The following is a 57671-nucleotide window of genomic DNA, read 5'->3' on the forward strand; positions in this document are numbered from 1 at the left end:
TTTGTAGAATGAACCGGCGAGTTACGATTACGTGCAAGGTTAAGTTGGAAAGACGGAGCCGCAGCGAAAGCGAGTCTGAATAGGGCGAATAAGTACGTAGTCGTAGACCCGAAACCGTGTGATCTACCCCTGTCCAGGGTGAAGGTGCGGTAACACGCACTGGAGGCCCGAACCCACGCACGTTGAAAAGTGCGGGGATGAGGTGGGGGTAGCGGAGAAATTCCAATCGAACTCGGAGATAGCTGGTTCTCCCCGAAATAGCTTTAGGGCTAGCCTCGGATTAGAGTGTCGTGGAGGTAGAGCACTGATTGGGTGCGGGGCCCGCCAAGGGTTACCAAGTCTAGTCAAACTCCGAATGCCACAGACATGTTATCCGGGAGTCAGACAGTGAGTGCTAAGATCCATTGTCAAGAGGGAAACAGCCCAGATCATCAGCTAAGGTCCCCAAGTGTGTGTTAAGTGGGAAAGGATGTGGAGTTGCACAGACAACCAGGATGTTGGCTTAGAAGCAGCCACCATTTAAAGAGTGCGTAATAGCTCACTGGTCGAGTGACTCTGCGCCGAAAATGTAACGGGGCTAAACACACCACCGAAGCTATGGCATGTACCTTATGGTACTTGGGTAGGGGAGCGTTGAATATAGGTTGAAGTCAGACCGTAAGGACTGGTGGACAGTATTCAAGTGAGAATGCCGGTATGAGTAACGAAAAGACAAGTGAGAATCTTGTCCGCCGTAAGCCTAAGGGTTCCTGAGGAAGGCTCGTCCTCTCAGGGTAAGTCGGGACCTAACGCGAGGCCGAAAGGCGTAGTGGAAGGACAACAGGTTGAAATTCCTGTACCACCGAAAACCGTTTGAGCAATGGGGTGACACAGAAGGGTAGTGACGCGGACTGATGGAATAGTCCGTCTAAGTAGTGAGGCTTGTCGATAGGAAAATCCGTCGGCTATAAGGCTGGGCTGCGATGGGGAGCGAAAATTATAGTAGCGAAGGTCATGAGCTCCGGCTGTCAAGAAAAGCCTCTAGTTAGGTATAGGTGCCCGTACCGCAAACCGACACAGGTAGGCGAGCAGAGCATGCTAAGGCGCGCGGAAGAACTCTCGTTAAGGAACTCGGCAAAATGACCCCGTAACTTAGGGAGAAGGGGTGCCCCGGTAGGGTTAATAGCCCGAGGGGGCCGCAGTGAAAAGGCCCAATCGACTGTTTAGCAAAAACACAGGTCTGTGCGAAGTCGTAAGACGAAGTATACGGGCTGACGCCTGCCCGGTGCTGGAAGGTTAAGGGGAGTGGTTAGGGGTAACCCGAAGCTATGAACCGAAGCCCCAGTAAACGGCGGCCGTAACTATAACGGTCCTAAGGTAGCGAAATTCCTTGTCAGGTAAATTCTGACCCGCACGAATGGCGTAACGAATTGGGCGCTGTCTCAACGAGAGATCCGGTGAAATTTTAATACCTGTGAAGATGCAGGTTACCCGCGACAAGACGGAAAGACCCCATGGAGCTTTACTGCAACTTGATATTGAACTTTGGTACGATCTGTACAGGATAGGTGGGAGCCTTTGAGTCATGAGCGCCAGCTTGTGAGGAGGCGACGTTGGGATACCACCCTGATCGTATCGGAGTTCTAACCTGCTACCCTGAATCGGGTAGAGGGACCGTGTCAGGTGGGCAGTTTGACTGGGGCGGTCGCCTCCTAAAGAGTAACGGAGGCGCCCAAAGGTTCCCTCAGAATGGTTGGAAATCATTCGAAGAGTGCAAAGGCAAAAGGGAGCTTGACTGCGAGACCTACAAGTCGAGCAGGGACGAAAGTCGGGCTTAGTGATCCGGTGGTACCGCATGGAAGGGCCATCGCTCAACGGATAAAAGCTACCCTGGGGATAACAGGCTTATCTCCCCCAAGAGTCCACATCGACGGGGAGGTTTGGCACCTCGATGTCGGCTCATCGCATCCTGGGGCTGAAGTAGGTCCCAAGGGTTGGGCTGTTCGCCCATTAAAGCGGTACGCGAGCTGGGTTCAGAACGTCGTGAGACAGTTCGGTCCCTATCTGTCGCGGGCGCAGGAAATTTGAGAAGAGCTGTCCTTAGTACGAGAGGACCGGGATGGACGTACCGCTGGTGTACCAGTTGTTTCGCCAGAAGCATAGCTGGGTAGCTAAGTACGGACGGGATAAACGCTGAAAGCATCTAAGCGTGAAGCCCCCTTCAAGATGAGATTTCCCAATTAGTAAGACCCCTTGAAGACGACGAGGTTGATAGGTTCGGGGTGTAAGTGTAGCAATACATGTAGCTGACGAATACTAATCGGTCGAGGGCTTATCCTAACAATCTTTTCTATGCGTAAGCAAGAAAAGTACATTGATACAAGCATCACTTTGGAGTTTTACCTTTCCTATTCAGTTTTGAGGGCGCAAGCTCTAGTAAGACGTTTGGTGATGACGGCGAAAGGGAACCACGCGTACCCATCTCGAACACGACCGTTAAGCCTTTCAGCGCCGATGGTACTTGGACCGCAGGGTCCTGGGAGAGTAGGACGTCGCCAAGCACGGATAAGCCCATTGCATAAGCAGTGGGCTTTTTTGTGCGTTCTAACGTGTGATCACGCTGATTAAGCTGACGAAGTTGATTCGACGGCGAAGAGGCCATTCATCGCTCGTTCCAGTACTCATGTACCAAGTCCGTACATTCCGTGCTTCACGTCCCTAACTTCATGTCCTCTTCTTGGTGCTGACACGTTATATGCCCGAGAAGTAACATTCCTTGAGGTGGAGCAGGAGGAGGAGTGTTGTTCAGGGAGCAAACTTTCAAGCTAATTCGGGGTAGGATAGGTTATTCATTGAAGTTAGGTTAAGGATTAAGAGGTATGTTTCTTGCAGAAACGTTTTATTGCTGGTGTACGAATGTCGTACACAACACTATACACAACACTATACACAACACACTACAATACATTCTGCCCATCGCTTCACTGGTGTTATATGTAGAGAAGTTAGAAGGATTTAAACAACGAATAAGGCTACTGCATATGCAGTAGCCTTATTTGTTTCTAATCTAAGTATTGAGGGTGAGTAGTACGAAGATTGGTTTTGTTGCGAGGCTAATGTGAGGGATTGGTTAAAACTTGGAGGAATGCTACAAATAGATGGTAAAGAAAATTTGCAGAAGGATGCTGGCTTTTTAAGTCGAATCAAAATACAGAAGAACAACTTGTTACTGATTAATGCAACACAATGATCATTCTATGTTTTAATATGGAAGTAAATAAATAAGGTGCTTATTAAAAAAATTAGTAGATGATTCATCGAGTTAGGAATGATTTATTAAGAAGAAACTCAGTATAGAATGAGTTATTCTAGAAGAAATTTTTATGAGGAAGAGTTGTCGAAGTAATTATCATGGAATGAATGCATGATATAAACTGATGGGAAATTGTAACTAAATATATTGTAAAACATTCTCATAAAAAAGTAAATATGGAATATTAATGTAATAATATGAAGATTGATGAGACTTGAAAAGGGAAACTAAGGTCGAAGAACTACATTAATATAGGACCTTTGTCATCGATAAATGTATAAAATATAGGTAGAAAAATGGTATTCAGAATGGTAATAACCTGAATTCTATTCCAGCTATATAACATAATATTAGTGAAACATTATTCATAATTCGAAGGGGCATATTAAGTAAACCATACATAAAATAATGAATGTGATAAAAATGAGCATCATAAAAAATATATAGCTTGAAAAAAATAGTAGTTTGTATAGGTATATTTGATCTTGTAAAGAATCATCCTAATTAATAAAAGGAAATCAGCATGATAAGAGGAATAATTTAGTTGTTAGAATTATCAGAAAAATTACGAAAAAAACTTGACCTGAAAAATATAATTTGTATAATGAAGTTAAGGTCAAAGAAAGTCAAAGTCAATATAATCAGAAATGAGAGGAGGTTCATGATTTGCGTAATATTTCGGATCTCATCGAGCAGTATCTAAAGCAGATACTTGATAATAGCGGTGAAAGTGCTGTAGAGATTCAACGCAATGATCTGGCCGAAAAGTTCTCTTGTGTTCCCTCTCAAATTAATTATGTGATCAGTACACGGTTTACCCTTGAGAAGGGCTACGTTGTAGAAAGTAAACGCGGCGGTGGAGGGTATGTTCGCATTCAACGTGTTGAATTACCTAAATTAAAAGGTATTCAATTACATTTTGATCAAACGATAGGTGATCAAATTGATCAATGTAATGCAGAAGGACTTATCTATCAGCTTGAAGAAGCAGGTCATATGACAAAGCGTGAAGCGAATCTAATACGTGTAGCCATTCATCGAGATACACTGGTATTAAAGCTTCCATATCGTGATGAATTACGAGCAAGATTGTTAAAATCGATGTTGGTTGCTTTATTATTGAAATAAGTAGCAAGGAGTTGTGTATGATGACTTGTCAAGAATGTGGGAAGAGACCCTCAACGTTACATTTTACTAAGATCATAAATGGAGAAAAGACTGAATTTCATATTTGTGAAGTTTGTGCAAGGGAAAGGGGAGAAAGTATCCCTGGTTCACCGAACAGTTTCTCTATTCACAGTTTACTTTCAGGAATTCTAGATTTTGATGCGATTGGTAATAAAAGCTTAAGCAATATCCAGCCACAAGAATCTGTTCGATGCGAAACATGTGGAATGAGCTATACTCAATTCAGCAAAATTGGACGTTTTGGCTGTAGTGATTGTTATAATGCCTTTTCTGAACGATTGAATCCTCTCATTAAACGGATTCACGGCAGTACTATGCATAGTGGTAAAATACCTAAACGTTCCGGTGGCAAAATTCAATGTAAGAGACAAATAGAAGAATTACGTAGCGAACTTCATCGTAATATTGAAATCGAAGAGTTCGAAAAAGCAGCTGAGCTTCGAGATGAAATTCGTGAGCTTGAAAAAAAGATGCAACAATGATGAATTGATATTATTTATATAGATAGGAGTGAGTTTGTTGACAGAGCATCAATTTTCTTCCGATGCACTTAGTGATTGGATGAGAGGTCAAGGACCAGATTCAGACGTTGTTATAAGTAGTAGAGTTCGCTTAGCACGTAATCTTAATCATCAACCGTTTCCTCTACTTGCGACAACAGCTCAATCCAATGAAGTGTTAGAACAATTATTACAAGTAAGTGATTCAGGAACGCTTGATGCTCATGGGCATTTCAATACTATTTTACTAAAGGACTTAAGCGAATTAGATAAACGAGTATTAGTAGAGAAGCATCTTATTAGTCCTAACTTAGCTAATGAGTCTCGAGCAGGTGCCGTTATTCTAAGTGATAATGAAGCTGTTAGCATTATGATCAATGAAGAAGATCATTTGCGCATACAATGTTTATATCCAGGTTTTCAAATTATGGAATCATGGAAATTAGCAAGTGAGATCGATGATTCATACGAGGATGCTATAGAATTTGCATTTGATGAGAATAAAGGATACTTAACGACGTGTCCTACCAATGTAGGTACTGGGCTAAGAGCGTCAGTAATGATGCATTTACCCGCATTAGTACTAACATCACAAATTAACCGGATACTTTCAGCAGTCACACAGGTAGGTTTAGCTGTTCGTGGACTTTACGGTGAAGGTAGCGAAGCGTTAGGGAATTTATTCCAAATATCTAATCAAATTACACTTGGTCAATCTGAGCAAGAAATCATAGATAATTTGTATGGGGTAGCTAAGCAAATTATTGAACATGAAAAGGCAGCTCGTCGTAAACTTTTGAATGAGTCATTCAGGCGTGTAGAAGATCGTGTGAAACGTTCTTATGGTATTCTTGCTCATGCAGCTATTATGGATTCCAAGGAAGCAGCACAACGGTTATCTGATGTTCGACTTGGTGCTGATCTAGGCATATTGTCAAACGTTCCGCCGAATGTACTGAATGAATTACTTATTATGACACAACCTGGATTTTTACAACATCGATATAATGAAAAACTCTCTGTAGAGGATCGAGACTATAAGCGAGCAGAACTTATTAGAGAGCAATTGAATAAACAAAGTGAAAGTGGAGGTGCATCATTATGATGTTTGGTAGATTTACTGAGCGTGCCCAAAAAGTGCTAGCGTTAGCGCAAGAAGAAGCAGTACGTTTGGGACATAACAATATTGGTACAGAGCATATTTTACTTGGTCTAATACGTGAAGGTGAAGGTATTGCAGCGAAAGCATTACAAGGACTAGGTTTAGGTCTTGAAAAAATTCAAGACGAAGTGGAAGCATTAATTGGTCGTGGACAAGAACAACCTAACAATATTGCCTATACACCTCGTGCGAAAAAAGTTATTGAATTATCGATGGATGAAGCACGTAAGCTTGGTCATACGTATGTTGGTACAGAGCATATTTTACTTGGTCTAATTCGCGAAGGTGAAGGCGTTGCAGCTCGAGTGTTGAATAACCTTGGCATTAGCTTGAATAAAGCTCGTCAACAAGTACTTCAATTACTAGGTAGCAGCGAGGCTGTATCCAGCCATCAGCACACTCAAACGAATGTAAGTACACCTACACTTGATGGATTGGCTAGAGATTTGACAGTGTCAGCGAGAGAAGGTAATCTAGATCCGGTCATTGGTCGTTCCAAAGAGATTGAGCGTGTTATCCAAGTTTTAAGTCGTCGTACGAAAAACAATCCTGTACTAATCGGTGAGCCAGGTGTCGGTAAAACTGCAATTGCCGAAGGATTAGCACAAAAAATTATTAACAATGAAATTCCTGAAACGCTACGTGACAAACGCGTAATGACACTAGATATGGGATCTGTTGTAGCAGGCACAAAATATCGTGGTGAATTTGAAGATCGTCTGAAAAAAATTATGGACGAAATTCGCCAAGCAGGAAACATTATTTTGTTTATTGATGAGTTGCATACATTAATCGGTGCAGGTGGTGCTGAAGGAGCAATCGATGCTTCTAATATTTTGAAGCCAGCTCTAGCACGTGGTGAGTTACAATGTATCGGTGCGACTACACTAGATGAATATCGCAAATATATTGAGAAAGATGCGGCACTTGAACGTCGTTTCCAACCTATCACTGTAGATCAACCATCTGTTGAAGAAGCTATTCAAATTCTATATGGTCTACGCGATCGATATGAAGCTCATCACCGTGTAAAAATTACTGATGAGTCTATCATTCAAGCTGTTAAATTATCTGATCGTTATATCCCTGATCGCTTCTTGCCAGATAAGGCGATCGACCTAGTAGATGAAGCTGGTTCTCGTGTAAGATTGAACACTTACACTGTACCACCTAATTTGAAAGAATTAGAAAACCGTCTTGAAAACATTCGTAAAGAAAAAGATGCCGCTGTTCAAAGTCAAGAGTTCGAAAAAGCAGCTGCACTTCGAGATACTGAACAAAAAATACGTGAAGAGCTAGATACAACGAAAAACATTTGGAAAGAAAAACAAGGACGTACAGATTCAGAAGTAACTCCAGAGGATATCGCTCAAGTTGTAGCAAGCTGGACAGGAATCCCGGTAAGCAAGCTTGGTGAAGGAGAGACAGAACGCCTGCTTAATATGGAAAGTATTCTTCATGACCGCCTAATTGGTCAAGAAGACGCAGTTAAGTCTGTATCACGTGCGATTCGTCGTGCTCGTGCAGGTCTAAAAGATCCTAAGCGTCCAATTGGTTCCTTTATTTTCCTTGGTCCAACTGGTGTGGGTAAAACGGAACTAGCTCGTGCATTAGCTGAAGCGATGTTTGGCGATGAGAATGCAGTTATACGTATTGATATGTCAGAGTATATGGAGAAACACTCTACTTCTCGTCTAGTCGGTGCACCTCCAGGATATGTTGGATATGAAGAGGGAGGTCAATTAACAGAGAAAGTACGTCGTAAACCATACTCTGTTGTATTGCTTGATGAGATCGAAAAAGCTCATCCAGAAGTATTCAATATTTTACTACAAGTACTTGAAGATGGACGATTAACGGATTCTAAAGGTCGTGTCGTTGACTTCCGCAATACATTAATTATTATGACTTCTAACGTCGGTGCTGATCAAATTAAGAAAAACTCTACACTTGGCTTTACAGCAGTAAATGATGCAGGTAGAGAGTTTGCATCTATGAAAGACAAAGTATTGACAGAACTTAAGAAGAGCTTCCGTCCGGAATTCATTAACCGTATTGATGAGACGATCGTGTTCCATTCACTTGGTGAAGAGCATATCGCACAAATCGTTACGTTAATGTCGGACGATCTAGCAAAACGTTTGAAAGAGCAAGAGATCGTCTTTACTTTATCTGATGAAGCGAAGAAATTCCTTGCCAAAGAAGGATATGATCCACAATATGGTGCTCGTCCATTACGTCGAGCTATCCAAAAACATATTGAAGATCGTCTTTCAGAAGATTTGCTAATGGGCGTTATTCAAAAGGGAGATTCCTTCCTTATTGATGAGAAAGATGGCGGCTTAGTTGTAGTGAAAGATGTAAAAGCTACCGTAGAATAAAGGGCAAGCATTATTAAAGGGTGTCATAGGAAGTAGATAATTTCTACTCCTGTGACACCCTTTTTGTATAAGGCCGATATTCATTAAAACGAAAGCGTAACTAAGGGTCGTAATCGATGAGATACATCGCTAACGTAAAGCCTTCCAACTTCAATGAAATTCAATCTAGACAAAGTGAAATGTTTCACTAAGGCGTCTTTTGAAAATTTGTTGTTAATGTTAAGATAAAAGAAAACGATCGAAATCGTCATTAAGTGAATGTTCAATAAACGGGCTTTCGCAAGTCGAGAAGAAGGAGTTTGTTATGGCAAAGGTAAAGATAAAATTCGCCTGCACGGAATGTGGAACGGAATCGACACGTTGGCTTGGTAAATGTCCAGGCTGTCAGTCGTGGAATACGATGGTTGAACATAAAGAAACAGTGTCGAAAACTAAAGGCGTCGGGTTAACTGGTGCTCTTGGAAAAGAAAAACCGTTGTCAATTACGAAGATAGAAACGGGTAAAGAGCCGCGCATTGAGACGGAAATGGTGGAGCTTAACCGAGTGCTTGGTGGCGGAGTAGTCCCTGGTTCACTTATACTAGTCGGCGGAGATCCTGGTATCGGGAAATCGACGTTATTGTTACAAACTTCGCATGCTCTTGCCTCTAAAGACTACAAAGTATTATATATATCGGGCGAAGAATCGGTTCGACAAACGAAGCTACGCGCAGATCGTCTTGGTGCAATAACAGAGCATTTATATGTACTTTGTGAAACAAATATGGAGCATATTAATGAATCAATAGAAAATCTAGATCCAGATTTTTTAGTCATTGACTCCATTCAAACGGTCTATGATCCAAGTGTTGAATCTGCACCAGGAAGTGTTTCACAGATTCGTGAATGTACTGCTCATTTTATGAGAGTTGCGAAGCAAAAAGGGATTGCGACCGTATTAGTAGGTCATGTGACTAAAGAAGGTGCGATAGCAGGACCTCGTCTTCTAGAGCATATGGTTGACTGTGTGCTTTATTTTGAAGGGGAACGACATCATACGTATAGACTACTACGTGCGGTGAAAAACCGCTTCGGCTCAACGAATGAAATTGGCATATTCGAAATGGGTGAAGATGGATTGCGAGAAGTAACTAATCCTTCGGAGTTATTTCTATCTGAACGTCCTCTAGGCGTATCTGGGTCAATGGTCGTGGCAAGTATGGAAGGGACTAGACCTGTACTGGTAGAGCTTCAAGCACTAGTAGCCCCTACCAATTTCCCTTCGCCAAGGCGTATGTCTGCAGGGATTGACCATCATCGTATGTCTTTAATTATTGCTGTACTTGAGAAACGAATGGGGATGTTTCTACAGAACCAAGATGCTTATTTGAACGTAGCGGGTGGTCTGAAGTTGGACGAACCGGCAGTAGATTTGGCAGCAGCAGTATGCATTGCATCTAGTTTCAAGGATGCGCCTACTAAGCCAGATGATGTTATATTTGGCGAAATTGGATTAACAGGTGAAGTACGAGCAGTTTCGAGAGCAGAACAGCGTGTAAAGGAAGCGGCGAAGCTCGGTTTTAAACGCGTCATTATGCCCGAGAAGAGTCTAAAGGGATGGACGCCACCAAAAGGGATTAAAGTAATTGGGGTTCAAAATATTGCAGAAGCATTGAAAGCAGCTCTTGAGTAACTATAAGGATAAGTAATGAAGTAGCTACAAGCACTGGATGGGAATTTAGTTAGTTGTATGCTATTGGCAAGTTCTATGTTATTGTAAAATAGTTGAGAATATAAACATTATTTAGATATATTGCTCTGAAAACGCATGAAATTTACTGGATTTCAATATGATATAAGTAGTGTACATAAATCGCTATATTCTGTTGCAATTTCAGAAGTGAATATATATAGCATCCTTTGAATAGGGGGAACAGCATGAAGGAAGTTAGTCAACGAGAAAAAATGAATAGTTTATTACAACTTGTGGCGCCAGGTACCCCTTTTCGTGATGGGTTGGAAAATGTACTCCGAGCAAAGACCGGTGCATTACTAGTCGTTGGTTACAGTCCTGAAGTTATGGAAGTTGTAGATGGTGGTTTTGCGATAAATTGTGATTTTTCGCCCAATTATTTATATGAACTTGCCAAAATGGATGGAGCAATCATTTTAAGTGAGGATTTGAAACGTATTTTATATGCAAATACGCAACTTATTCCAAATAGTAGCATACCTTCAACAGAGACGGGAATTAGGCACCGTACTGCTGAACGTGTAGCGAAGCAGACAGGTAAATTAGTAGTTTCTATTTCTCAGCGGCGTAATATTATAACCTTATATCAAGGAACACTGCGCTATTCATTGAAGGATATGGGATTTATTTTAACAAAAGCAAATCAAGCTATTCGTACGTTAGAACGCTATCAATCGGTACTTAGTCAGGCGTTTACAAACTTATCGGCCATGGAATATGAGGACTTAGTAACGCTGCAAGAAGTTGCTCACGTCATTCAACGTTCAGAATTACTTGATCGTATTAAGACCGAAATCATTCGTTACGTCAATGAATTGGGAACCGAAGGCAGATTAATACGTATGCAAATGGAAGAGTTAATTGTTGGTCTAGAAGAGGAAGTCTCATATCTTATTACTGACTACATAAAAGATACGAGTGCTGGCAAAGTAGTTGAATTCCAACAATCGCTCAAAAGGTTAAGTAATGAAGAATTACTTGAAGCATCAATGATTGTAAAATTGCTTGGCTATCCAAACAGTACGATGTTAGCTGATGAGGCGATTTCTTCTCGAGGATATCGATTGTTGTCTAAAATTCCACGACTTCCTGTATCTATTATGAATAAATTGGTTGAGAAGTTCGGGAAACTTTCGGTTATATTAATGGCAACAGCAGAGGATTTGGACGCGGTAGAAGGTATTGGAGAAGTGCGAGCTAGAACGATCAGGGATGGTTTGAGACGCATCCAAGAGCAAGTGTTCATTGACAGACAAATCTAAAACCCCTACAATTAACTGAATGTGCTACAAAATATGTATTCATTATTGTAGGTAGAACGCATTGAAAAAAAGAGGTGGATGAGATGATTACGAAGTCAATACCGAGCATTCTTACGCTAGGAAACTTATGTCTTGGTGTAATCTCAATCATGTTAGTTTTCAACGAACGCTCAGGTATGGCAGCAATCATGATCATAATTGCAATGTTATTAGATGGTGTTGACGGCCGTGTTGCTCGAGCGCTTAACGCTCAAAGTGAGTTTGGGAAAGAGTTAGATTCTTTAGCAGATGTGATCTCATTCGGGGTAGCCCCTGCTTTTATTATGTATGTTGTGGCATTACAAGACGTAACACCAATATTATCTTATTTTGTAACAGCATTATTTCCGATATGTGGTGCACTTCGCCTTGCGAGATTCAACGTTAAATCCAGTTCACCAGGACATTTTATAGGTTTACCTATTCCTGCAGCAGGTGGAATACTTGCAACAGTGGCTCTATTCAAGGGCGATGTATCACCAATCGTATTTATTATTACATCTATTGTGTTAGCTTTATTGATGGTCAGTAATATTCGTTACCCAAGTTTCAAACGAATTGGTATTCCAAAAGGTGCATTGTGGGTTATTCCGATTATTGTTATTGTGGCACTTGTTATTGGAATTATGTTTGAGGAGCATTTATCGAAGGTATTCTTTATTCCATTAATACTATATGCACTTTACGGATTAAAAAAAAACGTTAGACGTCGTTCGAAACGTAAACAACAATATAACATTCAAGAAGAAGAGCAATCTGAAAAGCATGCCTAAACATATAAAGAGCGTACGCATCGTAGTTAATATTAACTACTGTAGCGTACGCTCTTTTCGCTATGACAAATTATATTTGGCGAAAAAACCTAACTTATAAACGCGGTCGCTCACCCTCGAATGACCTTGATAGAGGTTTTCTCATGTTAGATTAAACAACCCTAGAGTTGAGCATTTCGTTGATTCTGCGGCAACTACTTCTGTAAGATCAAGCTGCAATTGCGTACATAGTGCAGTGAGATAGAAAAGATTGCGGCCTAATGAAGATTCCACAAATTCTTTGCAATGCTCACATAATTGGCCTGAAAGATGATTTTTGATCGTAGATTGTGAGCCATCTAGAGATTGTAATTCATTGAATGGTTGCTTGGATGCGTTTAATTCGATACAACCACAGTCAGTAATTGCTTTTGTAACGGATCGATTAACAGCTGCACTTGTCTGATCTAACTTGGACATAATGTCAAGCACACTTCGATGTCTAAGAAGTAGTTGTGATACTTGATCTTGAAATTGATCTAGCGAGGGATGTTCCTTTGTAGACACAATCTTCACCTGCCTCTTAAAGTGTATTATGGCTATATTATAAACATTATTACAGTCAATTTCCACTTTGTGTATATTTAGTTGTGTAGACACGGTTAACCTTTCAGAAAATTGCTAATAATTGTAATGGAGGTGAAAGGTAACCTATGAAAAAATTGATTATTATTATAGGTATTTGTATTGGTGCGATGATAGGAGCCGAAATGTCTGGTTGGTTCAATTCTGGTATGGCATGGTCTAATTCAGCGTATCCTTTCTTACAGCACTCAGGCACTTATTACATGAACGTAGCAATCGGAGCATTTCTAGGGTGGATGGTAACTAGTATTTTTGCCAAGCCACTCGTGCGATTGCTTAATAGTGGAGTGGACAAAACAGAAGGAATGCCCCTTCGTCAATTGTTAGCTGCAATTGGTGGATTATGTGTAGGGCTATTTATCGCTGCATTGGTCTATCCTGCAATTGCCCTGCTCGGCGGAATGTGGAAGCTTGTACCTGTTGCGTTAGCGTTAGTATGTGGTTACATTGGTGTGATGATTGGTGTTCGTAAGCAAGATGAATTGGCAGTTGTTGTAGGAAAGTTATTGGAAAAGCAAAAAGTAGTTGCTTCTCAAGGTGAAGTTAAAGGATATGAAGAGCATAAAATACTTGATACGAGTGTTATTATCGATGGACGTATAGCTGACATTTGCAAGACAGGGTTTATTGAAGGGACGCTCGTTATTCCAGAATTCGTACTTGAAGAATTACAACATATCGCTGATTCTTCTGATTTGTTAAAACGTAATCGTGGTCGCCGTGGTTTGGATATACTGAACAAAATTCAGAAAGAGTTAGATGTTCATGTTTTGATCTACGAAGGTGATTTCGAAGAGATAAGCGAAGTGGACAGTAAACTTGTTAAACTTGCTAAAGTATTATCAGGCAAAGTAGTGACGAATGACTTTAACTTGAATAAAGTATGTGAACTACAAGGCGTATCTGTTCTTAACATTAATGATCTTGCTAACGCGGTGAAACCGGTAGTTTTGCCAGGTGAAGAAATCGTAGTACAAGTTATTAAAGATGGTAAGGAAAATGGACAAGGCGTTGCCTATCTAGATGACGGTACGATGATCGTTGTTGAAGGTGGGAGAGAATATATTGGACATACGATGGAAGTGCTTGTAACGAGCGTATTACAAACATCTGCGGGAAGAATGATATTTGCTAAACCAAAGTTATTGGAAAAAGCGCTATAACAAGGTATGATAATACTATTGTATATAGTATGGTTTAAGGTAGGTATCACTCATGAATGAACTTTGGGGTGTCGTAATTGTTGCTGCAGGTCGCGGGACACGTATGGGCACAAGTGAAAGTAAACAATATTTACAACTTGGTGATAGACCAATACTGGTACATACACTACAACGATTTCAATTGATGAAAGACGTTAGCGAAATTGTTCTGGTGGTAGGTACTGAAGATGTAGAACGTTGTCAGCAATGGCGTGACCAATATAACCTTATGAAGGTAAAGACAATTATTGCAGGCGGTACAGAGCGTCAGCATTCTGTATATGCAGGGTTGCAGCATATAGAATCATCATGGGTTATGGTTCATGATGGTGTTAGACCATTCGTCTCTGAACATGCAGTGAAAGCATGTTGTGCGAAGGCCGTAGAACATGGAGCTGCTGTTCTTGCAGTTCCCGTGAAAGATACGATCAAGCAAGTGAATAGCGAAGGTGTAATTACAGCTACCCCAGATCGTAAAAGCTTGTGGGCTATTCAAACGCCGCAAGCTTTTCGTCATGACTTGTTGCTACAAGCTCATGAAGCTGCATTAACGCAAGGGTTACTTGGAACAGATGATGCAATGGTTGTAGAATGGACGGGGTTACCGGTAGTAGTATCTGAAGGTGAGTATACGAATATTAAAATTACGACGCCAGAAGATTTGCCTTGGGCGCAGCAACTACTTTCTAAAATGGAGAACGAGATCACGTAATAGAGGTTTATGCTTCTGATGTTACTATCTGTTTCTATTGAAGCAATCCAGGAAGCCAACAAAAAGTTTTAGGGGGAAAAAGTTATGATTAGAATTGGACAAGGTTTTGATGTACATCAATTAGTAGAAGATCGTCCGTTAATTATTGGAGGAGTGACTATTCCTTATGAAAAAGGATTACTAGGACATTCCGATGCTGACGTATTGTTACATACAATTACAGATGCTATTCTAGGTGCACTTGCATTAGGAGATATAGGAAAACATTTCCCTGATACAGACGCTGCATATAAAGACGCGGATAGTGTAGAATTATTACGTAAAGTATGGGAAATGGTCGAAAATAGAGGCTACCAACTTGGTAATGTAGATGCTACAATTATTGCGCAAAAGCCTAAAATGCTTCCGTACATTCCTGCAATGATTGAAGTAATTGCAAATGTACTACATGCTGATCATTCTCAGGTCAATGTTAAAGCAACAACTACAGAGCAATTAGGGTTTGCTGGGCGTGGTGAAGGTATAGCTTCTCAGGCAGTTGTGTGTTTGGTTAAAAAGTAGACTTTGATAACGATGTGGTTGCTTTGTTGCCTACTCGGCGTCGCATATGCCATTCATCGCTAGCTGTGATGCTCGTGTACCAAGTACGTACACTCCGCTTCTCGCGTCGCTAGCTTCATGTCATCTGCTGGGTTCTGAAAGCCCACTTTTTGAACCTTGATTGGAAGTTTAGAACCCGTTTTAGTTTATGTTTCAATGTAACCTATTATTTACATGGAGTTACATAGGGAGATAATAATAAGTTTTGAAAGGACTGAATATATATGTCAGCAGAAATTAGAGTTAGATATGCACCGTCACCAACAGGTCATCTACATATTGGTAACGCAAGAACGGCATTATTCAATTATTTATTTGCACGTCATTTAGGTGGAAAGTTTATTATACGTATTGAGGATACTGATGTTAAACGTAATGTTGCTGGTGGGGAAGAAAGCCAGTTGAAATATTTGAAATGGCTTGGTATCGATTGGGATGAAAGTATTGATGTTGGCGGGGAGTATGGTCCATACCGTCAAACTGAGCGTCTTGATATTTACAACAAGTATTGGCAAGACCTTATTGATCGCGGCTTAGCTTACCGTTGTTACTGCACGGAAGCAGAACTAGAGCAAGAACGTGAAGAGCAGACTGCTCGCAATGAAACGCCTCGCTATTCTGGTAAGCACCGTAACTTAACAGATGAGCAAAGAGCTGCTTTTGAAGCAGAGGGTCGTATTCCAAGTATTCGCTTCAGAGTGCCTGCAGATCGCACATATACATTCAATGACATGGTTAAAGGAACGATTTCTTTTGATACGAATGAGATGGGTGACTTCGTCATCGTGAAAAAAGATGGAATTCCTACGTATAACTTTGCGGTAGCACTAGATGATCATTTAATGAAAATAAGTCATGTTCTTCGTGGAGAAGATCATATTTCTAATACACCTAGACAATTAATGATCTATGAAGCATTCGGGTGGGAGCCACCACAATTTGCTCATATGACATTAATCGTGAACGAGAGTAAGAAGAAGTTAAGTAAACGTGATGAATCCATTATTCAATTTATCGAACAATATGATAAATTAGGGTATTTGCCAGAAACGTTAATTAACTTTATTGCATTATTAGGTTGGTCGCCAGAGGGTGAACAAGAGATGTATGGTCGTGAACAGCTTATTGAAGTGTTCGACGCTGGCCGTTTAAGTAAAAGTCCTGCTGTTTTTGATTCACAAAAACTTGCATGGATGAATAATGAATATATTAAGAAGGCTGATATAGAGCGTATCGTTGCTTTATGCCTACCACACTTACAAAATGCAGGATTAATAGCAGAGCAACCTAGCGATGAAGTATTGTCATGGGTGCATGATCTAGTAGCGCTACATCAAGACAAACTTCGCAGCGCATCTGAAATTATTGAACATACAGCTCTATTCTTCCGTGAAACAGTTGAAGATGAAGCAGAAGCCATCGAAGTGTTAGCAGAAGAAACAGTACCTACTGTATTATCAGCGTTCCTAGCGGAATTACAAGCAGATGACGCAGAATTTACAGTGGACGGAATTAAAGCAATGATCAAATCTGTACAGAAATCAACAGGCTGCAAAGGTAAAGCACTATTCATGCCAATCCGTGCTGCCATCACTGGTCAAACACACGGTCCTGACTTGAATCAATCCCTTGTATTGCTTGGCCATAATAAAGTAGTTGCCCGCCTACAAGCACGCCTAGCGTAATTGTGTCGTTGTAGCGTCTCTTGCAGCATAATAGCTTCACAATCGTGAGGCTATCCAACTAGGATCAAAGATCCGGAGTTGAACCATCAAAGCGAATCCAACGGGGTTACTCACAAGAGGGCCAACGTTGGCAATTCACTAGTAGTCAACCAGGATCAAAGATCCGCTGTTGAATCATCGAAGCGAATCCAACGAGGTTACTCATAAGAGGGCATCGTGGGGTGCTAGCTTGTCAGCACCGAGTAGTTGGCATGAAGCTAGTGAAGTGAGAAACGGAGTGTACGTGGTTGGTACACGAGTATCGGAGCAAGCGATGAATGACAAATACGAAGTCGATTAAGCACCGATAGATTAATCATCGTGATCACAAGCTAACGGAGGCTTGTCAGTATGTGGGTGATTCGTTATACTTATTGAATAACATAAAGCACTGATCAGGATTAGTAAATTAGATGTCGATGTTCAGAGAGGATAATCAGCGTTTTCTCCTGCGAAAGAGAAGACGTGGGCTGAAAATTATCTCATCACAATAATTGAAGTTGCACCTGTGAGCTTTGTCCCGATCTGTTCTCATATGAACAGGGTAGGTCACAACGTATCATCTGCGTTAAAGATGCTAAGATAATAGGAGAGTGCTCGGCAAGTTATCATTTCTCTTATTAAACAGAGTGGGACCGCGATCTTTGACGCCTCTGTAGTACGTTTACGTACTACGGAGGCTTTTTTTGTTCTTCACATAGAGGATGTTCAATTTGCACGAATCTTTTTGGTGCCGACAGCCGAGCAAATTGAACTTGATTGGAAGAGGGAGTTCAATATCACGACTGTGTGTACGCGGAAACGCGTAGTAGCAGACTCGGGTTGTAATCACGCGGATTATGCTTACGAAGCAATACAAGAAGCTCAGCACAAGCTTCCGCAGAAGGAAGCTTTCCAATTGTGATCACAATTGGAAAGCCCTATTCAACCAGGATCAAAGATCCGGCGTTGAATCATCGAAGCTTATCAATAGCTAATCACCATAGACATACCCACAAAAAGAGCATCATCGAATATTTCGCTTGTCAGGACCAAGTAGTTGACATGAAGCTAGTGACGTGAGAAACGGAGTGTACGTGGTTGGTACACGAGTATCGAAACAAGCGATGAATGGCAAATGCGAAGTCGAATAAACTGCGAAGGTAGACATCGTACTGGCAAGTGAAAAGGGGGGGAACGTGTATGTTTCGGCATTTCCGATCCGACATCCAAGCAGTAATAGAGAATGATCCAGCTGCAAGAAGTCGGTTTGAAGTTATTTTCACTTATTCTGGTTTACACGCAATATGGGCGCACCGTATTGCTCATGCTTGCTATAATGGAAAATGGTATACACTAGCTAGAATGATTTCTCAAGTAAGTCGATTTTTCACGGGTATTGAAATCCATCCTGGAGCACAGATTGGTGAACGTCTGTTTATCGATCATGGGATGGGAGTTGTTATCGGTGAAACTTGTATCATTGGCGACGATGTAGTTATCTATCAAGGAGTGACATTGGGTGGTACAGGTAAAGAAAAAGGTAAACGACACCCAACCATTGGAAATAATGTTGTTATTGGCTCCGGATCAAAAGTGTTAGGTTCTTTTTCTGTAGGGAATAATTCTAGTATTGGCTCCAATGCGGTTGTTCTTCGGGAAGTGCCAGATAATTGTACCGTTGTAGGTAATCCAGGTCGGATAGTGAAAAGAAACGGTGAGAAAGTTCGCGATCGACTTGATCATACACAATTACCAGATCCTATTATTGAGATGCTGAGAGAGATGCAACAAGAGATTGATTCACTGAAGAAATTTAGAAAAGATAAAGAAAATGATCAGAGTAGTTAACGAGGGTGGAGGTTTATTTTAATGTCAGTTACAATTTATAATTCTATCACACGTCAAAAGGAGCAGTTTGTACCGATTGAAGCGGGCAAAGTGCGTATGTATGTGTGTGGACCTACAGTATACGACTATATTCATATTGGAAATGCACGTCCTGCGATTTTCTTTGATGTCGTTCGACGTTATTTGGAGCATACAGGACTTGAAGTCAATTACATTTCTAATTTTACAGATGTAGATGATAAACTGATTCGTAAAGCGAATGAACTTGGTACAACAGTTAATGAAGTAGCAGATAAATTTATTGCAGCTTTCCATGAAGATACTTCGGCAATTGGTATTCGTCCGGCCAACTTGAACCCACGTGTAATGGATCATATCGATGAGGTAGTTGAATTTATTGCTGGGCTAGTAGATAAAGGGCACGCTTATGAAAGTGCAGGAGACGTCTATTTTAGTACTTCAACATTCCCTGACTACGGCAAGCTATCACATCAGAACCTTGATGAGTTACAACATGGTATTCGTGTTGAATTAGATGAGCGTAAAGATAGCGAGCAAGACTTTGTACTATGGAAATCAGCTAAGCCAGGTGAGATCAGTTGGGAAAGTCCTTGGGGTAAAGGTCGTCCAGGTTGGCATATTGAATGTTCGGCAATGGCTCGCAAATATTTGGGTGATACACTAGATATTCATGGCGGTGGACTTGATCTGCAATTTCCGCATCATGAGTGCGAAGTTGCACAATCAGAGTGCTTAACTGGTGAATCACTTGCTCATTATTGGATGCACAATGGTTACATTCATATTAATAATGAGAAAATGTCTAAATCACTTGGTAATGGTATTACCGTTCGTGAGATCGTGAAAAATGTAAAACCACAAGCGATTCGTTACTTCATGCTTGCTGCACATTATCGTAGCCCGTTGAACTTTAGTGATGATACGGTAGCTCAAGCGCTAAATAGCGTTGATCGTATTACTAACAGTTATAACAATGTCCTTCATCGCCTTGAACTTGTTAAAGATCAAGAGCAAGGTAGTCTAGATGCACAAATACACGCTGAACTACTGCGAATTGAACTTAATTTTAATAGCAAGATGAATGATGATTTCAATACGCCTGATGCAATTACTGCATTATTTGAGTTGGTGGCATTGGCGAATACGAAGTTACAAGATACGAATTTAAGTTATGCGTCTATCGAAGCTATTGAAAAGTTATTCCTTACGTTTGATAATGTTCTTGGATTATTGCCTGAAAAAGCGGAAGTAGATAATTTGGAAGAACAAGTCGAGCAACTTATTGTTGAACGTACAGAAGCAAGAGCGACAAAAAATTGGGCAAGAGCCGATGAGATTCGTGATTTGCTTAATGAAATGAATATCGTACTAGAGGATACTCCACAAGGTATTCGCTGGCGCCGTAAGTGAGCGTGAACTATGGATAATCCATTTGCATTTCATAACCCTAGTAAATCACCAAATCTCGTCTCGCCTGTAGTATTAGCCTATATGGGCGATGCGGTATATGAGATGATGGTAAGACAATATTTGATTTCCTTACCCAATCATAAGTCGCATCACTTGCATAAAGAAGCTACGCAATTCGTGTCTGCAAAGGCACAACGCAAAATGTTAGAAAAGTGGCAGTCACACCTTACGGAGGAAGAAGCGGATATCGTTCGACGTGGTCGTAACACTAAGTCAGGCAATCCTCCGAAAAATGCAGATATGTTAGATTATCGGCATGCAACTGCGCTAGAAGCATTAGTTGGTTACTTATATTTTGAAGGACGGATCGAGCGGCTAGGGCAATTATTAGCTATCGGCATCGAAGGTAGCGGTAGTTCAAAAAGCGGACTTTGATAACGATGTTAAGCTAAAGTAGCTTAGTCGACGTCGAATATGAAGTGAACTTGGAAAGTGCGGTTCGCGTGTACCAATAACGTACACTTGCGCTTCCACCTTTCTCAAGTAGCACTCCATCTTCTCGGCTTGCGAAAGCCCGTTTTTTGAACCTTTATTGGAATGGGTAGTTCAAAAAGCGGACTTTGATAACGATGTTAAGCTAACTCAGCTTAGTCAACGTCGAATATGAAGTGAACTTGGAAAGTATAGCGAAAGCTCACTTTTTATGCGTTTATTAGAATAGGTCAAACTTAAAATGAAAGATCAAAACATTTGCTTGTCAGCACCGAGAAAATGCCATAAAGCTAGTGAAGTGAGGAGCGGAGTGTACGTAGTTGGTACACGAGCACCGGAACTAGCGATGAATGGCAGTTTTGATGCCGATTAAGCTACGTTAGCCAATCATCGTGATCACAAGTGAATGTTTTGAACTACCTCTATAGGTAAGAAAGGGTGAACAACATGTCAGAGACTCATAATACAGAAGGTTTAATTGCTGGAAAGCATCCTGTGCTAGAAGCGCTACGCTCAGGTCGTGAAATTAATAAGATATGGATTGCTGAGGGTGCACAAAAAAGTGTAACTGGTTCCATTCTTGGAGAAGCGAAAAAGAATGGAATTATCATTCAATTCGTTGACAAGCGTAAGTTGGATCAACTTGTACCTGGAGTAACACATCAAGGGGTTGTCGCTCAAGCCGCTGCTGTTGATTATATCGAACTGGAAGATTTACTAGCGATCCCAGCACAGAAAGGTGAAATTCCACTATTCATCATTCTCGATGAAATTGAAGATCCGCATAACTTAGGTTCCATCCTTAGAACTGCGGAATGTACTGGAGTGCATGGTGTTATTATTCCGAAACGTCGTTCAGCAGGACTGACAGCAACGGTATTAAAAATATCAGCAGGTGCTGCAGAGCATATCCCGGTTGCTCGTGTAACGAATTTGGCACAAACGATTGAAACGATGAAAGAAGCGGGAGTATGGATCGCGGGTGCAGATGTAGGGGCAACTGCTGATGTATATGCAAATAAATTCGATATGCCACTTGCCTTAGTCATTGGTAATGAAAGTAATGGATTGGGTCGTTTAATTAAAGAAAAATGCGATTTCCTTGTGAAGCTTCCTATGGCTGGACAATTGAATTCTCTAAATGCATCAGTAGCTGCTGGTGTGCTAATGTATGAGGTGCTAAGACAACGTAGAGGTCTATAGTATGATAAATAGGCGAAATGATGTGCTACTTGTCGATGGCTACAATATGATTGGGGCATGGCCTGAACTGGCACGCTTGAAAGATATTGGCTTGGAAGAAGCAAGAGATGAGCTCCTACATATGTTGGCGGATTATCAAGGCTTTACAGGTCTACACGTGTATGTCATATTTGATGCCCATCAAATGCCAGGCATTGGAGCGACATACAATCAGCACAGATTAACGGTCGTCTATACGAAAGAAAAAGAGACAGCAGATGAGTGCATCGAGCGTATTTGCAGTGAGTGGATAAGTCGTAGGCGTAATGTGTATGTTGCAACGTCCGATATGATGGAACAACATGTAATTTTTGGACAAGGTGCTCTGAGGATGACGGCACGTGAATTGCATATCGAAATTAAGCGAAATAATGTCGACATTAAACAGACCATCACTGAACCTGCCACTAAGAAACGTCATTCTATTGATAATCGCGTGTCAGATGAAGTATGGATAAAACTTGAGAAATTAAGGCGTGGCGAGAAGCCAGATTGAGCATATTATTGCCTCATGTCGAAAATTAACCAATAAATTCTAATTATGTTATAGAATATACAGGAAATAGGCTCAGTTTGGTTGACTGAAAAGCCTATTTTCATGTATACTGACTCTATGTTTTGTGCATATAAATCTAGCGGTGTACGCCTTGCAGGCCGGAGGGATGGGGTATGAGTATCGACCTCAAAGAATGGAGTACGCTCGAATATGATAATAATACGGATGAAGAAATTGTAGAAGCTGTCCGTAATGGTGAAAGTATAGCTTTGGAATACTTGATCAATAAGTATAAAAACTTCGTGAGAGCGAAGGCTAGATCGTACTTTCTTATAGGTGCTGATCGAGAAGATATTGTTCAAGAAGGTATGATCGGATTATACAAAGCAATTCGTGACTATAAGGGAGACAAGTTGTCTAGCTTTAAAGCATTTGCTGAACTTTGTATTACACGTCAGATTATTACCGCAATCAAAACTGCTACTCGCCAAAAGCATATTCCTCTTAATTCCTATGTTTCTTTGGACAAACCGATATACGATGAAGATTCCGACCGTACGCTATTAGATGTTATATGCGGTACTAGAGTGTCGGACCCAGAAGAATTAATAATTAATCAAGAAGAATTTTCAGGACTCGAAGATAAGATGGCGGAGATACTTAGTGATTTGGAACGTAAAGTACTTATGCTATATCTAGATGGTCGTTCGTATCAAGAAATTGCTGTTGATTTGAAGCGTCATGTAAAGTCGATTGATAATGCTTTGCAACGAGTAAAACGTAAGCTTGAAAAATACTTGGAAGTTAGAGATACATCAGACCAACTATGACCGCTATCATGTGAATCATACGTAATATATAAATTAATGAACAACGGACTGTCTTTGCTGTCTGAAATTTTCAGGCACCGAAGACAGTCCATTGGTTTAATGAGACAGTAATTGGAATATACTAGATGGACGAGAGTTGATAAAGCTAGAGGTGAAGCAAAAACTAGCGATACAATTTTGAAAAAGATGGTATATTGCACGCCCGAGACAGTTGTTTTGCATTGACATGACGTTTGCCTTATGATAAAGTGTTAAGGTAGGCCTTGGAAAAGGTTTTTTCGTTATGGCGAAATCGACACAGGGCATAGAATTTGAGCTTTTTGCTTCTTATTTTTTAGCAGTTCGGGAGGTGTTATTCAATGCGGGTTATCATCACGCTGGCATGCACAAACTGCAAACAGAGAAACTATGCGACAACTAAGAACAAACGCAATCACCCCGACCGCATCGAGTTGAAGAAGTTTTGCAAGTTTTGTAACGAGCAGACTCCTCATCGCGAGACGAGATAGTCAATGGGAGGTGTGACCGTGACATTTTTGGCGAAAGTGAAACAGAGCTTTAGTACGACGTTTAGTTTTTTTGCTGACAGTTGGGCAGAGTTAAAGAAAGTCCGTTGGCCTAATCGCAAGGAATTAACTAGCTATTCTATCGTTGTGTTGTTGACGGTTGTGGCTGTGACGATTTACTTCTGGCTTCTAGACATCGGGATTTCAGCTCTCGTAAATCTAATTGTCTGAGAAGGCCCAAAGGTGGATTTGTGATGGAAAAAAGATGGTACGTCGTGCACACGTACTCCGGTTATGAGAACAAGGTGAAAGCCAATTTGGAACGTCGCGTTGAATCAATGAATATGGAAGATAAAATCTTCCGTGTCCTTGTGCCAATGGAAGAAGAGATCGTGGAGAAGGACGGTAAGAAAAAAGTCGTCCAACGTAAGGTTTATCCTGGATACGTTCTTGTCGAGATGGTTCAAACTGATGACTCATGGTATGTTGTTCGAAATACACCTGGAGTTACGGGTTTTGTAGGATCTACGGGTTCAGGTTCGAAACCTACCCCGTTGTTGCCTGAAGAAGTGGAACAAATTCTTAAGCACATGGGAATGGATGAGCCTAAGCCGAAGATTGAGTTCGAGCTAAAAGAAACTGTTCGCGTCAAAGTAGGTCCTTTTGCAGACTTTGTCGGATCGGTAGAAGAAATTCTACTCGACAAGGCGAAGCTGAAGGTTCACGTCAACATGTTTGGCAGAGAAACCCCGCTTGAGCTAGATTATACTCAGGTGGAGAAAATCTAATTACTTAGGTTGGTTCTCAAGCAGATGCTCGAGAGAATATCTGTATATCAAGTCAAGGAGGTGTGAATCATGGCAAAGAAAGTCATTAAATTGGTCAAGCTTCAAGTTCCTGCTGGTAAAGCTAATCCAGCGCCACCAATCGGTCCTGCTCTAGGTCAAGCTGGTGTGAACATCATGGCATTCTGTAAGGAGTTTAACGCTCGTACAGCAGACCAAGCTGGATTGATTATTCCAGTTGTTATCACAGTATTCGAGGATCGCTCCTTTACATTCGAAACTAAAACGCCACCGGCAGCAGTATTGCTTCGTGTAGCAGCAGGTATCGAAAAAGGATCTGGTGAACCGAATAAAAAGAAAGTTGCAACGGTTAAACGTGATAAAGTTCGCGAAATCGCTGAAACTAAAATGCCTGACCTTAACGCTGCTTCTGTAGAATCAGCTATGCTTATGGTTGAAGGTACTGCTCGTTCTATGGGTATTACAATCGTCGACTAGTCGTAGATTGTAACTGAAGTAGAGCAGCAACTCGCTTTGTGAAGCTTTGCTTCACAGGTGGGAGGAGTGCATCTTGAATGCTACTCCGTTAAAACCACATTAGGAGGAACTTACAATGGCTAAACACGGTAAAAAGTATGTTGAAGCTGCTAAGCTTATTGATAGCGAAGCTAGCTACGAGCCACAAGAGGCAATTGATCTTGTGAAAAAAACTGCAACAGCTAAGTTTGACGAGTCTGTTGAAGTTGCTGTACGTTTGGGTGTAGACCCTCGTAAGCAAGACCAAGCTGTTCGTGGTGTAGTAGTACTACCACACGGTACTGGTAAAACTAAAAAAGTTCTAGTTTTCGCTAAAGGCGAAAAAATTAAAGAGGCAGAAGCTGCTGGCGCTGACTATGTTGGCGACACAGATATGATCAACAAAATCCAACAAGGTTGGTTCGATTTCGATGTTTGCGTAGCAACTCCAGACATGATGGCTGAAGTTGGTAAACTTGGTCGTATCCTTGGTGGTAAAGGTCTTATGCCGAACCCTAAAGCAGGTACGGTAACATTTGATGTTACTAAAGCTGTTCAAGAAATCAAAGCGGGTAAAATTGAATACCGTCTTGATAAAGCAGGTCAAATCCATGCTCCAATCGGTAAAGTATCATTCGATGCTGAAAAATTGAATGAAAACTTGAAAGCATTGGTAGATGCGCTACTTCGTGCGAAGCCAGCTGCAGCTAAAGGGGTTTACTTGAAAAACATCTCTGTTTCTTCTACAATGGGTCCAGGTGCTCGCGTTAATACTGCTAGCTACCGCTAATTGATAGACAAGAAACATTGAATTAACTTTGAATATGCATACCGTAGACAGTAGGTGCCCTAGTGGCTTAAATATCCTACCGAGGTGTTATGATAGAGCGTTTATAGCATTCAATACTATTGAATAGCGAACGGAATCATGGCCCTTGCTAATCTGCGAGGGCCTTTCTCATGCATCGAGGATAGGATCTCTCTAAATTACACGGGATGTAACAATTAACGGGAGGTGTACAGTTTGGCTAACGCTAAAATTATCCAAAAGAAACAAGAAGCAGTTGACGTGGTAGCTGCGAAGCTTGCTTCCAGCCCAAGTACAATCGTTGCTGATTATCGCGGATTGAACGTTGCTCAAGTAACTGAACTTCGTAAACAGCTTCGCGAAGCTGGTGTTGAGTTCCAAGTTCTTAAAAACTCAATCGTTCGTCGTGCGACTGAAGGTACTGAGTACACAGCGCTTAACGATATTCTTTCTGGTCCTACAGCAGTAGCTTTCAGCGCAGATGACGCTGTTGCTCCAGCTAAAATTCTTAATGACTTTGCTAAGAAAAACGAGGCTTTGAAACTTAAAGGTGGTCTTGTTGAAGGTAAAGTTGTTGATAGTGCTCAAGTTAAAGCTCTTGCGGAACTTCCGTCTCGCGATGGTCTTCTTTCTATGCTACTCAGCGTACTACAAGCTCCAGTTCGCAACTTCGCGCTTGCAGTTAAAGCTGTTGCAGAAAAACAAGAAGCACAAGCTTAATCTTGTTTCATAGATTTACGTTTTAATACTGATGCATTTTGCATCGTAAACCAAAAAAATAATAAAATTACCGGAGGTAATATCATGTCTAATGAACAAATCTTAGAATCAATTAAAGGTATGACTGTTCTAGAATTAAACGATCTTGTTAAAGCTATCGAAGAAGAATTCGGCGTAACTGCTGCAGCTCCAGTTGCAGTAATGGCTGGTGGCGCTGACGCTGGTGCGGCTGCTGCTCAAACTGAATTCGATGTTATCCTTAACAACGCTGGTGCTTCTAAAATCAACGTAATCAAAGCGGTTCGTGAAATCACTGGTCTTGGCTTGAAAGAAGCTAAAGAAGTTGTTGATGGCGCTCCTAAAGCAATCAAAGAAGGCGTTAGCCAAGAAGATGCAGAAGCTATCAAAGCTAAGCTTGAAGAAGCTGGCGCAACTGTAGAAGTTAAGTAATTAACGGATACAATCTTACTTGCTAACTAAATGGCGAGTATAACAGAGCCCCTTGAAGCCTAGGTTTCAAGGGGCTTCTTATATGAACGATTGAAGGTTGGTGAAACGGTTGTCCAATCATTACTATTCAAAGCAACCAACAGTAGCAAGTTCAAAGAAACAACATGAATGGAATTTAAGAGGTTTTAATATTAAGCTGGCCACCGATGCTGGAGTATTTTCGAGATCTGGTGTTGATTATGGTAGTCAAGTGTTAATAGAAGTCATGCAATTTGCTGAGAATGCTACCGTATTAGATGTAGGTTGTGGCTATGGCCCGATTGGAATTACTGCAGCTAAGCTCGCGCCACAAGGTCATATTACAATGATCGACATTAATGAGCGAGCGGTAGAACTAAGCAAAGCTAATGCAAAACAAAATGGAGTAAGTAATGTGACAGTGTTGCAAAGCGATCTCTATGAATCAGTGAACGATCAAAAGTTTGATTGCATTATTAGTAATCCACCGATTCGTGCTGGTAAAGTAGTTGTGCATCGTGTTTTCGAAGAAGGTTATAATTTACTTAATGCTGGTGGTAGTATGTGGATTGTTATTCAGAAGAAGCAAGGTGCCCCTTCAGCATTCGAAAAATTGGAGCAATTATTCGGGGATGTTGAAGAAGTAACTAAAGATAAAGGGTATCGCATTTTCAAGGCAATAAAAGCTAAATAACAATTTCATGAAAATTATACTGAATAAAATCGAAAACATTTGACTTGACATTTCTAATATGTTAGTATTATGGAATGTCAGCATAAAATTGCTTATAATCTCTTTAGTTAACTAAAGTGTCAAGTGCCGAATTGTACGCGATTTGAAATAATTTGGTATTTTTGGAGTAAACAGTAAGAATTTGGGCAAAATTACTTGATATTACCTTCGTTATCGCGTGACGGATGGTTAACTGCCAGAAACATGCTCTTTTTTCGAACGTATTCGATAAGGGCTTTTCTTTATTTTTATGATAACTACAGACATAATGAGTAGTTATCGCAACAGCTGTGGAAATTACGTTGCTGTTAGACAGACATGAGGGGTGAGGTTAAGTTGGCAGGACAACTTGTTCAGTATGGTCGACGTACTCGTAGGAGCTACAGTCGAATCAAAGAGGTGCTGGAAGTCCCGAACCTGATTGAAATCCAACAAAAATCGTATGAGAAGTTTTTGGATAATGACTTAATTGAGTTATTCCAAGATATCTCTCCGATTTCGGACTTTACGGGCAATTTATCGCTTGAGTTTATTGATTACAGCTTAGGTGAACCGAAATATTCAGTCGATGAATCGAAAGAACGGGATGTTACGTTTGCAGCTCCTTTACGTGTGAAAGTACGTTTAATCAACAAGGAGACAGGCGAGGTTAAGGAACAAGAAGTCTTTATGGGTGATTTCCCACTAATGACAGAGACCGGCACGTTTATTATTAACGGGGCGGAACGCGTTATCGTCAGCCAATTGGTACGATCCCCGAGTGTGTATTTCAGCACTAAAGTTGATAAAAACGGTAAAAAAGCATTCACGGCTACTGTAATTCCTAACCGTGGTGCATGGCTTGAACTTGAAACTGATGCTAAGGATATCGTCTACGTTCGTATTGACCGTACGCGTAAAATCCCGGTAACAGTACTTCTTCGTGCGCTTGGATTTGGTACTGATGCTGAAATTCTTGATCTTCTTGGTCATGATGAATACATCAGCAACACACTTGATAAAGACAGCACAGATTCAACAGAGAAAGCTCTGATTGAAATTTACGAGCGTCTTCGTCCAGGTGAACCGCCAACATTGGATAACGCTAGAAGCTTGCTAGTTGCTCGTTTCTTCGATCCAAAACGCTATGATTTAGCGAATGTTGGTCGTTACAAGATTAATAAGAAGCTTCACATTAAGAACCGTCTTTTCAATCAACGTCTTGCAGAAGATTTGATTGATGCTTCGACTGGTGAAATTGTTGCTGAAAAGGGACAAGTGATAGACCGTCGTATTCTAGACCAAATTCTTGATCGTCTTGAATCAGATATCGGCTTCAAAACATATTCCGTTGGTAACGGTGTGTTAGAATCTCATGATATTCCGCTTCAAACGATTAGTGTGTACGCTCCTAATGATGAAAGCAAAATCATCAAAATTATCGCTAACGGTATTATTGATAAATCTGTTAAGCATATTACGCCTGCAGATATTATCTCTTCTATCAACTACTTCCTTAACTTATTACAAGGTGTAGGCGATGTAGACGATATTGACCATTTAGGTAACCGTCGTTTGCGTTCAGTTGGCGAATTGCTACAAAACCAATTCCGTATCGGTCTTTCTCGTATGGAACGTGTTGTTCGTGAGAGAATGTCGATTCAGGATGCTAATGCTATAACGCCTCAAGCGTTAATTAATATTCGTCCTGTAATTGCATCAATTAAGGAGTTCTTCGGATCTTCTCAATTGTCTCAATTTATGGACCAAACAAACCCACTAGCGGAATTGACGCATAAGCGTCGTCTATCTGCACTAGGACCTGGTGGTTTGACGCGTGAACGCGCTGGCTTTGAAGTGCGTGACGTTCATAACTCTCACTATGGTCGTATGTGTCCGATTGAAACGCCAGAGGGACCAAACATCGGTTTGATCAACTCCTTATCAACATATGCGCGTATCAATGAATATGGATTCATTGAAGCTCCATATCGTTGGGTTGATCCTGAAACAGGCATTGTAACAGAGCGTATCTCTTACATGACTGCCGATGAGGAATATAACTATATCGTTGCACAAGCGAACGCACCGCTTACAGAAGATAGCAAGTTTGCTGAAAAAGAAACGATTGTACGTTTCAATAAGCAAGCAGATAACATCTTAACGATGCCAAGTAACCGTGTTGACTATATGGACGTATCGCCTAAGCAAGTCGTTTCCGTTGCGACAGCGTTGATTCCATTCTTAGAGAATGATGACTCCAACCGTGCGCTAATGGGATCGAACATGCAACGTCAAGCAGTGCCTTTGCTTATTCCTAGATCACCACTTGTTGGTACTGGTATGGAGCATAAGGCAGCAAAAGACTCAGGTGTATGTGTAGTATCCAAATTCGATGGTGTAATCGAACGTGCTACAGCTAATGAAATTCTTCTTCGTCGTGTAGAAATCGTAGACGGTAAGGAAGTACAAGGTGATCTAGTTAGACATAAGATTCACAAATTTATGCGTTCTAACCAAGGTACTTGTATTAACCAACGTCCACTAGTTCGTAAAGGTGATATCATCAAAAAAGGTGATATTCTTGCGGATGGTCCTTCTACTGAGAAGGGTGAATTGGCTCTAGGTCGTAACGTGGTTGTCGCGTTTATGACTTGGGAAGGTTATAACTATGAGGATGCTATCCTTCTTAGTGAAAAACTAGTTAAAGAAGATGTTTATACATCTATCCATATTGAAGAGTATGAATCTGAAGCTCGTGATACGAAGCTTGGACCAGAGGAAATTACTCGTGATATTCCTAACGTTGGTGAAGATGCACTTCGCAACCTTGATGAGCGTGGTATTATCCGCGTCGGTGCTGAAATCAATTCTGGTGACATTCTAGTTGGTAAAGTTACGCCTAAAGGTGTAACGGAACTTACTGCTGAGGAACGTCTACTACATGCGATCTTTGGTGAGAAAGCTCGTGAAGTTCGTGATACTTCTCTACGTGTACCGCATGGTACAACTGGTATCGTTGTTGATGTTAAAGTATTTACTCGTGAAAATGGCGATGAGCTTCCACCGGGAGTTAATCATCTAGTACGTGTGTACATTGCTCAAAAACGTAAAATATCTGAAGGCGATAAAATGGCGGGACGTCACGGTAACAAAGGTGTCATCGCACGTATTATGGCAGAAGAAGATATGCCGTTCTTACCAGATGGAACTCCAGTAGAGGTTGTTCTTAACCCACTAGGTGTACCATCACGTATGAACATCGGTCAAGCGCTAGAGGTTCACTTAGGTATGGCTTGTAAATTACTTGGAATTCATGCTGCAACTCCAGTATTCGATGGTGCCAATGAGAATGACGTCTTCGATACTATGGAAGAAGCTGGAATGAATCGTAATGGTAAAACTATACTTTATGATGGACGTACTGGTGATGAGTTCGAACGTGAAGTTACAGTTGGTGTCATGTACATGATCAAACTGGCCCACATGGTTGAAGATAAAATCCATGCTCGTTCTACTGGTCCTTACTCACTTGTTACGCAACAGCCACTTGGAGGTAAAGCTCAATTTGGTGGACAGCGTTTCGGTGAGATGGAGGTTTGGGCACTTGAAGCATATGGTGCCGCTTATACACTACAAGAAATTCTTACTGTTAAATCCGATGACGTTGTTGGTCGTGTGAAAACATACGAGTCAATCGTAAAAGGTGAAAATGTTCCAGAACCAGGTGTTCCAGAATCATTCAAAGTATTGATCAAGGAGCTTCAAAGTTTGGGTATGGATGTTAAGATCCTATCGGAAGACGAAGAAGAGATCGAAATGAAAGAGATGGATGACGACGATGACGGCACAAGCGAAAAGCTTAACCTAGACGACGTTGAAGTTGATGCATTCGAAACTGCTCCTGTAGTTGCTAGTAGTTCAGAATCAGAAGATGATGAATTTACTGAAGAAGAAGATAATCTTGATTTAGCATAATTTCACAAAGCACAAACTAAGCTTCAGTCAGTGTAGAGAATACTCTCGCTGATTGAAGTTTGGTGCTTAATAAGACATAGTCATACATGACGAAGGAGGGTTGCTCCTTGTTGGACGTGAACAACTTCGAGTATATGAAAATTGGTTTGGCATCGCCAGACAAGATTCGCTCATGGTCCCGCGGAGAGGTTAAAAAGCCGGAAACCATCAATTATAGAACGTTGAAACCGGAGAAAGAGGGTCTTTTCTGTGAAAAGATTTTCGGACCAACAAAGGACTGGGAATGTCATTGCGGTAAATACAAACGTGTACGTTATAAAGGTGTAGTTTGTGATCGCTGTGGTGTTGAAGTCACTCGTGCTAAAGTACGTCGTGAACGTATGGCACACATTGAATTAGCAGCGCCTGTTACTCATATTTGGTACTTTAAAGGTATTCCAAGTCGTATGGGGCTAGCGCTAGATATGTCTCCTCGTTCTCTAGAAGAGATTATCTATTTTGCATCATATGTTGTAACTGATCCTGGTGAAACTCCACTTGAGAAAAAACAACTATTGTCCGAGAAGGAATATCGTAGCTACCGTGAAAAATACGGTTATGGTTTCCAAGCAGGCATGGGTGCTGAAGCTGTTAAGAAATTGCTTCAAGATATCGATATTGAAGGTGAACTTGTAACGTTGAAGGAAGAATTGCGCACTGCTCAAGGCCAACGTCGTAATCGTGCGATTAAACGTCTTGAAGTAGTAGAAGCATTCCGTAATTCCGGTAATATGCCTGAGTGGATGGTTATGGATGTACTTCCTGTCATTCCTCCAGAACTTCGTCCGATGGTTCAACTAGATGGTGGCCGTTTTGCTACATCTGACTTGAACGATCTGTATCGTCGTGTTATTAACCGTAATAACCGCCTAAAACGTCTTCTTGATCTTGGTGCTCCTGATATTATCGTGCAAAATGAGAAACGTATGCTTCAAGAAGCTGTTGATGCATTGATCGATAATGGTCGTCGTGGCCGCCCTGTAACGGGTCCTGGTAACCGTCCTTTGAAATCATTGTCTCATATGCTTAAAGGTAAACAAGGACGTTTCCGTCAGAACTTACTAGGTAAACGTGTTGACTATTCTGGTCGTTCGGTTATCGTTGTAGGTCCTAACTTGAAAATGTACCAATGTGGTCTACCAAAAGAAATGGCGCTAGAATTGTTCAAGCCTTTCGTTATGAAAGAACTTGTTAACAAAGGTCTAGCACATAACATTAAGAGTGCTAAGCGTAAAGTTGAGCGTGTAAGTGGAGAAGTTTGGGATGTGCTTGAAGAAGTTATTAAAGAGCATCCGGTTCTTCTAAACCGTGCCCCAACCTTGCATAGACTTGGTATTCAAGCTTTTGAACCGATCCTTGTTGAAGGTCGCGCAATTAAATTGCATCCATTAGTATGTACAGCTTATAACGCTGACTTCGATGGTGACCAAATGGCGGTTCACGTTCCATTGTCTGCTGAAGCGCAAGCTGAAGCGCGTATGCTGATGCTAGCTTCTGGTAACATCTTGAACCCTAAAGATGGTAAACCAGTAGTAACACCGTCTCAGGATATGGTTCTAGGTTCATTCTACCTTACAATGGACAACAAAGAAGCTAAAGGTAGTGGCGGTATTTATGCTACGGTGAACGAAGTAGTTTCTGCTTATCAACGTGGTGCTGCAGCTCTTCATGCTCGTATTGTTATCCCTGCTAAAGCATTGAACAAATCAAGCTTTACAGACAAACAAAACGCAGCGCTTCTTTGCACAACAATAGGTAAAGTAATTTTCAACGAAATATTCCCATCTGAATTCCCATATATCAACGAAGCTACTAAAACTAACTTGATAAATGGTATTCCTGATCACTATTTCGTGTACGAAAAAGGTGCTGACCTACAAAAAATTATGAATGACTTCCCGATAGCTCCTGCAGTTGGTAAAGACTACCTAGGAACAATTATCGCGGAATGTTTCCGTAAATATCACACAACTAAAACGTCTGTCATTCTAGACTTGATCAAACAACTTGGTTTCACTTACTCTACTAAAGCTGGTATTACTATCGGCGTAGCTGATATTATCATTCCATCTGAAAAAGCTGGAATCATGAAACTTTCAGAAGAAAAAGTAGCAACAGTTATGAACCAATATCGTCGTGGTCTTATTACGAATGAAGAGCGTTATGACCGTATCATTAGCATTTGGAGTAAGTGTAAGGATGAAATTACAGATGTCCTAATGAAATCTATGGACCGCTATAATAACATCATGCTTATGGTTGACTCTAAAGCCCGTGGTAATAAATCTCAAATTACACAACTAGGTGGTATGCGTGGTCTAATGGCCAATCCATCTGGTCGTATCATTGAGTTACCGATCAAATCTAACTTCCGTGAAGGCCTTACAGTACTAGAGTACTTTATCTCTACGCATGGTGCGCGTAAAGGTCTTGCCGATACAGCGTTACGTACAGCCGATTCAGGTTACCTGACTCGTCGTCTAGTTGACGTAGCACAAGATGTAATCGTTCGTGAAGAAGATTGCGGTACTGATAAAGGCTTTATTGTTAGCAAAATTCAAGATGGTAAAGAGGTTATTGAAGACCTATTTGACCGTATTGAAGGTCGCTATTCATTCGAAACGGTTCGTCATCCGAAAACTGGAGAAATTCTAGTTAACCGTAATGAACTTATCGATGCAGATAAAGCTGAAACAATCGTTGAAGCCGGTGTTGAAAAGCTTCAAATTCGTTCTGTACTTAGCTGTCGTGCTCGTCACGGTGTATGTAAAGTATGTTATGGTCGTAACCTTGCTACTGGTAAACATGTTGAGATTGGTGAAGCGGTTGGTATTATCGCAGCTCAATCTATCGGTGAGCCAGGAACACAGTTGACAATGCGTACGTTCCATACGGGCGGTGTAGCCGGAGATGATATTACACAAGGTCTTCCGCGTATCCAAGAACTATTCGAAGCACGTAATCCTAAAGGTCAAGCGCTTATTTCTGAGCTTGATGGTGTCGTGAAGAAAATTCACGAAACAAAAGATCGTCGTGTTATTGAAATTCAAGGTGAAGCAGAATCCAAAGAATATCCTGTTACTTACGGATCTCGTATCCGTGTAACTGAAGGTCAGCATGTTGAAGCCGGAGATGAACTTACTGATGGTTCTATCGACCCTAAAGATATGCTTCGTATCAAAGGTATTCGTGGCGTTCAAAACTATATTCTACAAGAAGTACAACGCGTATATCGTAACCAAGGTGTAGAAATCAATGATAAACACATTGAGGTTATGATTAAGCAAATGCTACGTAAAATCCGTATCGTTATTGCGGGTGATACTACTCTATTACCAGGTTCATTCGTGGATATGCATGAATATGAAGCGGCGAACTTAGATGCAATTCTTACGGGTAAAGATCCAGCTATTGCTAAGCCTGTATTACTTGGTATTACTAAAGCATCTCTTGAAACTGATTCCTTCTTGTCTGCCGCATCATTCCAAGAAACAACACGTGTTCTTACTGATGCAGCGATTAAAGGTAAAGTTGACCAATTGCTTGGTCTTAAAGAGAATGTTATTATCGGTAAGCTAATCCCTGCCGGTACTGGTATGCAACGTTACCGTAACATTCGCTTTGCAGGTATTGAAGAGAATGCTGGAACAGCGGTTCTTTCAGATGAGCAAAGTGAAGCGATTGCTGTAGAATAAGCTTAATTGCTGTTAAATCAAGCGGTAGATTTTCATCACGTTTACGTGTATGGAGGTCTACCGCTTTTTTATTGCAATGAAAAGTTGTATCATTCTGAATTAATCAAGTAAAGAGTTCGTCGACTGCTTGACATAACCTATTACTTAATGTTAATATATCGTAGTGCGCCTAGTGGTCGGGTATGGGTATATGCAACTTCATTATGAACCGCCTGGATCTGTGGGCTTGAATATGGGTGAGATGTCTACCAATATAAATGACATAATTATGGGAAGGGGGTGGCAACATGCCAACAATTAATCAGCTAGTTCGTAAAGGACGCCAAGCTAAAGTTGTTAAATCAAAATCACCAGCATTGCAAAGAGGTTTCAATGCTCTTAAACGTGAAGCTACTGAAACTAGATCTCCACAAAAACGTGGTGTTTGTACTCGTGTAGGTACTATGACTCCAAGGAAGCCGAACTCCGCGCTTCGTAAATATGCCCGTGTACGTCTTACTAACCGTGTAGAGGTTACAGCGTACATTCCAGGTATCGGACATAACCTTCAAGAGCACAGCGTGGTACTTATCCGCGGTGGTCGAGTAAAAGACTTAGCAGGAGTTCGTTATCACATCGTTCGTGGTGCGCTTGATACTGCAGGTGTAAATAACCGTATGCAAGCTCGTTCTAAATATGGTACTAAACGTCCTAAAGTTAAAAAATAATGGCAACTCCTAATCGGAGCAATGTTAGACCAACACAAATTATTTATTGAAGAAAGGGGGACTTCTAATGCCACGCAAAGGTCCTGTAACAAAACGCGATGTGCTACCAGATCCGTTGTATAATTCAAAGTTGGTAACTCGTCTTATCAACCGTATTATGTTGGACGGTAAGAGAGGAACTGCACAAACGATTCTTTATGATGCATTCAAATTGGTTCAAGAACGTTCTGGAAATGATCCAATGGAAGTTTTTGAAGCAGCAATGAAAAACATCATGCCTGTACTTGAGGTTAAAGCTCGCCGTGTAGGTGGTGCTAACTATCAAGTGCCTATCGAAGTTAAACCTGAACGTCGTACTGCTCTTGCATTACGTTGGTTGGTTAACTACTCCCGTAACCGCGGTGAGAAAACGATGGAAGAACGTTTGGCGGCTGAAATCATGGATGCATCTAACAACACTGGTGCAGCTGTGAAGAAACGCGAAGATACACACAAAATGGCTGAAGCTAACAAAGCTTTCGCTCACTACCGTTGGTAGGATAAACCACGAAAAGAGGAAAATTCGATGGCAAAAAGAGAGTTCTCCTTGGAAAATACACGTAATATCGGTATCATGGCGCATATCGATGCGGGTAAAACAACTACAACTGAGCGTATCCTGTTCTTCACTGGACGTACTCACAAAATTGGTGAGGTACATGAAGGTGCAGCAACAATGGACTGGATGGAGCAAGAGCAAGAGCGTGGTATCACGATCACTTCTGCTGCAACAACAGCTGCTTGGAAGGGTAACCGCATCAATATCATCGATACTCCGGGTCACGTAGACTTCACGGTTGAAGTTGAACGTTCTCTTCGTGTATTGGACGGAGCTGTAGGTGTTTTCAGTGCTAAAGAAGGCGTTGAGCCTCAGTCTGAAACAGTTTGGCGTCAAGCAGATAAATACGGGGTTCCTCGTATTGCTTACGTTAACAAAATGGACATCATCGGTGCTGATTACCTAAACGTAATTAAGGACATGAATGAGCGTCTACAAGCTAATGCAGTAGCAATTCAAGTACCTATGGGTGCTGAAAATGACTTCATCGGTGTTATCGATATTATTGAACGTAAGTCTTACACTTATGTTGATGATCTTGGTAAAGATCCAGTAGTTGGTGAAGTTCCTGCACAATATGCGGAGCAAGTTGAAGAATTGCGTGCTATCTTGGTAGAAAAAGTTTCTGAGCTTGATGAAGTTTTGATGGATAAGTATTTGGAAGGCGAAGAAATTTCAATTCCAGAAATCAAAGCTGCACTTCGTAAAGGCGTTTGCGAAACTAAAATCTATCCAGTAGTAGCTGGTTCATCTTACCGTAACAAAGGTGTTCAATTGGTTCTTGATGCAGTAGTAGATTACCTACCTGCTCCAGTTGACATCGAAGCAATTAAAGGTACATTAGAAGATGGTACTGAAAGTTCTCGTCCTTCTGATGATTCAGAACCTTTCTCTGCTCTAGCTTTCAAAATTATGACGGATCCTTATGTTGGTCGTTTGACGTTCTTCCGCGTATATTCTGGTGTTCTTACATCAGGTTCTTACGTGCTGAACTCTACAAAAGGCAAACGTGAGCGTGTTGGTCGTATACTACAAATGCATGCAAACAGCCGTCAAGAGATTCAAGAAGTATTCTCTGGTGATATTGCAGCAGCTGTAGGTTTGAAAGATACTACGACTGGTGATACATTATGTGATGAAAAGGCACCAATTATCCTTGAATCCATGAACTTCCCTGATCCAGTTATTCAAATCGCTATCGAGCCTAAGACGAAAGCTGACCAAGATAAACTTGGTATTGCAATCTCTAAGCTTGCTGAAGAAGATCCAACTTTCCGTGCTTACACTGACGAAGAAACGAACCAAACAATCATCGCAGGTATGGGTGAGCTTCACCTTGAAATCCTAGTTGATCGTATGAAACGTGAATTCAAAGTTGAGACAACTGTTGGTGCTCCTCAAGTAGCATACCGTGAGACTTTCACAGCAGGTGCGAAAGTGGAAGGTAAGTTTGTTCGTCAATCAGGTGGTAAAGGTCAATTCGGTCATTGTTGGGTTGAATTTGAACCGCTTGAACCAGGTTCAGGCTTTATCTTTGAAAGTAAAGTCGTGGGTGGTTCTATTCCTCGTGAATATATCGGACCAATCCAAGCTGGTATTGAAGAATCAATGAAAAATGGTGTTATCGCTGGTTACCCACTAGTTGATGTTAAAGCAACTGTTGTTGACGGTTCTTACCATGATGTCGATTCTTCTGAGATGGCGTTCAAAATCGCAGGTTCAATGGCACTTAAAGCTGCCAAAGAAAAATGTATGCCGGTTATTCTTGAGCCAATCATGAAAGTTGAAGTTACAGTTCCTGAAGAATACTTCGGTGATGTAATGGGTATGATCAGCTCTCGTCGTGGACGTATTGAAGGATCAGATATGCGTTCAGGTGCACAGATTGTTCGTTCTAAAGTGCCTTTGTCTGAGATGTTTGGTTATTCTACAACTCTACGTTCTGGTACTCAAGGTCGTGGCGTATTCTCTATGGAGCTTTCTCACTATGAAGAAGTTCCTAAGTCAATCGCTGAAGCAATCATTGCAAAAAACAAAGGTGAATAATCTCACTTTTGAAAAGTTTGATTTTAGCCGAAATTAGATATAAAATATCTAATATCGGCTTACACATAAAAAAATTATTAGATATATTGAGGAGGATTAAGTTCAATGGCAAAAGCTAAATTTGACCGTTCTAAACCGCACGTAAATATCGGTACTATTGGTCACGTCGATCATGGTAAAACTACTCTTACAGCTGCAATCACTACTGTACTATCTAAAACATATGGTGGTGCTGCGATTGCGTTTGATCAAATCGATAAAGCTCCAGAAGAGCGCGAGCGTGGTATCACAATCTCTACTTCTCACGTAGAGTATGAAACACCAACTCGTCACTATGCACACGTTGACTGCCCAGGTCACGCCGATTATGTTAAAAACATGATCACTGGTGCTGCACAAATGGACGGAGCTATCCTAGTTGTATCTGCAACTGATGGTCCTATGCCACAAACTCGTGAGCACATCTTGCTTTCTCGTCAAGTAGGTGTTCCTTACATCGTAGTATTCTTGAACAAATGTGATATGGTTGAAGATGAAGAGCTTCTTGAACTTGTAGAAATGGAAGTTCGTGACCTTCTTAGCGAATACGATTTCCCTGGTGATGATACTCCAATCATCCGTGGTTCTGCTCGTGAAGCACTTCAAAACACTGATGGTCCTTGGGCTTCTAAAATCATTGAATTGTTCGAGCAAGTTGACACTTACATTCCAACTCCGGAACGTGATGTTAACAAACCATTCCTTATGCCTGTTGAGGATGTATTCACAATCACTGGTCGTGGTACTGTTGCTACTGGTCGTGTTGAGCGTGGAGAAATTAAAGTTGGTGATGAGATCGAAATTATCGGTCTTCAAGAAGAAACTCGTAAGTCTGTAGTAACAGGCGTAGAGATGTTCCGTAAATTGCTTGACTATGCTCAAGCAGGGGACAACGTTGGTGCACTACTTCGTGGTGTAGATCGTAAAGATATCGAGCGCGGTCAAGTATTGGCTAAACCAGGTTCTGTTAAGCCTCATACTAACTTCACAGCTCAAATCTACGTTCTTACTAAAGAAGAGGGTGGCCGTCATAAGCCATTCTTCACTGGTTACCGTCCACAGTTCTACTTCCGTACAACTGACGTAACTGGTATCATCAACCTTCCTGAAGGTTCTGAAATGGTTATGCCTGGTGACAACATCGAAGTAACAGTTGAATTGATCGCTCCAATCGCGGTAGAAGACGGTACTCGCTTCTCAATCCGTGAAGGTGGTCGTACAGTTGGTGCCGGTGCGGTTGCATCTATCCAAGCTTAATAAACTCGCAGCATAAGCTGCTTATAAAGAAGCCTCCATGAAAATGGAGGCTTCTTTTTTTGTGGATGTAGTAACCTTTTAATCTTTCAAGATTTAGTGCGATAATACTTTATCGTTTAGAAGTATTGACGTATTAAACTTGTCCCATTAAGATGATGAAAAGAATAGATATATATTTATTCTGAAATAAAAATACAATGGGGGTTCATTTCAATGAAAAAGAAATTATTGTTAGGTTTTGTTTTGGCAACTATCATGTTAGTAATTGCAGCATGCGGCAACAACGATACTAGTAATAGCAATACATCTGGTTCCACTAGTACAAACAATAGTTCTTCTAATACGAATAATACAGAAACAACAATCGATGGTGATGATAAGCAATATAAAGTTGCTATTTCTCAATTCGTAGAACACGCATCGCTTGACGCAGTACGTGACGGTATTATTGCTGCTTTAAAAGACGGTGGTATTGAGGAAGGAAAAAATTTAACTATTGATTATCAGAATACACAAGCTGATTTTAATAATTTAACCGCTGTATCGCAGAAAATTAAATCTGGTAAGCCGGATGTTGCTGTTGGAATAGCAACGCCAAATGCGATTTCTTTAGTTGACGAAATTACTGATATCCCTGTTGTATTTGCAGCAGTTACTGATCCAATCGATGCTAAGCTTGTTCCAACTCTAGAAGCATCAGGTGGTAATGTAACTGGTGCGTCCGATTCAAACCCAGATGCAATTGAGCCGTTAATGGATTTTATTGCAAAAGAGTTCCCTAACGTTAAAAAAGTAGGCATTGTTATTAATAAGAGTGAACCAAATGCTGTTGTAATGGCTGAAACAGCCAAAAATCGTTTGGCAACTCATAATATTGGTTGGGAAGAAGCGCCAATTGTTAACGGTTCTGATGTACAACAAGCTGCACAATCGCTAGTTGGTCGCGTAGATGCGATTTATATTACTCTTGATAACACAGTTGTTGAATCAGTAGATGCGATTATTGATGTTGCGTACGAGCATGATATTCCTTTCTTCTCTGCCGATCGCGATACTGTTGAGAAAGGCGCTTTTGCAACGCTTGGTTTCAGATATTATGATCATGGCTACGAAGTTGGTCAAATGCTGCTTGAAATTTTAAAAGATGGTAAAAAACCTGGTGATATGAATGTCCGTAAACCAGAACAGCTTGATTTCATTCTTAATATGAAAGCTGCCCAAGAGATGGGAATTACAGTTACGGATGCAATGAAAGATTATGTTAAAGATCCAGCACAAAACATTCTTGAATAGGATGTAAGAACTATTAAATAGAAAATATCGAATAAAACTATACTGGGGGATCAGACGCTGATTCCCCAGTATAGTTTGTAGAGACAGGAGGAGCATTATGGTAACATCTTTAATTGGTGCCGTGGAGAGTGGACTGCTGTATGCGTTAATGGCATTAGGAGTTTTTATTACTTTCCGTATACTTGATTTTCCCGACCTTACGGTTGACGGAAGCTTTACTACAGGTGCAGGCATCGCTACGGTAATGACACTAAATGGTGTACATCCTGTTCTATCGTTGCTGTGTGCATTTTGTGGTGGTGCACTTGCGGGTTTGATGACAGGTTTATTGCATACGAAAGGAAAAATAAATGGGCTATTATCAGGTATTATTATGATGATTGCACTATATTCTATTAACCTTCGTATTATGGGAAAACCAAATTTAACACTCCGTAATGAAGCTAATTTATTTGATGGAGCTCCGATGATTGTGAAAGGCGCACCAGCTTTATTGATCGGTTTAATATTAGCAGTTGCTGTAAAAATTATTTTAGACTTGTTTTTCAAAACGAACATTGGCTTAAGTCTTCGGGCAACAGGTGATAACAAACGTATGATTCAAAGCTTTGGTGCAAATACAGATATGACAACAATTCTGGGTGTATCCCTTTCTAATGCTTTGGTAGCTACATCAGGCGCATTGATAGCATTTTCCACTAAACAGGCGAATGCAAATATGGGAGTGGGTATGATTGTTATCGGACTTGCATCTGTTATTATAGGTGAGGCGATCTTCGGTAAGAGAACGATATTCCGCACGACATTAGCTGTATTATTTGGAGCTATTATTTATCGTATAATCTATGCTCTAGCGCTACGAGTGCCCGGTATGGATGCGCAAGATATGAAGCTAATTACAGCGATTATTATTATATGTGCACTCGTTATTCCGACAGTGAAGACAGCAGTGACAGAAAAACAAATCTCGCGCAAACGAGCCCGAGAGGTAATGATTAGCTTAGAAACTAATTCTGCAAGTAAGGAGGGAGTTAATGCTAAATATTAATGATGTTTCCAAGTTATTCAATCCTGGAACTGTAGATGAAAAAGTAGCCTTACTTAAAGCGGACCTTCATCTTAAAGCTGGTGACTTCATTACAATTATTGGAAGTAATGGTGCGGGTAAATCAACATTAATGAATATTATTTCGGGAGTTTTGAAACCTGATATCGGAACAATACAAATTGATGGTAATGATGTTAGTCACTTACCAGAGCATACTCGTAGTAAATGGATAGGTAGAGTGTTCCAAGATCCGATGGCGGGTACTGCGCCGAGGATGACTATTGAAGAGAATTTAGCAATTGCATATAAGCGTGGTCAAAAAAGAAAATTAACTTTTGGTGTAACACATAAAACTAAAACGATTTTCAAAGAAGAGCTATCTCGCCTTGGCATAGGACTGGAGAATCGTATGTCAGCTCAGGTTGGTATGCTGTCGGGCGGGGAGAGACAAGCATTAAGTTTGTTGATGGCGACATTTACAAGACCGCAAATATTATTGTTGGATGAGCATACTGCTGCACTAGACCCTGCTCGAGCTGAACTTGTAACGGATTTGACAGAAAAGATTGTAAGAGAACTAAACTTGACTACTTTAATGGTTACTCATAATATGGAACAAGCGATTCGTCTGGGTAATCGCTTGATTATGATGGATAAGGGGCAAATTATATTACAAGTTGATCCGGAGCGTAAAGAGGATTTAACGGTTGCAGGTTTGCTTAAAGAGTTTGAACAAATAAGCGGTAAAGCTATGGCTGATGATCGCGTAGTTCTTGGTTAACGCTTTGTTTGAAATGCATCACTATATATAATAGAAGAAACAAAAACAAAAACAGCGATTTTCAGAGATGAAAACTCGTTGTTTTTATTTGGAACATGACAAGTGCAGTGTAAACTTATATAATAGTACAAGTGCTCAGGTTAATGGATGACTCGAAACGCTCGCTTGTACTCATTAAGCTATTCTATGGAACAACTATTAGTGATGATAAGCGTACGCTTTGATCTATTAATTAGAGAATAAAACGTCGAAAAAAACAATTATTGTACAAGGTATAAAATTAGTTGCAATCATATGCCTACTCGTGTATAATATTGACTGTTGGTCTGACGTTGCGTTGATGTGAGAGGTTGCCGACACACCCGGCCCCTTTGCCATGGGGCATGTGTAGGGTTTTCTTACGGAGTATGTCCGATTAAAAAATTGGGCGATAGAAGGAGGGACTTAAAATGGCAAAGCAAAAGATTCGTATTCGTTTGAAAGCATACGATCATAGAATTCTTGACCAGTCCGCAGAGAAAATTGTTGAAACTGCAAAACGTTCCGGTGCAGGTGTATCCGGTCCGATTCCGTTACCAACGGAAAAAACAATCATCACTGTTCTACGTGCTGTGCATAAGTACAAGGATTCTCGCGAGCAATTCGAGCAACGCACTCATAAGCGTTTAATCGATATCGTGAATCCTACGCCGCAGACTGTTGATGCATTGATGCGTCTGGATCTACCATCCGGTGTAGATATCGAAATCAAACTGTAAGAAGAATTAATGCGAGTATAGAGAGGAATGAGGTGTCAACATGAAAGGTATCTTAGGTAAAAAACTTGGTATGACTCAAGTATTTACTCCTGAAGGTAACGTAATTCCAGTAACAGTAATTGAAGCTGGTCCTTGCGTAGTCTTACAGAAGAAAGACTTGGAAAACGATGGCTATGAAGCTGTTCAACTTGGTTTTGCTGACAAAAAAGAAAGCAGATCCAATAAACCAGAAGCTGGTCACGCTAAAAAAGCTAACACAACTCCTAAGCGCTACGTTCGCGAAATTCGTGGAATTAATCTTGGTGAGTATGAAGTTGGCCAAATCGTGTCAGCTGACTTGTTCGCACAAGGCGAATTTGTTGACGTAACAGGTATTTCTAAAGGTAAAGGATTCGCGGGTGTAATCAAACGTTGGGGTCAAAGTACTGGTCCAATGTCACATGGTTCTCGTTATCACCGTGGTCCAGGTTCAATGGGTTCTATCCAAGCGAACCGCGTACCGAAAGGTAAACGCCTACCAGGACATATGGGTACAGAAACAGTTACTATTCAAAAATTAGAAGTTATTCGTGTAGACGCTGAGCGTAACGTTCTTCTAATTAAAGGTTCTATCCCAGGTCCTAAAAACGGATTTGTAAATATTAAACAAACGGTTAAGAACTAATTGTTGTTGAAGAAAGGAGGAACAAGAAATGCCTAAAGTAACAGTATTCAATGTGAGTGGTGCACAAGTTGGCGAACTAGAACTAGCTGATAGCGTGTTCGGTATCCAACCGCATGTTCATGTTATGCATAGTGCTGTCCTTCTGCAACAAGCTGCAGAACGTCAAGGAACGCACAAAACTAAAGGACGCTCCGAAGTACGCGGCGGTGGACGTAAACCTTGGAAACAAAAAGGTACAGGTCGTGCTCGTCAAGGTAGTATCCGCTCTCCACAATGGGTTGGTGGTGGTGTTGTATTCGGCCCTACACCTCGCTCATACGGCTTCAAACTTCCTAAAAAAGTTCGTCGCCTTGCGATCAAATCTGCACTTTCTTCTAAAGTAGTTGCAGAAAACATCATCGTTTTGGATCAACTTGCATTCGCAACTCCAAAAACGAAAGAGTTCGCAAACATTCTTAACAACCTTAAAGTAGAACGTAAAGCTTTGGTTGTAACTGCTAACTACGAGGATAACGTAGCATTGTCTGCTCGTAACATCCCTGGAGTTAAATTCGTCGCTGCTGATGGCATCAATGTTCGTGATGTTCTTGTCTATGACAAGTTGATCATCACTAAAGAAGCGGTAGAGAAAGTACAGGAGGTGCTTGCATAATGAAGAATCCTCGCGATATCATTAAGCGCCCGGTTATTACGGAACGTACGAGCGATTACATGGCTGTAAAACGTTATGTTTTTGAAGTTGACTTACGCGCTAATAAAACCGAAATTAAACTTGCTATTGAGCAAATTTTCAACGTTAAAGTAACTAGTGTTAACACTATGCGCGTTGCGGGTAAACCGAAACGTTATGGTAAATACAGTGGCTACAGACCGAATTGGAAAAAAGCTATTGTTCAATTAAGTCAAGATAGCAAAGAACTAGAATTCTTTGAAACGTCAGTTTAGAAAAGGAGGGAACACAAGTGCCAATCAAAAAGTACAAACCGACCTCTCCTGCTCGTCGTAACATGTCAGTTTCTACATTCGAAGAAATTACGACAAGTACTCCGGAGAAATCATTGCTTGCGCCGCTTTTCAAAAAAGCTGGTCGTAACAATCAAGGTAAAATTACAGTTCGTCACCACGGTGGTGGACATAAACGTAAATACCGTATCATTGACTTTAAACGTAATAAAGACGGCATCATTGGTAATGTTGCAACAATCGAGTACGATCCAAACCGTACATCTAACATTGCGCTAATCCATTATGTTGATGGAGCGAAAGCTTACATTATCGCACCTAAAGGTCTTAAAGTTGGTGACCAAGTTCAATCTGGTATCGGTTCTGATATCAAAATCGGTAACGCTCTTCCACTTGCTAACATTCCAGTTGGTACAGTTATCCACAACATTGAGTTGAAACCTGGTAAAGGCGGACAATTAGTTCGTGCTGCTGGTACAGAAGCTCAATTGCTTGGTAAAGAAGAAAATTATGTAACAGTTCGTCTTAACTCTGGCGAAGTTCGTCGCATTCTTAACACTTGCCGTGCTACTATCGGTGGTGTAGGTAATGGTGACCATGAGCTTATCAAAATTGGTAAAGCTGGTCGTAATCGTTGGCTGGGCAAACGTCCTCAAGTCCGCGGGGTAGTAATGAACCCTAATGATCACCCTCACGGTGGTGGTGAAGGTCGTGCTCCTATCGGTCGTAAATCTCCATTGTCTCCATGGGGTAAACCGACACTTGGTTACAAAACACGCAAGAAGAAAAAAGCATCAAGTCAATATATCGTTCGTGGTCGCACGAAGTAATAATAGCTTGATACAAACAGCATAACTTCAGTTGTGCAAGAGCTCTTACGTGAAGGGAGGAACTCACATGGGTCGCAGTTTGAAAAAAGGTCCATTTATTGATGGACACCTTTTGAAAAAAGTTGAAGTTTTGAATGAAGCGGAGAAAAAGACTGTAGTTAAAACTTGGTCTCGTCGCTCTACAATTTTCCCACAATTCATCGGACACACTTTTGCGGTATATGATGGTAAGAAACACGTACCAGTTTATGTGACGGAAGATATGGTTGGTCACAAACTAGGCGAATTCGCACCAACACGTACGTATAAAGGTCATGCGTCTGATGACAAAAAAACGGGCAGACGTTAATTTGCCCTTGATCACTTTCTAATGAATGAGAGGAGGTTCCCACATGGCAGAAGCTAAAGCACATGCACGATTTGTACGTATTGCTCCTCGTAAGGCTCAATTAGTTGCGGATTTGATCCGTGGTAAGAAAGTTGGCGAAGCAATCGCAATTCTGCGTCACACGCCTAAAGCTGCTTCCCCAATTTTGGAGAAGTTGTTAAACTCTGCAATTGCTAACGCTGAGCATAATAATCAACTTGACGTTAACAATTTGGTTGTATCGCAAGTATTTGCGAACCAAGGACCAACGATGAAACGTTTCCGCCCACGTGCAATGGGTCGTGCAAGTAGAATTAATAAGAGAACCAGCCACATCACTTTGGTCGTATCTGAAAAATAAGGAGGGATAACGAGTGGGTCAAAAGGTAAATCCTAATGGTTTGCGTGTCGGGATCATCCGTGATTGGGAATCCAGATGGTACGCAGAAAAAGACTTCGGCGATCTTCTAATGGAAGACGTTAAAATTCGCGAATACCTTAAAGGCAAGTTGAAAGATGCTGCTGTTTCTCGCTTTGAAATCGAACGTGCCGCTAATCGCGTAAACGTAACGATTCATACTGCTAAGCCAGGTATGGTAATTGGTAAAGGCGGAACAGAAGTTGAAAATCTTCGTGTTCAACTAGGTAAAATCGCTAAAGGTAAAAAAGTTCACATCAATATTTCAGAAATCAAGCATGCTGATCTAGACGCTATCCTTGTTGCTGAAAGTATTGCTCAACAACTAGAGCGTCGTGTATCATTCCGTCGTGCTCTAAAACAAGCTATGCAACGCTCTATGCGTTCTGGCGCAAAAGGAATCAAAACTGCAGTTTCTGGTCGTCTAGGCGGCGCTGAGATTGCTCGTTCAGAAGGATATAGCGAAGGCACTGTTCCACTTCATACACTTCGTGCTGACATCGATTACGGTACAGCAGAAGCACATACGACTTATGGTCGTCTAGGTGTCAAAGTATGGATCTACCGTGGTGAAGTCCTTCCGACTAAGAAGAAAGCTCCACAGGAAGGAGGCAACTAATCATGTTGGTACCTAAACGCGTAAAACATCGTAAACAACAACGTGGTCACATGAAAGGTCGTGCTAAAGGCGGTACTACACTAGCTTTTGGTGAATACGGTCTTCAAGCACTTGAACCATCATGGATCACTAACCGCCAGATTGAAGCGGCTCGTATCGCTATGACTCGTTATATCAAACGTGGTGGTAAAGTATGGATCAAAATTTTCCCGGATAAGCCAATTACTCAAAAGCCTCTAGAGGTACGTATGGGTAGTGGTAAAGGTAACGTTGAGAAATGGGTAGCAGTAGTTAAGCCAGGCAAAATTATGTTTGAGCTAGCTGGTGTTCCTGAAGAAGTAGCTCGCGAAGCTATGCGTCTTGCATCTCACAAGTTGCCAGTTAAAACTAAGTTCGTGAAACGAGAAGAAGAAGTGGGTGGTGAAGCAAATGAAGGCTAGTGAATTTCGCAACCTAACATCTACTGAAATCGAGCAACAAATCGCTGGTTTCAAAGAAGAGCTGTTCAACCTTCGTTTCCAATTGGCAACAGGTCAACTGGACAACCCGACTCGTATTCGTGACGTGCGTAAAGAAATTGCTCGCGCAAAAACGGTTCTTCGTCAAAGAGAACTTGGAATAAGCAGCTAATAAACTTGCCAAGTGATAACATAATCACTGTCAGGAAGGAGGCCAACTATGAGCGATCGCAATGCCCGTAAAGTTGAAATCGGCAAAGTGGTAAGTGACAAAATGGACAAAACAATTATTGTTGCTGTTGAGTCATACAAAAAGCACAACTTGTACCATAAACGTATTAAATCTACGAAAAAATATAAAGCACATGATGAGAGCAATACTGCTAAAATCGGCGATGTTGTAAAAATCATGGAGACTCGTCCACTATCTAAAGACAAGCGCTTCAGACTGGTCGAAATTGTTGAAGCAGCTGTCATTCTTTAATGAACGTGTGTAAGAAAAGCACTTTTCTTGAAAGGAGGACGTTGAAATGATTCAACCGTTTACGCGACTTAGAGTTGCTGACAACTCTGGTGCAAAAGAAGTTATGTGTATCCGTGTACTTGGTGGTACTGGACGCCGTGTTGGTGCAATTGGCGATTTGATCGTGTGTTCTGTTAAACAAGCAACACCAGGGGGCGTTGTCAAAAAAGGTGATGTAGTTAAAGCTGTTATCGTTCGTACAAAGCGTTCCGTACGTCGTAAAGATGGTTCTTACATCGCATTTGATGAAAATGCTGCTGTAGTTGTTAAAGATGACAAGAGCCCACGTGGTACTCGTATCTTTGGACCAGTTGCTCGTGAACTTCGTGATAAAGACTTCATGAAGATCGTATCTCTAGCTCCAGAAGTTATCTAATTAAAGTTCGGTTTATATAACCCTGAAAGCGAAATGCGCAGGAGGTGTAATAAATGCCAAGAGTGAAAAAATTATTGGAATCCCATAACAACAAGCTTCATGTGAAAAAGGATGACACTGTCATCGTTATTTCTGGGAAAGACAAAGGTAAAAAAGGCCGCGTAATCGCAGCTTATCCTCGTCAAAACCGTGTTCTTGTTGAAGGTGTCAATATTGTTAAAAAACATGCTCGTCCATCACAGTCTAATCCACAAGGTGGAATTATTGAGCAAGAAGCAGCAATTCACGTTTCCAATGTTATGCACGTAGATCCTAAGAGCGGACAAGTAACGCGTATCGGATATAAAGTGCTTGATAACGGTAAAAAGGTTCGGATCGCTAAGCGTTCCGGAGCAGTGATTGACTAATCGTTATGTACGAAAGGAGGTCCATGACTAATGACAGCAAGACTGAAAGGTCGCTTTCTTAATGAAATCACTCCTGCTTTGATGCAGAAGTTCAACTATACTTCAGTGATGCAAGTTCCAAAAATCGAGAAGGTAGTAATTAATATGGGTGTTGGTGAAGCAGTTTCTAACTCCAAAATTCTTGATGTTGCACTTGAAGAAATGCAAATCATTGCCGGTCAAAAACCGGTTGTAACGCGTGCGAAGAAATCCATCGCTGGATTCAAACTTCGTGAGCAAATGCCTATCGGGGTTAAAGTTACACTACGTGGTGAGCGTATGTACCATTTCCTTGATAAATTGTTTAACATCTCGTTGCCGCGTGTACGTGACTTCCAAGGTGTATCAACTAAAGCTTTCGACGGTCGTGGTAACTACACACTTGGTTTGAAAGAACAACTTATCTTCCCGGAGATCGAGTATGATAAAGTTGATAAAACACGTGGTATGGATATCGTCATCGTTACAACAGCTAAGACAGACGAAGAATCTCGTGAATTGCTAACCCAAATGGGTATGCCATTCGCGAAGTAATCCACTACTAGGAGGTGTAATACCCAGTGGCAAAAACTTCGATGAAAGTGAAACAACAACGCGCACCTAAGTTCAAAGTTCGTGCTTATACACGCTGTGAACGTTGTGGTCGTCCGCACTCAGTTTTACAAAAATTCAAAATTTGCCGGATTTGTTTCCGCGAGTTAGCACATATGGGCCAGATTCCTGGCGTTAAAAAAGCAAGCTGGTAATCAGCCTAGTTCGGGAAGGAGGTTCACACTAATGGTTATGTCTGATCCGATTGCAGATATGTTGACACGTATTCGTAACGCGAATGTGGTTCGTCACGAAACTGTAGAAATGCCCGCTTCAAAAGTGAAGAAAGATATCGCTGAAATTCTGAAGCGTGAAGGATTTATCCGTGATGCAGAATACATCGAGGATAACAAACAAGGTATGATTCGTATTTTCTTGAAATACGGTCAAAGCCAAGAGCGCGTAATTACTGGTCTTAAACGTATTTCTAAGCCAGGTCTACGTGTTTACACAAAATCTACTGAAATCCCACGCGTACTTGGTGGACTTGGAATTGCAATTATTTCAACGTCTAAAGGTGTAATGACAGATAAAGAAGCTCGTCAAGCGAAAGCTGGCGGCGAAGTTGTCTGCTACGTATGGTAATATAAGTAACGAAGACAGGAGGTGTAACAATGTCCCGTATTGGTCGTAAAGCTATTGCAGTACCAGCAGGTGTTGCTGTTACTTTTGATAACTCAGTTATTACAGTTAAAGGACCTAAAGGAACTCTTTCTCGTACACTTCATAGTGATATGATCGTGAACATTTCTGAAACAGAAATCGTGATCGAGCGTCCTTCCGATAACAAACTTCACCGTTCTCTACACGGAACTACTCGTTCTGTTGTTGCTAATATGGTTAGCGGCGTTACTGACGGTTTCAAGAAAAATCTTGAACTTGTTGGTGTCGGCTACCGTGTTATTAAAAACGGCGATAAAATCACATTAAACGTTGGTTACTCTCACCCGGTTGAAATCGCTCCTGAGAGCGGTATTGATTTCGAGGTTGTTGGTACAACTAAAATTACCGTTAACGGTATTGATAAAGAGCGTGTAGGTCAAATCGCTGCACAAATTCGTTCTGTACGTCTACCTGAGCCATATAAAGGTAAAGGTATCAAGTACGAAGGTGAGCGCATTATCCGTAAAGAAGGTAAAGCCGGTAAGAAGAAATAAGCGGCTTTATAGCTCGCTTATACTTGCGTCTTAAGGCTATGGAAAGGAGTGTACCTGCATGATTACTAAAGCTGATAAAAACAAGGCTCGTCTGAAAAGACGTTTCCGCGTTCGTAAAAAAATCAATGGAACAGCAGCACGTCCTCGTTTGTCTGTGTTCCGTTCTTCTAAGCACATTTATGCTCAACTAATCGATGATGTAGCTGGTGTGACAATCGTGTCCGCTTCTACTAAAGATAAAGATCTAGCATCTGCTATCGGTAACGGTGGTAATGTTGAATCTGCAACTAAAGTTGGCGATTTGATTGCAAAACGTGCTCTAGATAAAGGTGTTCAAGAAGTAGTATTTGACCGTGGCGGATACTTATATCACGGAAGAATTCAAGCACTAGCTACAGCGGCTCGCGAAGCTGGCTTGAAATTCTAATCAATCAATAAGGAGGTAAACGACTTGCGTGTAGATCCTAATACGTTAGAACTATCTGAAAAAGTAGTTCACATTAACCGTGTATCAAAAGTTGTAAAAGGCGGACGCCGTTTCAGCTTTAGTGCACTTGTAGTTGTAGGCGACGGAAAAGGCTACGTTGGCGCAGGGATTGGTAAAGCAGGCGAAGTACCTGATGCAATTCGCAAAGGTATTGAAGATGCTAAGAAAAACCTTATCCTTGTACCACTTGTAGGAACAACAATTCCTCACCTAATTGAAGGTCGTTTCGGAGCTGGTAAAGTTCTTTTGAAACCGGCATCTGAAGGTACAGGAGTTATCGCTGGTGGTCCAGTACGTGCAGTACTAGAGCTAGCTGGCGTTGGTAATATTTTAACTAAATCACTTGGTTCTTCAAACTCCCTGAATATGGTGAACGCGACTTTGGAAGGTCTTTCTCGTCTAAAACGTGCTGAAGATGTTGCTAAACTTCGTGGAAAAACTGTTGAAGAGCTACTAGGTTAAGGAGGGAAAATCGATGGCAAAATTGCAAATCACCCTCGTTCGCAGTTTGATTGGCCGCAACGAGAAACAACGTGCAACAGTTCAATCGCTCGGCCTTCGCAAAATTCGTCAATCGGTCGTTCTTAACGACAGCCCAGCTATTCGCGGCATGGTACATCATGTTAGCCACTTGGTTAAAGTTGAAGAAGTATAATTTTAACTAATAGCTTGGTACAGATACTGTTACGAAATATATAAGGAGGTGCACGAACGATGAAATTACATGATTTAGCACCAGCTGCTGGTTCCACGTTTACGCCAAAGCGTAAAGGTCGTGGTATCGGTTCAGGTACTGGTAAAACAGCAGGTAAAGGTCATAAAGGTCAAAATGCTCGTTCCGGCGGCGGTGTTCGTCCTGGTTTCGAGGGTGGTCAAAACCCACTTTATCGCCGTTTACCGAAACGCGGATTTAACAACCCGTTCCGTAAAGAATATGCGATTGTTAACATTCAAGATTTGAACAGCTTTGACGCAGGTACAGAAATCACTCCAGAAGTTCTTCTTGAAAAAGGCGTTATTAAAAATACGCTAGCAGGAATTAAAGTCTTGGGTAATGGTGAATTGAACGTAGGACTTACAGTGAAAGCTAACAAGTTCTCTCAATCTGCGGTGGAGAAAATCCAGGCTGCCGGCGGTAAAACCGAGGTGATCTAATGTTTACGACCGTGTCCAATATATGGAAAGTGCAGGATCTTCGTAGAAGGATCCTGTTCACACTATTTGTACTATTGATTTATCGTATTGGTGCCTTCATTCCGGTACCGGGCGTTGATACTGAAACGTTGAAAGCAGCTGGTTCTACAGGCGAAGGCTTGATGGGTCTGCTTAATACGTTCTCAGGTGGAGCTTTGTTCAACTTCTCTATCTTTGCAATTGGTATTACACCATACATCACTGCTTCGATTATCGTTCAGTTGTTATCTATGGATGTTATTCCAAAATTTGCTGAGTGGGCGAAACAAGGTGAAGAGGGTAAGAAAAAATCTGCCCAAGTCACTCGTTACGGTACAGTTATTCTAGGTCTAATACAAGGTCTAGCTACAGCTATTGGTTTCAACAACATGTATGGCATTGAGATCATTCATAATGCAAACTTTGTAGATTACTTAGTTATAGCTATTATTTTGACTGCAGGTACTGCATTCTTAATGTGGTTAGGTGAGCAAATTACAGAGAAGGGTATCGGTAACGGTATCTCTATCATTATCTTTGCTGCGATTGTAGCTGGTTTACCAGGTCACATTCGTACAATTTATGTAAGTGAACTTGCTACTGATGCAACTTTCATGAATTATATTAAAGTTATTCTAATCTTATTAGTAGTAATACTAATGATCGTTGGAGTTATCTTTATTCAGCAAGGTATTCGTAAAATTCCTGTTCAATACGCGAAACGCGTAGTAGGTCGTAAGATGTATGGTGGTCAATCCACTCATATTCCTATGAAAGTGAACGGCGCCGGTGTAATTCCAGTAATCTTCGCTATTTCTTTACTGACGTTCCCAACTACAATTGCGAACTTCTTTGCAGATAAAGTGTGGGCTAAATGGACTATCGAAAATATGAGCTATGATGCACCACTAGGTATGGTATTGTATGTTCTATTAATCGTCGGTTTCACATTCTTCTACACATTCGTACAAATTAATCCGGTTCAAATGGCAGATCAAATGAAGAAAAATGGTGGTTACATCCCGGGTATTCGTCCTGGCAAACCAACATCATCTTACTTGACTCGTGTTTTAACTAGAATTACTTTGGCAGGAGCAACATTCTTAGCGGTTATTTCACTATTCCCAGTGCTCTTCGGATCACTTGCAGGATTGCCGACCTCCGTACAGCTTGGTGGTACTTCATTGCTAATCGTTGTCGGTGTTGCACTTGATACGATGAAGCAAATTGAAAGCCAATTGATCAAACGCCACTACAAAGGCTTTATCAATAAATAACAACAGGTTCAATAACGGGTTGCCGCCTTGGCAATTAAGCTAAGCGGTGCCCTAAAGGACCTATTGTGCTTAAAAGTGAGGAACTTAATAATGAATATTCTATTTATGGGTCCTCCGGGAGCCGGTAAAGGAACGCAAGCGGAGAGAATCGTTGAAGAATTTAATATTCCGCATATTTCCACTGGGGATGCTTTTCGTCTAGCGATGAAACAAAGTACTCCAATTGGTCTGAAAGCGAAAGAATATATCGATCAAGGTTTACTCGTTCCTGACGAGATTACTAACGGCATTGTGAAGGAAAGATTAGCACAAGCTGATTGCCAAAACGGCTTTCTACTTGATGGCTTTCCTCGTACTTTGCAACAAGCTGAAGCACTTGATGGCATGTTGCAAGAGCTTGGCCGTACGATTGATCATGTTGTTAACTTGAGTGTAGATCGCAACCTACTATTAGCTCGTCTAACTGGACGTCGCATCTGCAAATCTTGCGGAGCTACTTATCACGTAATGTTCAACCCTCCAAAAGTCGATGGCGTATGCGATAAAGACGCTGGAGAGCTGTATCAACGTTCAGATGATACAGAAGAAAAAGTGGGAACTCGCCTGGATGAGTATACATCCAAAACAGCTCCTTTGTTGAACTTCTATAGTGAAAAAGGTACACTACGTGAGGTTGACGGTGAACGAGATATCAATCTTGTTACAGCTGAGATCATTTCAACTTTAAGAGGTTCCTTGTAATGATCATTTGCAAATCCGATTCGGAACTGCAATTAATGAGAGAAGCAGGGCGAATTGTTGCCAAGACTCATCAATTAATGGTTCAAGCAATTGAACCAGGTATTACGACGGGTGAACTCGATGCTATTGCTGAGGGCTACATTCAAAGTCAAGGTGCAATTCCATCATTTAAAGGTTATAATGGTTTCCCATCCAGCGTATGTGCTTCAGTAAATGACGAACTAGTGCATGGTTTCCCAGGTTCGCGTAAGTTGAACGAGGGTGATATAATTAGTCTTGATATTGGCGCTCAGTATGAAGGGTACCATGGTGATTCTGCTTGGACCTACCCGGTCGGATCAGTAACACCAGAAGTACAACAATTACTGACTATAGGTGAACAATCGCTGTATGCGGGAATATCACTTGTACAACCAGATGTTAGACTTTATACGATATCACACGCCATCCAGAGGGTAATCGAAGCAGCGGGATATTCCGTCGTTAGAGAATATGTAGGACACGGTGTTGGTAAGGAACTTCATGAAGATCCGAAAATACCAAACTACGGTATTCCTGATCGTGGTCCGCGGCTAAAGCCGGGTATGGTGCTAGCTATTGAACCCATGGTTAATATGGGTGAACGATACGTTCGGACACTCGAAGACAATTGGACAGTTGTAACTCGGGACGGTTCCTGGTGTGCTCATTTTGAGCATACAGTTGCTGTAACGGAGGACGGATTTGAGATATTGACCAAAATGCCTGAGCAGAATTAGAGGTAACGATGATGAAGCCAGTACAAATCGGACAATTAATCAAAGTACTCAGAGGTAAAGACGAAGAACGTTATGCTATTGTAATTGAAGTACTCGATGAGCGCTTCGTGAATATTGCAGATGGTAGAAAGCGCAAATTCGATCAGCCAAAGAAAAAAAACGTTCTGCATCTCGAGCTGCTACCATTCATAAGTCAAGAGGTCGCAATCAGCTTGCAGGAATCAGGAAAAGTTACTAATGCAAAGTTACGTTATTTCATAGAGAAGTATGGACATGGAAAGGAGAGTTAATATGGCTAAAGAAGATGTAATTGAAGTTGAGGGCACGATAATCGAACCATTGCCTAATGCTATGTTTAAGGTTGAGCTTGAGAACGGACATCAAATTCTTGCTCATGTATCTGGTAAATTAAGAATGCACTTTATTCGCATTCTAACTGGAGACAAAGTTGTTATTCAGTTATCGCCTTATGATTTATCAAGAGGGCGTATCACCTATCGTAAATAGACTCGCGTAGTCTATGTTACGAAAGATTCGGGAGGTAATCACAATGAAGGTTAGACCTTCGGTAAAGCCGATTTGCGAGAAATGCAAAGTCATTCGTCGTAAAGGCAATGTAATGGTCATTTGTGAAAATCCGAGACACAAACAAAAACAAGGATAAAAGGAGGAGGAAACTAATCAATGGCACGTATAGCTGGCGTAGATATTCCGCGTGACAAACGCGTTGAGATCTCTCTGACGTACATTTTTGGTATCGGCAGAACGACTTCTAAAAAAGTTCTAGCATCTACTGGTGTTAATCCGGACACTCGTGTTCGCGATTTGACAGAAGATGAGCTTGGTCTGATTCGTGATGAAATCGACAAAGCAGTTAAAGTAGAAGGCGACTTGCGTCGTGAAATTTCTCTTAACATTAAACGTCTTACTGAAATTGGTTGCTACCGTGGTCTTCGTCACCGTCGTGGTCTTCCAGTTCGTGGTCAACGTACTAAAACTAATGCTCGTACACGTAAAGGTCCTCGTCGTACTGTAGCTAACAAGAAGAAATAAGAAGGGAGGATAAACGATAATGGCTAAAGCTAAAAAAGTCGTTCGTACTAAGCGTCGTGATCGTAAAAATATCGATACTGGCGTTGCACATATCCGTTCCACATTCAACAATACTATTGTAACGATCACAGATCCACATGGTAATGCGATCTCTTGGGCAAGTGCTGGTGGTATGGGCTTCAAAGGTTCTCGTAAGAGTACACCTTTCGCAGCTCAAATGGCTGCTGAATCTGCTGCTAAAGCTGCAATGGAGCATGGTATGAGAACGGTTGAGGTTATGGTTAAAGGTCCTGGTGCAGGTCGTGAAGCAGCTATCCGCTCGCTTCAAGCTGCTGGCTTGGAAGTTAACTTGATCAAGGACGTTACACCAGTTCCGCATAACGGATGCCGTCCACCAAAACGTCGTCGCGTATAATTTGTAGACTTGGTGGTATCAAATGGAAACAATCTGTGAATAATGGTTGTGAAGGTTTGGCATACTACGAGGTTTGACATAATAACGAC

Annotated in this window: 64 protein-coding genes, 2 rRNA genes and 1 other annotated feature (1 of these 67 cut by a window edge); of the genes, 65 read left to right on the plus strand and 1 reads right to left on the minus strand. The window is 41.2% G+C overall.

Annotated features, from left to right (window positions below; genetic code table 11):
• The 9 genes from NAG76_07965 to pssA form a co-directional block, all read left to right on the plus strand.
• Positions 1-2319 (plus strand): 23S ribosomal RNA (locus tag NAG76_07965) (it extends 612 nt beyond the left edge of the window).
• Between the two features lie 104 nt (positions 2320-2423).
• Positions 2424-2540, plus strand: a 5S ribosomal RNA gene (rrf, locus tag NAG76_07970).
• A gap of 1418 nt (positions 2541-3958) precedes the next feature.
• Positions 3959-4420, plus strand: a complete 462-nt coding sequence (locus NAG76_07975; GenBank protein ID URN96152.1) for a CtsR family transcriptional regulator — start codon at positions 3959-3961, stop codon at positions 4418-4420.
• 20 nt (positions 4421-4440) lie between these two features.
• Positions 4441-4962, plus strand: coding sequence for a UvrB/UvrC motif-containing protein (locus tag NAG76_07980; protein URN96153.1), 522 nt, complete (start codon positions 4441-4443; stop codon positions 4960-4962).
• 37 nt (positions 4963-4999) lie between these two features.
• A complete protein-coding gene (locus NAG76_07985) occupies positions 5000-6085 on the plus strand; it encodes a protein arginine kinase (protein ID URN96154.1) in 1086 nt (361 codons plus the stop codon).
• Positions 6082-8523 (plus strand): ATP-dependent Clp protease ATP-binding subunit, encoded by a 2442-nt coding sequence (locus NAG76_07990; GenBank protein URN96155.1) that lies wholly within the window; start codon positions 6082-6084, stop codon positions 8521-8523. The genes NAG76_07985 and NAG76_07990 overlap by 4 nt, the downstream gene beginning before the upstream one ends.
• 304 nt (positions 8524-8827) lie before the next feature.
• Positions 8828-10195, plus strand: coding sequence for a DNA repair protein RadA (gene radA, locus NAG76_07995; protein URN96156.1), 1368 nt, complete (start codon positions 8828-8830; stop codon positions 10193-10195).
• A gap of 245 nt (positions 10196-10440) precedes the next feature.
• Entirely contained in the window at positions 10441-11517 is a 1077-nt protein-coding gene (gene disA / locus NAG76_08000; GenBank protein ID URN96157.1) for a DNA integrity scanning diadenylate cyclase DisA, read from the plus strand.
• 83 nt (positions 11518-11600) lie between these two features.
• Complete coding sequence (gene pssA / locus NAG76_08005) at positions 11601-12329, plus strand: CDP-diacylglycerol--serine O-phosphatidyltransferase (GenBank protein ID URN96158.1); 729 nt, start codon at positions 11601-11603, stop codon at positions 12327-12329.
• Positions 12330-12470: 141 nt separating this feature from the next.
• On the opposite strand, the gene NAG76_08010 is transcribed toward pssA, so the two are convergent.
• Positions 12471-12875 (minus strand): DUF1573 domain-containing protein, encoded by a 405-nt coding sequence (locus NAG76_08010; protein ID URN96159.1) that lies wholly within the window; start codon positions 12873-12875, stop codon positions 12471-12473.
• 146 nt (positions 12876-13021) lie between these two features.
• Between NAG76_08010 and NAG76_08015 the strand changes: the two genes are divergently transcribed.
• From NAG76_08015 to rpsK, 56 genes are all read left to right on the plus strand, one after another.
• On the plus strand, positions 13022-14116 hold the full coding sequence (locus NAG76_08015) for a PIN/TRAM domain-containing protein (GenBank protein URN96160.1): 1095 nt from the start codon (positions 13022-13024) through the stop codon (positions 14114-14116).
• A 52-nt stretch (positions 14117-14168) separates the two neighbouring features.
• Positions 14169-14867 (plus strand): 2-C-methyl-D-erythritol 4-phosphate cytidylyltransferase, encoded by a 699-nt coding sequence (gene ispD, locus NAG76_08020; protein URN96161.1) that lies wholly within the window; start codon positions 14169-14171, stop codon positions 14865-14867.
• 84 nt (positions 14868-14951) lie between these two features.
• Positions 14952-15428, plus strand: coding sequence for a 2-C-methyl-D-erythritol 2,4-cyclodiphosphate synthase (gene ispF, locus NAG76_08025; GenBank protein ID URN96162.1), 477 nt, complete (start codon positions 14952-14954; stop codon positions 15426-15428).
• 263 nt (positions 15429-15691) lie between these two features.
• Entirely contained in the window at positions 15692-17152 is a 1461-nt protein-coding gene (gene gltX, locus NAG76_08030; protein ID URN96163.1) for a glutamate--tRNA ligase, read from the plus strand.
• Between the two features lie 1221 nt (positions 17153-18373).
• A complete protein-coding gene (gene cysE, locus NAG76_08035) occupies positions 18374-19021 on the plus strand; it encodes a serine O-acetyltransferase (protein ID URN96164.1) in 648 nt (215 codons plus the stop codon).
• Positions 19022-19042: 21 nt separating this feature from the next.
• Positions 19043-20452: a cysteine--tRNA ligase gene (cysS, locus tag NAG76_08040; GenBank protein ID URN96165.1), complete on the plus strand. Its 1410-nt coding sequence runs from the start codon at positions 19043-19045 to the stop codon at positions 20450-20452.
• Positions 20453-20461: 9 nt separating this feature from the next.
• Positions 20462-20887 (plus strand): Mini-ribonuclease 3, encoded by a 426-nt coding sequence (locus NAG76_08045; protein ID URN96166.1) that lies wholly within the window; start codon positions 20462-20464, stop codon positions 20885-20887.
• Positions 20888-21391: 504 nt separating this feature from the next.
• A complete protein-coding gene (rlmB, locus tag NAG76_08050; protein ID URN96167.1) occupies positions 21392-22147 on the plus strand; it encodes a 23S rRNA (guanosine(2251)-2'-O)-methyltransferase RlmB in 756 nt (251 codons plus the stop codon).
• A gap of 1 nt (position 22148) precedes the next feature.
• Positions 22149-22682 (plus strand): NYN domain-containing protein, encoded by a 534-nt coding sequence (locus NAG76_08055; protein ID URN96168.1) that lies wholly within the window; start codon positions 22149-22151, stop codon positions 22680-22682.
• Positions 22683-22855: 173 nt separating this feature from the next.
• Positions 22856-23512 carry an RNA polymerase sporulation sigma factor SigH gene (gene sigH, locus NAG76_08060; GenBank protein ID URN96169.1) on the plus strand — a complete coding sequence of 219 codons (657 nt, stop codon included), beginning with the start codon at positions 22856-22858 and terminating at the stop codon, positions 23510-23512.
• Between the two features lie 359 nt (positions 23513-23871).
• The gene (rpmG, locus tag NAG76_08065; protein ID URN96170.1) at positions 23872-24021 is read left to right on the plus strand and encodes a 50S ribosomal protein L33; all 150 of its coding nucleotides are present in this window, start codon (positions 23872-23874) and stop codon (positions 24019-24021) included.
• 18 nt (positions 24022-24039) lie between these two features.
• Positions 24040-24249, plus strand: coding sequence for a preprotein translocase subunit SecE (gene secE, locus NAG76_08070; protein ID URN96171.1), 210 nt, complete (start codon positions 24040-24042; stop codon positions 24247-24249).
• 23 nt (positions 24250-24272) lie between these two features.
• Complete coding sequence (gene nusG / locus NAG76_08075; protein ID URN96172.1) at positions 24273-24806, plus strand: transcription termination/antitermination protein NusG; 534 nt, start codon at positions 24273-24275, stop codon at positions 24804-24806.
• Positions 24807-24875: 69 nt separating this feature from the next.
• A complete protein-coding gene (rplK, locus tag NAG76_08080) occupies positions 24876-25301 on the plus strand; it encodes a 50S ribosomal protein L11 (protein ID URN96173.1) in 426 nt (141 codons plus the stop codon).
• A 115-nt stretch (positions 25302-25416) separates the two neighbouring features.
• On the plus strand, positions 25417-26109 hold the full coding sequence (gene rplA / locus NAG76_08085) for a 50S ribosomal protein L1 (protein ID URN96174.1): 693 nt from the start codon (positions 25417-25419) through the stop codon (positions 26107-26109).
• 23 nt (positions 26110-26132) lie between these two features.
• Positions 26133-26288, plus strand: a sequence feature (ribosomal protein L10 leader region).
• A 55-nt stretch (positions 26289-26343) separates the two neighbouring features.
• On the plus strand, positions 26344-26847 hold the full coding sequence (rplJ, locus tag NAG76_08090) for a 50S ribosomal protein L10 (GenBank protein ID URN96175.1): 504 nt from the start codon (positions 26344-26346) through the stop codon (positions 26845-26847).
• Positions 26848-26931: 84 nt separating this feature from the next.
• On the plus strand, positions 26932-27297 hold the full coding sequence (gene rplL, locus NAG76_08095) for a 50S ribosomal protein L7/L12 (protein URN96176.1): 366 nt from the start codon (positions 26932-26934) through the stop codon (positions 27295-27297).
• Positions 27298-27406: 109 nt separating this feature from the next.
• Positions 27407-28009, plus strand: coding sequence for a class I SAM-dependent methyltransferase (locus NAG76_08100; protein URN96177.1), 603 nt, complete (start codon positions 27407-27409; stop codon positions 28007-28009).
• 375 nt (positions 28010-28384) lie between these two features.
• Positions 28385-32005, plus strand: a complete 3621-nt coding sequence (gene rpoB, locus NAG76_08105) for a DNA-directed RNA polymerase subunit beta (protein ID URN96178.1) — start codon at positions 28385-28387, stop codon at positions 32003-32005.
• A 107-nt stretch (positions 32006-32112) separates the two neighbouring features.
• Complete coding sequence (gene rpoC / locus NAG76_08110; GenBank protein URN96179.1) at positions 32113-35739, plus strand: DNA-directed RNA polymerase subunit beta'; 3627 nt, start codon at positions 32113-32115, stop codon at positions 35737-35739.
• A 287-nt stretch (positions 35740-36026) separates the two neighbouring features.
• Positions 36027-36446, plus strand: a complete 420-nt coding sequence (gene rpsL / locus NAG76_08115) for a 30S ribosomal protein S12 (GenBank protein URN96180.1) — start codon at positions 36027-36029, stop codon at positions 36444-36446.
• A gap of 67 nt (positions 36447-36513) precedes the next feature.
• Positions 36514-36984 (plus strand): 30S ribosomal protein S7, encoded by a 471-nt coding sequence (gene rpsG / locus NAG76_08120; GenBank protein ID URN96181.1) that lies wholly within the window; start codon positions 36514-36516, stop codon positions 36982-36984.
• Between the two features lie 27 nt (positions 36985-37011).
• The gene (fusA, locus tag NAG76_08125; protein ID URN96182.1) at positions 37012-39090 is read left to right on the plus strand and encodes an elongation factor G; all 2079 of its coding nucleotides are present in this window, start codon (positions 37012-37014) and stop codon (positions 39088-39090) included.
• Between the two features lie 105 nt (positions 39091-39195).
• Positions 39196-40386 (plus strand): elongation factor Tu, encoded by a 1191-nt coding sequence (gene tuf, locus NAG76_08130; GenBank protein URN96183.1) that lies wholly within the window; start codon positions 39196-39198, stop codon positions 40384-40386.
• A gap of 213 nt (positions 40387-40599) precedes the next feature.
• Entirely contained in the window at positions 40600-41679 is a 1080-nt protein-coding gene (locus NAG76_08135; protein ID URN96184.1) for an ABC transporter substrate-binding protein, read from the plus strand.
• A gap of 97 nt (positions 41680-41776) precedes the next feature.
• The gene (locus NAG76_08140; protein URN96185.1) at positions 41777-42727 is read left to right on the plus strand and encodes an ABC transporter permease; all 951 of its coding nucleotides are present in this window, start codon (positions 41777-41779) and stop codon (positions 42725-42727) included.
• Positions 42714-43508, plus strand: coding sequence for an ABC transporter ATP-binding protein (locus tag NAG76_08145; GenBank protein ID URN96186.1), 795 nt, complete (start codon positions 42714-42716; stop codon positions 43506-43508). The genes NAG76_08140 and NAG76_08145 overlap by 14 nt, the downstream gene beginning before the upstream one ends.
• 449 nt (positions 43509-43957) lie before the next feature.
• Entirely contained in the window at positions 43958-44266 is a 309-nt protein-coding gene (gene rpsJ, locus NAG76_08150) for a 30S ribosomal protein S10 (protein URN96187.1), read from the plus strand.
• A 40-nt stretch (positions 44267-44306) separates the two neighbouring features.
• The gene (rplC, locus tag NAG76_08155; protein ID URN96188.1) at positions 44307-44930 is read left to right on the plus strand and encodes a 50S ribosomal protein L3; all 624 of its coding nucleotides are present in this window, start codon (positions 44307-44309) and stop codon (positions 44928-44930) included.
• 28 nt (positions 44931-44958) lie between these two features.
• Positions 44959-45582, plus strand: a complete 624-nt coding sequence (rplD, locus tag NAG76_08160; GenBank protein ID URN96189.1) for a 50S ribosomal protein L4 — start codon at positions 44959-44961, stop codon at positions 45580-45582.
• Positions 45582-45875 (plus strand): 50S ribosomal protein L23, encoded by a 294-nt coding sequence (rplW, locus tag NAG76_08165; protein URN96190.1) that lies wholly within the window; start codon positions 45582-45584, stop codon positions 45873-45875. Before rplD ends, rplW begins: the two co-directional genes overlap by 1 nt.
• Positions 45876-45892: 17 nt before the next feature.
• On the plus strand, positions 45893-46723 hold the full coding sequence (rplB, locus tag NAG76_08170) for a 50S ribosomal protein L2 (GenBank protein URN96191.1): 831 nt from the start codon (positions 45893-45895) through the stop codon (positions 46721-46723).
• Between the two features lie 67 nt (positions 46724-46790).
• Positions 46791-47072 carry a 30S ribosomal protein S19 gene (rpsS, locus tag NAG76_08175; protein ID URN96192.1) on the plus strand — a complete coding sequence of 94 codons (282 nt, stop codon included), beginning with the start codon at positions 46791-46793 and terminating at the stop codon, positions 47070-47072.
• A 43-nt stretch (positions 47073-47115) separates the two neighbouring features.
• A complete protein-coding gene (rplV, locus tag NAG76_08180) occupies positions 47116-47451 on the plus strand; it encodes a 50S ribosomal protein L22 (GenBank protein ID URN96193.1) in 336 nt (111 codons plus the stop codon).
• Between the two features lie 13 nt (positions 47452-47464).
• A complete protein-coding gene (gene rpsC, locus NAG76_08185; protein ID URN96194.1) occupies positions 47465-48127 on the plus strand; it encodes a 30S ribosomal protein S3 in 663 nt (220 codons plus the stop codon).
• A gap of 2 nt (positions 48128-48129) precedes the next feature.
• Entirely contained in the window at positions 48130-48567 is a 438-nt protein-coding gene (gene rplP / locus NAG76_08190; GenBank protein URN96195.1) for a 50S ribosomal protein L16, read from the plus strand.
• A complete protein-coding gene (gene rpmC, locus NAG76_08195; protein ID URN96196.1) occupies positions 48557-48757 on the plus strand; it encodes a 50S ribosomal protein L29 in 201 nt (66 codons plus the stop codon). Before rplP ends, rpmC begins: the two co-directional genes overlap by 11 nt.
• Positions 48758-48805: 48 nt before the next feature.
• Positions 48806-49069: a 30S ribosomal protein S17 gene (gene rpsQ, locus NAG76_08200; protein ID URN96197.1), complete on the plus strand. Its 264-nt coding sequence runs from the start codon at positions 48806-48808 to the stop codon at positions 49067-49069.
• 46 nt (positions 49070-49115) lie between these two features.
• Positions 49116-49484, plus strand: coding sequence for a 50S ribosomal protein L14 (gene rplN, locus NAG76_08205; protein ID URN96198.1), 369 nt, complete (start codon positions 49116-49118; stop codon positions 49482-49484).
• A gap of 53 nt (positions 49485-49537) precedes the next feature.
• The gene (gene rplX, locus NAG76_08210) at positions 49538-49891 is read left to right on the plus strand and encodes a 50S ribosomal protein L24 (GenBank protein URN96199.1); all 354 of its coding nucleotides are present in this window, start codon (positions 49538-49540) and stop codon (positions 49889-49891) included.
• Positions 49892-49921: 30 nt separating this feature from the next.
• Entirely contained in the window at positions 49922-50464 is a 543-nt protein-coding gene (gene rplE, locus NAG76_08215) for a 50S ribosomal protein L5 (protein ID URN96200.1), read from the plus strand.
• 26 nt (positions 50465-50490) lie between these two features.
• Positions 50491-50676, plus strand: a complete 186-nt coding sequence (locus tag NAG76_08220) for a type Z 30S ribosomal protein S14 (GenBank protein URN96201.1) — start codon at positions 50491-50493, stop codon at positions 50674-50676.
• 31 nt (positions 50677-50707) lie between these two features.
• Positions 50708-51106: a 30S ribosomal protein S8 gene (gene rpsH, locus NAG76_08225; GenBank protein URN96202.1), complete on the plus strand. Its 399-nt coding sequence runs from the start codon at positions 50708-50710 to the stop codon at positions 51104-51106.
• A gap of 29 nt (positions 51107-51135) precedes the next feature.
• A complete protein-coding gene (rplF, locus tag NAG76_08230; protein URN96203.1) occupies positions 51136-51678 on the plus strand; it encodes a 50S ribosomal protein L6 in 543 nt (180 codons plus the stop codon).
• A gap of 58 nt (positions 51679-51736) precedes the next feature.
• A complete protein-coding gene (rplR, locus tag NAG76_08235) occupies positions 51737-52105 on the plus strand; it encodes a 50S ribosomal protein L18 (protein ID URN96204.1) in 369 nt (122 codons plus the stop codon).
• Between the two features lie 24 nt (positions 52106-52129).
• A complete protein-coding gene (rpsE, locus tag NAG76_08240; GenBank protein URN96205.1) occupies positions 52130-52627 on the plus strand; it encodes a 30S ribosomal protein S5 in 498 nt (165 codons plus the stop codon).
• Positions 52628-52640: 13 nt separating this feature from the next.
• Positions 52641-52820 (plus strand): 50S ribosomal protein L30, encoded by a 180-nt coding sequence (gene rpmD / locus NAG76_08245; protein URN96206.1) that lies wholly within the window; start codon positions 52641-52643, stop codon positions 52818-52820.
• A 59-nt stretch (positions 52821-52879) separates the two neighbouring features.
• Positions 52880-53320 carry a 50S ribosomal protein L15 gene (gene rplO / locus NAG76_08250; GenBank protein ID URN96207.1) on the plus strand — a complete coding sequence of 147 codons (441 nt, stop codon included), beginning with the start codon at positions 52880-52882 and terminating at the stop codon, positions 53318-53320.
• A complete protein-coding gene (gene secY / locus NAG76_08255) occupies positions 53320-54615 on the plus strand; it encodes a preprotein translocase subunit SecY (GenBank protein URN96208.1) in 1296 nt (431 codons plus the stop codon). Before rplO ends, secY begins: the two co-directional genes overlap by 1 nt.
• A gap of 90 nt (positions 54616-54705) precedes the next feature.
• Positions 54706-55356 carry an adenylate kinase gene (locus NAG76_08260; protein URN96209.1) on the plus strand — a complete coding sequence of 217 codons (651 nt, stop codon included), beginning with the start codon at positions 54706-54708 and terminating at the stop codon, positions 55354-55356.
• Complete coding sequence (gene map / locus NAG76_08265) at positions 55356-56114, plus strand: type I methionyl aminopeptidase (protein ID URN96210.1); 759 nt, start codon at positions 55356-55358, stop codon at positions 56112-56114. Before NAG76_08260 ends, map begins: the two co-directional genes overlap by 1 nt.
• 8 nt (positions 56115-56122) lie before the next feature.
• Entirely contained in the window at positions 56123-56404 is a 282-nt protein-coding gene (locus NAG76_08270; protein ID URN96211.1) for a KOW domain-containing RNA-binding protein, read from the plus strand.
• A gap of 1 nt (position 56405) precedes the next feature.
• Positions 56406-56621, plus strand: a complete 216-nt coding sequence (gene infA, locus NAG76_08275) for a translation initiation factor IF-1 (protein URN96212.1) — start codon at positions 56406-56408, stop codon at positions 56619-56621.
• A gap of 43 nt (positions 56622-56664) precedes the next feature.
• A complete protein-coding gene (rpmJ, locus tag NAG76_08280) occupies positions 56665-56778 on the plus strand; it encodes a 50S ribosomal protein L36 (protein ID URN96213.1) in 114 nt (37 codons plus the stop codon).
• 20 nt (positions 56779-56798) lie between these two features.
• Entirely contained in the window at positions 56799-57167 is a 369-nt protein-coding gene (rpsM, locus tag NAG76_08285; protein ID URN96214.1) for a 30S ribosomal protein S13, read from the plus strand.
• A gap of 19 nt (positions 57168-57186) precedes the next feature.
• The gene (gene rpsK, locus NAG76_08290; protein URN96215.1) at positions 57187-57582 is read left to right on the plus strand and encodes a 30S ribosomal protein S11; all 396 of its coding nucleotides are present in this window, start codon (positions 57187-57189) and stop codon (positions 57580-57582) included.
• The last annotated feature ends 89 nt before the right edge of the window (positions 57583-57671 follow it).

This window comes from Candidatus Pristimantibacillus lignocellulolyticus (genome assembly GCA_023639215.1).
Lineage (GTDB): Bacteria > Bacillota > Bacilli > Paenibacillales > Paenibacillaceae > Pristimantibacillus > Pristimantibacillus lignocellulolyticus.

Excerpts from the sequence above, each read along its gene's own strand:
- NAG76_07980 (URN96153.1), top strand. The coding sequence starts at position 4,441 with ATGACTTGTCAAGAATGTGGGAAGAGACCCTCAACGTTACATTTTACT.
- NAG76_07990 (URN96155.1), top strand. The coding sequence starts at position 6,082 with ATGATGTTTGGTAGATTTACTGAGCGTGCCCAAAAAGTGCTAGCGTTA.
- radA (URN96156.1), top strand. The coding sequence starts at position 8,828 with ATGGCAAAGGTAAAGATAAAATTCGCCTGCACGGAATGTGGAACGGAA.
- disA (URN96157.1), top strand. The coding sequence starts at position 10,441 with ATGAAGGAAGTTAGTCAACGAGAAAAAATGAATAGTTTATTACAACTT.
- pssA (URN96158.1), top strand. The coding sequence starts at position 11,601 with ATGATTACGAAGTCAATACCGAGCATTCTTACGCTAGGAAACTTATGT.
- NAG76_08015 (URN96160.1), top strand. The coding sequence starts at position 13,022 with ATGAAAAAATTGATTATTATTATAGGTATTTGTATTGGTGCGATGATA.
- ispD (URN96161.1), top strand. The coding sequence starts at position 14,169 with ATGAATGAACTTTGGGGTGTCGTAATTGTTGCTGCAGGTCGCGGGACA.
- ispF (URN96162.1), top strand. The coding sequence starts at position 14,952 with ATGATTAGAATTGGACAAGGTTTTGATGTACATCAATTAGTAGAAGAT.
- gltX (URN96163.1), top strand. The coding sequence starts at position 15,692 with ATGTCAGCAGAAATTAGAGTTAGATATGCACCGTCACCAACAGGTCAT.
- cysE (URN96164.1), top strand. The coding sequence starts at position 18,374 with ATGTTTCGGCATTTCCGATCCGACATCCAAGCAGTAATAGAGAATGAT.
- cysS (URN96165.1), top strand. The coding sequence starts at position 19,043 with ATGTCAGTTACAATTTATAATTCTATCACACGTCAAAAGGAGCAGTTT.
- NAG76_08045 (URN96166.1), top strand. The coding sequence starts at position 20,462 with ATGGATAATCCATTTGCATTTCATAACCCTAGTAAATCACCAAATCTC.
- rlmB (URN96167.1), top strand. The coding sequence starts at position 21,392 with ATGTCAGAGACTCATAATACAGAAGGTTTAATTGCTGGAAAGCATCCT.
- NAG76_08055 (URN96168.1), top strand. The coding sequence starts at position 22,149 with ATGATAAATAGGCGAAATGATGTGCTACTTGTCGATGGCTACAATATG.
- sigH (URN96169.1), top strand. The coding sequence starts at position 22,856 with ATGAGTATCGACCTCAAAGAATGGAGTACGCTCGAATATGATAATAAT.
- rpmG (URN96170.1), top strand. The coding sequence starts at position 23,872 with ATGCGGGTTATCATCACGCTGGCATGCACAAACTGCAAACAGAGAAAC.
- nusG (URN96172.1), top strand. The coding sequence starts at position 24,273 with ATGGAAAAAAGATGGTACGTCGTGCACACGTACTCCGGTTATGAGAAC.
- rplK (URN96173.1), top strand. The coding sequence starts at position 24,876 with ATGGCAAAGAAAGTCATTAAATTGGTCAAGCTTCAAGTTCCTGCTGGT.
- rplA (URN96174.1), top strand. The coding sequence starts at position 25,417 with ATGGCTAAACACGGTAAAAAGTATGTTGAAGCTGCTAAGCTTATTGAT.
- rplL (URN96176.1), top strand. The coding sequence starts at position 26,932 with ATGTCTAATGAACAAATCTTAGAATCAATTAAAGGTATGACTGTTCTA.
- rpsL (URN96180.1), top strand. The coding sequence starts at position 36,027 with ATGCCAACAATTAATCAGCTAGTTCGTAAAGGACGCCAAGCTAAAGTT.
- rpsG (URN96181.1), top strand. The coding sequence starts at position 36,514 with ATGCCACGCAAAGGTCCTGTAACAAAACGCGATGTGCTACCAGATCCG.
- fusA (URN96182.1), top strand. The coding sequence starts at position 37,012 with ATGGCAAAAAGAGAGTTCTCCTTGGAAAATACACGTAATATCGGTATC.
- tuf (URN96183.1), top strand. The coding sequence starts at position 39,196 with ATGGCAAAAGCTAAATTTGACCGTTCTAAACCGCACGTAAATATCGGT.
- NAG76_08135 (URN96184.1), top strand. The coding sequence starts at position 40,600 with ATGAAAAAGAAATTATTGTTAGGTTTTGTTTTGGCAACTATCATGTTA.
- NAG76_08140 (URN96185.1), top strand. The coding sequence starts at position 41,777 with ATGGTAACATCTTTAATTGGTGCCGTGGAGAGTGGACTGCTGTATGCG.
- NAG76_08145 (URN96186.1), top strand. The coding sequence starts at position 42,714 with ATGCTAAATATTAATGATGTTTCCAAGTTATTCAATCCTGGAACTGTA.
- rpsJ (URN96187.1), top strand. The coding sequence starts at position 43,958 with ATGGCAAAGCAAAAGATTCGTATTCGTTTGAAAGCATACGATCATAGA.
- rplC (URN96188.1), top strand. The coding sequence starts at position 44,307 with ATGAAAGGTATCTTAGGTAAAAAACTTGGTATGACTCAAGTATTTACT.
- rplD (URN96189.1), top strand. The coding sequence starts at position 44,959 with ATGCCTAAAGTAACAGTATTCAATGTGAGTGGTGCACAAGTTGGCGAA.
- rplW (URN96190.1), top strand. The coding sequence starts at position 45,582 with ATGAAGAATCCTCGCGATATCATTAAGCGCCCGGTTATTACGGAACGT.
- rpsS (URN96192.1), top strand. The coding sequence starts at position 46,791 with ATGGGTCGCAGTTTGAAAAAAGGTCCATTTATTGATGGACACCTTTTG.
- rplV (URN96193.1), top strand. The coding sequence starts at position 47,116 with ATGGCAGAAGCTAAAGCACATGCACGATTTGTACGTATTGCTCCTCGT.
- rplP (URN96195.1), top strand. The coding sequence starts at position 48,130 with ATGTTGGTACCTAAACGCGTAAAACATCGTAAACAACAACGTGGTCAC.
- rpmC (URN96196.1), top strand. The coding sequence starts at position 48,557 with ATGAAGGCTAGTGAATTTCGCAACCTAACATCTACTGAAATCGAGCAA.
- rpsQ (URN96197.1), top strand. The coding sequence starts at position 48,806 with ATGAGCGATCGCAATGCCCGTAAAGTTGAAATCGGCAAAGTGGTAAGT.
- rplN (URN96198.1), top strand. The coding sequence starts at position 49,116 with ATGATTCAACCGTTTACGCGACTTAGAGTTGCTGACAACTCTGGTGCA.
- rplX (URN96199.1), top strand. The coding sequence starts at position 49,538 with ATGCCAAGAGTGAAAAAATTATTGGAATCCCATAACAACAAGCTTCAT.
- rplE (URN96200.1), top strand. The coding sequence starts at position 49,922 with ATGACAGCAAGACTGAAAGGTCGCTTTCTTAATGAAATCACTCCTGCT.
- rpsH (URN96202.1), top strand. The coding sequence starts at position 50,708 with ATGGTTATGTCTGATCCGATTGCAGATATGTTGACACGTATTCGTAAC.
- rplF (URN96203.1), top strand. The coding sequence starts at position 51,136 with ATGTCCCGTATTGGTCGTAAAGCTATTGCAGTACCAGCAGGTGTTGCT.
- rplR (URN96204.1), top strand. The coding sequence starts at position 51,737 with ATGATTACTAAAGCTGATAAAAACAAGGCTCGTCTGAAAAGACGTTTC.
- rpmD (URN96206.1), top strand. The coding sequence starts at position 52,641 with ATGGCAAAATTGCAAATCACCCTCGTTCGCAGTTTGATTGGCCGCAAC.
- rplO (URN96207.1), top strand. The coding sequence starts at position 52,880 with ATGAAATTACATGATTTAGCACCAGCTGCTGGTTCCACGTTTACGCCA.
- secY (URN96208.1), top strand. The coding sequence starts at position 53,320 with ATGTTTACGACCGTGTCCAATATATGGAAAGTGCAGGATCTTCGTAGA.
- NAG76_08260 (URN96209.1), top strand. The coding sequence starts at position 54,706 with ATGAATATTCTATTTATGGGTCCTCCGGGAGCCGGTAAAGGAACGCAA.
- map (URN96210.1), top strand. The coding sequence starts at position 55,356 with ATGATCATTTGCAAATCCGATTCGGAACTGCAATTAATGAGAGAAGCA.
- NAG76_08270 (URN96211.1), top strand. The coding sequence starts at position 56,123 with ATGATGAAGCCAGTACAAATCGGACAATTAATCAAAGTACTCAGAGGT.
- infA (URN96212.1), top strand. The coding sequence starts at position 56,406 with ATGGCTAAAGAAGATGTAATTGAAGTTGAGGGCACGATAATCGAACCA.
- rpmJ (URN96213.1), top strand. The coding sequence starts at position 56,665 with ATGAAGGTTAGACCTTCGGTAAAGCCGATTTGCGAGAAATGCAAAGTC.
- rpsM (URN96214.1), top strand. The coding sequence starts at position 56,799 with ATGGCACGTATAGCTGGCGTAGATATTCCGCGTGACAAACGCGTTGAG.
- rpsK (URN96215.1), top strand. The coding sequence starts at position 57,187 with ATGGCTAAAGCTAAAAAAGTCGTTCGTACTAAGCGTCGTGATCGTAAA.